The sequence below is a fragment of the Pantoea sp. JGM49 genome (assembly GCF_018257655.1).
Taxonomy (GTDB): domain Bacteria; phylum Pseudomonadota; class Gammaproteobacteria; order Enterobacterales; family Enterobacteriaceae; genus Pantoea; species Pantoea communis.
In genome coordinates this window covers 57,672-115,342 of the sequence record NZ_JAERJM010000009.1, presented here as the reverse complement: position 1 = coordinate 115,342, position 57,671 = coordinate 57,672, and the positions used below count along the sequence as shown (strand labels likewise).

The 57,671-nt window shown below is 52.5% G+C and carries 55 protein-coding genes (2 of these 55 cut by a window edge); 17 read left to right on the top strand and 38 right to left on the bottom strand.

Annotated elements, in window-relative coordinates; translation table 11 throughout:
- The 4 genes from JK231_RS16515 to soxR form a co-directional block, all read right to left on the bottom strand.
- A protein-coding gene (locus tag JK231_RS16515) for a Na+/H+ antiporter (RefSeq protein ID WP_097118961.1) crosses the window boundary here: on the bottom strand, window positions 1-564 show its start. It extends 1,086 nt beyond the left edge of the window; the window shows 564 of its 1,650 coding nt (coding positions 1-564); it begins with the start codon at window positions 562-564; the stop codon falls past the left edge of the window.
- Between the two features lie 139 nt (window positions 565-703).
- A complete protein-coding gene (locus JK231_RS16510) occupies window positions 704-2,053 on the bottom strand; it encodes an NCS2 family permease (RefSeq protein ID WP_211729081.1) in 1,350 nt (449 codons plus the stop codon).
- A 598-nt stretch (window positions 2,054-2,651) separates the two neighbouring features.
- Window positions 2,652-3,314 carry a glutathione S-transferase gene (locus tag JK231_RS16505; protein WP_211729080.1) on the bottom strand — a complete coding sequence of 221 codons (663 nt, stop codon included), beginning with the start codon at window positions 3,312-3,314 and terminating at the stop codon, window positions 2,652-2,654.
- Between the two features lie 44 nt (window positions 3,315-3,358).
- Window positions 3,359-3,835 carry a redox-sensitive transcriptional activator SoxR gene (gene soxR / locus JK231_RS16500; protein WP_034826898.1) on the bottom strand — a complete coding sequence of 159 codons (477 nt, stop codon included), beginning with the start codon at window positions 3,833-3,835 and terminating at the stop codon, window positions 3,359-3,361.
- Between the two features lie 97 nt (window positions 3,836-3,932).
- Here soxR and soxS point away from each other — a divergent pair, with 97 nt between their 5' ends.
- Entirely contained in the window at window positions 3,933-4,361 is a 429-nt protein-coding gene (gene soxS, locus JK231_RS16495; RefSeq protein WP_034826899.1) for a superoxide response transcriptional regulator SoxS, read from the top strand.
- 252 nt (window positions 4,362-4,613) lie between these two features.
- Window positions 4,614-4,895 carry a YjcB family protein gene (locus tag JK231_RS16490; RefSeq protein WP_034826901.1) on the top strand — a complete coding sequence of 94 codons (282 nt, stop codon included), beginning with the start codon at window positions 4,614-4,616 and terminating at the stop codon, window positions 4,893-4,895.
- A gap of 55 nt (window positions 4,896-4,950) precedes the next feature.
- Here JK231_RS16490 and JK231_RS16485 read toward each other — a convergent pair whose 3' ends face one another.
- A complete protein-coding gene (locus JK231_RS16485) occupies window positions 4,951-5,901 on the bottom strand; it encodes an ATP-grasp fold amidoligase family protein (RefSeq protein WP_034826903.1) in 951 nt (316 codons plus the stop codon).
- An 8-nt stretch (window positions 5,902-5,909) separates the two neighbouring features.
- Window positions 5,910-7,166 (bottom strand): polysaccharide biosynthesis C-terminal domain-containing protein, encoded by a 1,257-nt coding sequence (locus JK231_RS16480; RefSeq protein ID WP_058960083.1) that lies wholly within the window; start codon window positions 7,164-7,166, stop codon window positions 5,910-5,912.
- Between the two features lie 527 nt (window positions 7,167-7,693).
- On the opposite strand from JK231_RS16480, the gene JK231_RS16475 reads away from it, so the two are divergent.
- Window positions 7,694-8,089 carry a transposase gene (locus tag JK231_RS16475; RefSeq protein ID WP_097118957.1) on the top strand — a complete coding sequence of 132 codons (396 nt, stop codon included), beginning with the start codon at window positions 7,694-7,696 and terminating at the stop codon, window positions 8,087-8,089.
- 903 nt (window positions 8,090-8,992) lie between these two features.
- Here the strand turns inward: JK231_RS16475 and JK231_RS16470 are convergent.
- Complete coding sequence (locus tag JK231_RS16470) at window positions 8,993-9,946, bottom strand: DMT family transporter (protein WP_058960082.1); 954 nt, start codon at window positions 9,944-9,946, stop codon at window positions 8,993-8,995.
- Between the two features lie 72 nt (window positions 9,947-10,018).
- Window positions 10,019-10,849, bottom strand: a complete 831-nt coding sequence (locus tag JK231_RS16465; protein ID WP_211729079.1) for an AraC family transcriptional regulator — start codon at window positions 10,847-10,849, stop codon at window positions 10,019-10,021.
- Window positions 10,850-10,973: 124 nt separating this feature from the next.
- Here JK231_RS16465 and JK231_RS16460 point away from each other — a divergent pair, with 124 nt between their 5' ends.
- Entirely contained in the window at window positions 10,974-11,501 is a 528-nt protein-coding gene (locus JK231_RS16460; protein ID WP_097118954.1) for an isochorismatase family protein, read from the top strand.
- Window positions 11,502-11,556: 55 nt separating this feature from the next.
- Here the strand turns inward: JK231_RS16460 and JK231_RS16455 are convergent, their stop codons facing one another.
- The 3 genes from JK231_RS16455 to ssb1 form a co-directional block, all read right to left on the bottom strand.
- Complete coding sequence (locus JK231_RS16455) at window positions 11,557-12,786, bottom strand: DNA-processing protein DprA (protein WP_097118953.1); 1,230 nt, start codon at window positions 12,784-12,786, stop codon at window positions 11,557-11,559.
- Complete coding sequence (locus JK231_RS16450; protein WP_211729078.1) at window positions 12,786-14,882, bottom strand: RecQ family ATP-dependent DNA helicase; 2,097 nt, start codon at window positions 14,880-14,882, stop codon at window positions 12,786-12,788. Before JK231_RS16450 ends, JK231_RS16455 begins: the two co-directional genes overlap by 1 nt.
- Window positions 14,883-14,996: 114 nt before the next feature.
- Window positions 14,997-15,548, bottom strand: a complete 552-nt coding sequence (ssb1, locus tag JK231_RS16445) for a single-stranded DNA-binding protein SSB1 (protein ID WP_034826920.1) — start codon at window positions 15,546-15,548, stop codon at window positions 14,997-14,999.
- Between the two features lie 222 nt (window positions 15,549-15,770).
- On the opposite strand from ssb1, the gene uvrA reads away from it, so the two are divergent.
- Both uvrA and JK231_RS16435 read left to right on the top strand, forming a co-directional pair.
- On the top strand, window positions 15,771-18,602 hold the full coding sequence (uvrA, locus tag JK231_RS16440; RefSeq protein WP_211729077.1) for an excinuclease ABC subunit UvrA: 2,832 nt from the start codon (window positions 15,771-15,773) through the stop codon (window positions 18,600-18,602).
- Window positions 18,603-18,892: 290 nt separating this feature from the next.
- Window positions 18,893-19,957 carry an NAD(P)-dependent alcohol dehydrogenase gene (locus tag JK231_RS16435; protein ID WP_034826924.1) on the top strand — a complete coding sequence of 355 codons (1,065 nt, stop codon included), beginning with the start codon at window positions 18,893-18,895 and terminating at the stop codon, window positions 19,955-19,957.
- Here the strand turns inward: JK231_RS16435 and JK231_RS16430 are convergent, their stop codons facing one another.
- Window positions 19,958-20,314: an MmcQ/YjbR family DNA-binding protein gene (locus tag JK231_RS16430; protein WP_160834076.1), complete on the bottom strand. Its 357-nt coding sequence runs from the start codon at window positions 20,312-20,314 to the stop codon at window positions 19,958-19,960.
- Window positions 20,315-20,640: 326 nt separating this feature from the next.
- Here JK231_RS16430 and JK231_RS16425 point away from each other — a divergent pair, with 326 nt between their 5' ends.
- Window positions 20,641-21,267, top strand: coding sequence for a sce7726 family protein (locus JK231_RS16425; RefSeq protein ID WP_211729076.1), 627 nt, complete (start codon window positions 20,641-20,643; stop codon window positions 21,265-21,267).
- On the opposite strand, the gene JK231_RS16420 is transcribed toward JK231_RS16425, so the two are convergent.
- The 7 genes from JK231_RS16420 to dnaB all read right to left on the bottom strand — a co-directional run bounded on the left by JK231_RS16420 (window position 21,250) and on the right by dnaB (window position 28,250).
- Window positions 21,250-22,284: a beta family protein gene (locus JK231_RS16420; protein WP_211729075.1), complete on the bottom strand. Its 1,035-nt coding sequence runs from the start codon at window positions 22,282-22,284 to the stop codon at window positions 21,250-21,252. The genes JK231_RS16425 and JK231_RS16420 overlap by 18 nt on opposite strands.
- Before the next feature lies 1 nt (window position 22,285).
- Window positions 22,286-22,840 (bottom strand): ImmA/IrrE family metallo-endopeptidase, encoded by a 555-nt coding sequence (locus JK231_RS16415; protein WP_211729074.1) that lies wholly within the window; start codon window positions 22,838-22,840, stop codon window positions 22,286-22,288.
- Window positions 22,827-23,576 (bottom strand): hypothetical protein, encoded by a 750-nt coding sequence (locus JK231_RS16410; protein ID WP_211729073.1) that lies wholly within the window; start codon window positions 23,574-23,576, stop codon window positions 22,827-22,829. Before JK231_RS16410 ends, JK231_RS16415 begins: the two co-directional genes overlap by 14 nt.
- A gap of 560 nt (window positions 23,577-24,136) precedes the next feature.
- Entirely contained in the window at window positions 24,137-25,330 is a 1,194-nt protein-coding gene (locus JK231_RS16405; protein WP_097119024.1) for an amino acid aminotransferase, read from the bottom strand.
- A 48-nt stretch (window positions 25,331-25,378) separates the two neighbouring features.
- Window positions 25,379-25,993 (bottom strand): YitT family protein, encoded by a 615-nt coding sequence (locus tag JK231_RS16400; protein WP_034826930.1) that lies wholly within the window; start codon window positions 25,991-25,993, stop codon window positions 25,379-25,381.
- Between the two features lie 230 nt (window positions 25,994-26,223).
- Window positions 26,224-26,715: an Lrp/AsnC family transcriptional regulator gene (locus JK231_RS16395; protein ID WP_034826932.1), complete on the bottom strand. Its 492-nt coding sequence runs from the start codon at window positions 26,713-26,715 to the stop codon at window positions 26,224-26,226.
- Window positions 26,716-26,843: 128 nt separating this feature from the next.
- Window positions 26,844-28,250 carry a replicative DNA helicase gene (gene dnaB, locus JK231_RS16390; RefSeq protein WP_097118948.1) on the bottom strand — a complete coding sequence of 469 codons (1,407 nt, stop codon included), beginning with the start codon at window positions 28,248-28,250 and terminating at the stop codon, window positions 26,844-26,846.
- A gap of 73 nt (window positions 28,251-28,323) precedes the next feature.
- On the opposite strand from dnaB, the gene JK231_RS16385 reads away from it, so the two are divergent.
- A complete protein-coding gene (locus JK231_RS16385; protein WP_097118947.1) occupies window positions 28,324-29,307 on the top strand; it encodes a quinone oxidoreductase in 984 nt (327 codons plus the stop codon).
- A 185-nt stretch (window positions 29,308-29,492) separates the two neighbouring features.
- Here the strand turns inward: JK231_RS16385 and pspG are convergent, their stop codons facing one another.
- From pspG to JK231_RS16355, 6 genes are all read right to left on the bottom strand, one after another.
- Entirely contained in the window at window positions 29,493-29,759 is a 267-nt protein-coding gene (pspG, locus tag JK231_RS16380; RefSeq protein ID WP_097118946.1) for an envelope stress response protein PspG, read from the bottom strand.
- A 385-nt stretch (window positions 29,760-30,144) separates the two neighbouring features.
- On the bottom strand, window positions 30,145-31,140 hold the full coding sequence (dusA, locus tag JK231_RS16375; RefSeq protein ID WP_097118945.1) for a tRNA dihydrouridine(20/20a) synthase DusA: 996 nt from the start codon (window positions 31,138-31,140) through the stop codon (window positions 30,145-30,147).
- A gap of 91 nt (window positions 31,141-31,231) precedes the next feature.
- Entirely contained in the window at window positions 31,232-32,557 is a 1,326-nt protein-coding gene (locus JK231_RS16370; protein ID WP_034826943.1) for an MFS transporter, read from the bottom strand.
- Between the two features lie 48 nt (window positions 32,558-32,605).
- The gene (locus tag JK231_RS16365; RefSeq protein WP_097118944.1) at window positions 32,606-33,463 is read right to left on the bottom strand and encodes an NAD(P)-dependent oxidoreductase; all 858 of its coding nucleotides are present in this window, start codon (window positions 33,461-33,463) and stop codon (window positions 32,606-32,608) included.
- 20 nt (window positions 33,464-33,483) lie between these two features.
- Window positions 33,484-34,488, bottom strand: coding sequence for a transketolase family protein (locus JK231_RS16360; protein ID WP_058960072.1), 1,005 nt, complete (start codon window positions 34,486-34,488; stop codon window positions 33,484-33,486).
- Window positions 34,485-35,345 carry a transketolase gene (locus JK231_RS16355; protein ID WP_211729072.1) on the bottom strand — a complete coding sequence of 287 codons (861 nt, stop codon included), beginning with the start codon at window positions 35,343-35,345 and terminating at the stop codon, window positions 34,485-34,487. Before JK231_RS16355 ends, JK231_RS16360 begins: the two co-directional genes overlap by 4 nt.
- A gap of 183 nt (window positions 35,346-35,528) precedes the next feature.
- On the opposite strand from JK231_RS16355, the gene JK231_RS16350 reads away from it, so the two are divergent.
- Window positions 35,529-36,422, top strand: a complete 894-nt coding sequence (locus JK231_RS16350; protein WP_034826948.1) for a LysR substrate-binding domain-containing protein — start codon at window positions 35,529-35,531, stop codon at window positions 36,420-36,422.
- A 119-nt stretch (window positions 36,423-36,541) separates the two neighbouring features.
- Here JK231_RS16350 and traF read toward each other — a convergent pair whose 3' ends face one another.
- Window positions 36,542-37,792, bottom strand: a complete 1,251-nt coding sequence (gene traF, locus JK231_RS16345; protein ID WP_097118941.1) for a conjugal transfer protein TraF — start codon at window positions 37,790-37,792, stop codon at window positions 36,542-36,544.
- Window positions 37,793-38,244: 452 nt separating this feature from the next.
- Here traF and zur point away from each other — a divergent pair, with 452 nt between their 5' ends.
- Window positions 38,245-38,766: a zinc uptake transcriptional repressor Zur gene (zur, locus tag JK231_RS16340; protein WP_097118940.1), complete on the top strand. Its 522-nt coding sequence runs from the start codon at window positions 38,245-38,247 to the stop codon at window positions 38,764-38,766.
- Between the two features lie 65 nt (window positions 38,767-38,831).
- Here the strand turns inward: zur and JK231_RS16335 are convergent, their stop codons facing one another.
- The 4 genes from JK231_RS16335 to JK231_RS16320 all read right to left on the bottom strand — a co-directional run bounded on the left by JK231_RS16335 (window position 38,832) and on the right by JK231_RS16320 (window position 41,745).
- On the bottom strand, window positions 38,832-39,044 hold the full coding sequence (locus tag JK231_RS16335; RefSeq protein ID WP_097118939.1) for a CsbD family protein: 213 nt from the start codon (window positions 39,042-39,044) through the stop codon (window positions 38,832-38,834).
- Window positions 39,045-39,207: 163 nt separating this feature from the next.
- Window positions 39,208-40,530: an MATE family efflux transporter DinF gene (gene dinF, locus JK231_RS16330; RefSeq protein WP_211729071.1), complete on the bottom strand. Its 1,323-nt coding sequence runs from the start codon at window positions 40,528-40,530 to the stop codon at window positions 39,208-39,210.
- Between the two features lie 126 nt (window positions 40,531-40,656).
- Window positions 40,657-41,271: a transcriptional repressor LexA gene (lexA, locus tag JK231_RS16325; protein ID WP_034826962.1), complete on the bottom strand. Its 615-nt coding sequence runs from the start codon at window positions 41,269-41,271 to the stop codon at window positions 40,657-40,659.
- A 105-nt stretch (window positions 41,272-41,376) separates the two neighbouring features.
- Complete coding sequence (locus JK231_RS16320; RefSeq protein ID WP_034826963.1) at window positions 41,377-41,745, bottom strand: diacylglycerol kinase; 369 nt, start codon at window positions 41,743-41,745, stop codon at window positions 41,377-41,379.
- 127 nt (window positions 41,746-41,872) lie between these two features.
- Between JK231_RS16320 and plsB the strand changes: the two genes are divergently transcribed.
- Window positions 41,873-44,296 (top strand): glycerol-3-phosphate 1-O-acyltransferase PlsB, encoded by a 2,424-nt coding sequence (plsB, locus tag JK231_RS16315; protein WP_211729110.1) that lies wholly within the window; start codon window positions 41,873-41,875, stop codon window positions 44,294-44,296.
- Between the two features lie 63 nt (window positions 44,297-44,359).
- Here plsB and ubiA read toward each other — a convergent pair whose 3' ends face one another.
- The 4 genes from ubiA to JK231_RS16295 all read right to left on the bottom strand — a co-directional run bounded on the left by ubiA (window position 44,360) and on the right by JK231_RS16295 (window position 47,040).
- A complete protein-coding gene (gene ubiA / locus JK231_RS16310) occupies window positions 44,360-45,226 on the bottom strand; it encodes a 4-hydroxybenzoate octaprenyltransferase (protein ID WP_176505791.1) in 867 nt (288 codons plus the stop codon).
- A gap of 24 nt (window positions 45,227-45,250) precedes the next feature.
- The gene (gene ubiC, locus JK231_RS16305; RefSeq protein WP_038643645.1) at window positions 45,251-45,769 is read right to left on the bottom strand and encodes a chorismate lyase; all 519 of its coding nucleotides are present in this window, start codon (window positions 45,767-45,769) and stop codon (window positions 45,251-45,253) included.
- Between the two features lie 91 nt (window positions 45,770-45,860).
- Window positions 45,861-46,271 carry a phosphate-starvation-inducible protein PsiE gene (psiE, locus tag JK231_RS16300; RefSeq protein WP_058960065.1) on the bottom strand — a complete coding sequence of 137 codons (411 nt, stop codon included), beginning with the start codon at window positions 46,269-46,271 and terminating at the stop codon, window positions 45,861-45,863.
- Between the two features lie 70 nt (window positions 46,272-46,341).
- Entirely contained in the window at window positions 46,342-47,040 is a 699-nt protein-coding gene (locus JK231_RS16295; protein ID WP_097118935.1) for a UTRA domain-containing protein, read from the bottom strand.
- A gap of 223 nt (window positions 47,041-47,263) precedes the next feature.
- Between JK231_RS16295 and JK231_RS16290 the strand changes: the two genes are divergently transcribed.
- The 6 genes from JK231_RS16290 to JK231_RS16265 all read left to right on the top strand — a co-directional run bounded on the left by JK231_RS16290 (window position 47,264) and on the right by JK231_RS16265 (window position 53,671).
- Window positions 47,264-48,325, top strand: coding sequence for an ABC transporter substrate-binding protein (locus JK231_RS16290; protein WP_034826973.1), 1,062 nt, complete (start codon window positions 47,264-47,266; stop codon window positions 48,323-48,325).
- Window positions 48,326-48,423: 98 nt separating this feature from the next.
- The gene (locus JK231_RS16285) at window positions 48,424-49,233 is read left to right on the top strand and encodes an alkaline phosphatase family protein (RefSeq protein ID WP_211729070.1); all 810 of its coding nucleotides are present in this window, start codon (window positions 48,424-48,426) and stop codon (window positions 49,231-49,233) included.
- Window positions 49,233-50,081 carry an ABC transporter permease subunit gene (locus JK231_RS16280; RefSeq protein ID WP_160868406.1) on the top strand — a complete coding sequence of 283 codons (849 nt, stop codon included), beginning with the start codon at window positions 49,233-49,235 and terminating at the stop codon, window positions 50,079-50,081. Before JK231_RS16285 ends, JK231_RS16280 begins: the two co-directional genes overlap by 1 nt.
- A gap of 3 nt (window positions 50,082-50,084) precedes the next feature.
- Window positions 50,085-50,870 (top strand): ABC transporter permease, encoded by a 786-nt coding sequence (locus JK231_RS16275; protein ID WP_097118932.1) that lies wholly within the window; start codon window positions 50,085-50,087, stop codon window positions 50,868-50,870.
- A 2-nt stretch (window positions 50,871-50,872) separates the two neighbouring features.
- Window positions 50,873-51,865 (top strand): ABC transporter ATP-binding protein, encoded by a 993-nt coding sequence (locus tag JK231_RS16270; RefSeq protein WP_058960059.1) that lies wholly within the window; start codon window positions 50,873-50,875, stop codon window positions 51,863-51,865.
- Between the two features lie 180 nt (window positions 51,866-52,045).
- Window positions 52,046-53,671, top strand: coding sequence for a Na/Pi cotransporter family protein (locus JK231_RS16265; RefSeq protein ID WP_097118931.1), 1,626 nt, complete (start codon window positions 52,046-52,048; stop codon window positions 53,669-53,671).
- Between the two features lie 162 nt (window positions 53,672-53,833).
- On the opposite strand, the gene gntU is transcribed toward JK231_RS16265, so the two are convergent.
- From gntU to JK231_RS16245, 4 genes are all read right to left on the bottom strand, one after another.
- Window positions 53,834-55,174, bottom strand: coding sequence for a gluconate transporter (gene gntU, locus JK231_RS16260; RefSeq protein ID WP_211729069.1), 1,341 nt, complete (start codon window positions 55,172-55,174; stop codon window positions 53,834-53,836).
- A 2-nt stretch (window positions 55,175-55,176) separates the two neighbouring features.
- Complete coding sequence (gntK, locus tag JK231_RS16255; RefSeq protein WP_034826988.1) at window positions 55,177-55,713, bottom strand: gluconokinase; 537 nt, start codon at window positions 55,711-55,713, stop codon at window positions 55,177-55,179.
- Between the two features lie 140 nt (window positions 55,714-55,853).
- On the bottom strand, window positions 55,854-56,849 hold the full coding sequence (gene gntR / locus JK231_RS16250) for a gluconate operon transcriptional repressor GntR (RefSeq protein WP_097118929.1): 996 nt from the start codon (window positions 56,847-56,849) through the stop codon (window positions 55,854-55,856).
- Between the two features lie 180 nt (window positions 56,850-57,029).
- Window positions 57,030-57,671: the 3' portion of a pirin family protein gene (locus JK231_RS16245; protein ID WP_097118928.1), read on the bottom strand. The gene runs 54 nt beyond the window's last position; only the last 642 of its 696 coding nucleotides appear in the window; its start codon lies off the right edge, out of view — the gene reads right to left on this strand; it ends in the stop codon at window positions 57,030-57,032.

The window sequence follows — 57,671 nt, the reverse complement described above, 5'->3', positions numbered from 1 at the left end:
CACTTTGAGGAACTCCACGCTGGCGCCACCCCAGGTAAACACCATGGTGCCCATCGCCACCGCGACCGCAAACTTCAGTGATACCAGGCCGGATGCGTCGTTCATCAGGGCTTCGCCCTGCACAATCGACATGATCTTTTTCGGGATGCGCCCTTCCCCGACAATGCCGGAGAGCGCCACGGCATCGGTAGGTGACAGCACCGCAGCCAGCGCGAAGGCAGGGATCAGTGGAATACCCGGCACCAGCCAGTAAATCAGATAACCAATTCCGACCACGGTAATCAGCACCAGCACCAGTGCCAGGCCCATGATTTCGCGTCCGTGGTGCAGGAATTCGTTAATCGGCGTTTTCCAGCCATCGGCAAACAGCAGCGGCGGAATGAACAGCACGAGGAACAGTTCGGGGTCAAAATCGACATGCAGGCCAAAGCTCGGCACGGCCAGCAATGCACCAGCGGCAATCTGCACCAACGGCAGGGGAATTTGGAACGGCAATATGCGCGCCGCCACGCCGGAGAGTGACACCACCAGCGTCATGATGAGAATAGTAAAGAAGATTTCCATGCTTTCCTTAGGCGAATCAATTTCATTAAAGCGATGTTGTTGCGCAGGAAAGTGTAAAACAAAACGCCGCACAAAGGGGCAACCCTGCGTGCGGCGTGAACCAGAAAGAGACTTATCTGGAAATAAGCGCGTTCAAAAGTCAGATGGCCCAACCACCCGCGTAGAAGGCCACCAGGGCAACAGCAATCACCACGGTGCCCACGTTCAGCCTGCGCCATTCACCCGCAAAGAGGCGGCCAATCACCAACGAGCCGAAGCCGAGCATGATGCCAGTCACGATGTTGCAAGTCAGGACGATGAACACGGCAGTGACCAAACCCGACATCGCATCGACAAAGTCATTGAAGTCAATCTTCGCCACGTTGCTCAGCATCAGCAGGCCAACGTACATCAACGCTGGCGCCGTCGCGTAGGCCGGAACCAGATAGGCCAGCGGGGACATAAACAGAATCAACAGGAACAACAGACCGACGACAATCGCTGTCAGGCCAGTTTTACCGCCCGCAGCCGTTCCGGCTGCAGATTCGATATACACCGCCGCAGGCGAAGCACCGACTAAACCGGCAAACAGGCTGCTGACGGAGTCGGTGGTCAACGCGCGGCCACCGTTAATGATCTGGCCGTTTTTATCCAGCAGATTCGCCTGGCCCGCCACTGCACGAATGGTGCCGGTGGCATCAAATACCGCGGTCATCACCAGCGCCAGCACACTTGGCAGCACCACCGGTTGCAGCGCACCCATGATATCGAGACTAAACATCGCGGATTGGCCGTTGGCATCCTTCAGGCTCGGCATAGCGAATAGCCCCTGATAGGTGACAGCCGGATCAAAGATCAGACCCACCACAGAAATCGCTACGATGGTCAGCAAAATTCCGCCTGGCACACGACGTTTTTCCAGACCAAAGATGGCCGCCAGCCCGATCAGCGCCATAATCACCGGGAACGAGATGAAGTGGCCGAGTGCCACCGGCAAGCCCGGCGCTGGGTTCTTCACAACCAGGCCAATACCATCGGCCGCAATCAGCAGCAGGAACAAGCCAATACCGACTCCCGTGCCGTGCGCCACGCCCATCGGCAGGTTACGCAAAATCCAGGCGCGAATCCCGGTGACCGAAATCAACGTGAACAGCAAGCCCATCAGGAATACCGCGCCAAGGGCAACCGGGACGCTAATGTGCTGGCCCAGCACCAGGCTAAACGCGGTGAAGGCGGTCAGGGAAATCGCACAGCCGATCGCCATGGGCAGGTTGGCCCACAATCCCATGATGATCGAACCAAAGCTGGCGACCAGGCAGGTCGCTACAAACACGGCAGTCGGCGAGAAGCCGGCTTTACCCAGCATACCCGGTACGACAATGACGGAGTAAACCATGGCTAAAAAGGTGGTTAGCCCCGCCAAAATTTCCTGACGCACGCTGCTGCCGCGTGCCGAGATGTTGAACCAGGCGTCCAGTTTTCCACTGGCCGGGCGTGAGTCGCCAGACATAGTAAATCCTCTGCGTTTTTTAAGATGTAATGAGCCCCACGGCCCGCGTTTGCGCATCATCCTGGTGAAGGTTCTCAAAGAGAAAAGAGGCAAACGTTTACGTGGCCGCGTATTCCAGGTCGTAAAAGGGGGACACGGAAAAAGGCAAACGATTATCTGGCGTTTGCTATGGGGTTTTCAACTACTAATCGATTATCAGGCAGGATAAAGCGCAGACTGGCGCGGGTTAACAACGTGGTTACACTGCTTTTGGCGAAACTTAAGGGGTCGGAACTGGCTGGAAAATATCAATATTTTTCATTCATCGCACAGTTTTCCTCCCCAACTGCACCGATGGTAAGAGGTGGATGCCTCATGAAGCGATAATTAACTTGAGGCCCAGCAAAGGCCCGCCCGAAGAGCAAAGCGTCCGCGCCATGGACGGCGCGGCCGATCTGCATGGATGCGTTATTCCTTTGCGATCGGGCGGGCCTTTGCTGGGCATGACACCCAACTCACAGCGATAATCCACAGCACCCAACCCACAACGACTAACCCACAGTACTCAACCTATAGTACCCAACTCACAGCACCCAACCCACAGCACTGCAGCGACAAACTAACTAAACGTAATCGCCCCGCCCTGCTCAATCGCGCGTTGCCAGGCAGCACGTTGCTGCATCGATTCCAGCCAGCGTGCGGTGGCCGGCATCTCTTTCAACGATCCCCGCACTTGCAACGCCAGCAGCGGGAAACTCATCTGCACATCGGCGATGCTAAACCGTGACCCGGCGAAATAACGATTCTGGCTAAGATGCTGCTCAATCACGCCACTGTGCAGTTTTAGCTGCTTGTTCAACCAGGCCTTCTGAATCCCTTTGCTCAACGCCACGCCTGCCGGACGTAAAATCCACGGCACCGGCTTCTTCCCGAGTTGCCCAAACACCAGCTTCATCACCAGCAATGGCATCAGCGACCCTTCTGCGTAATGCAGCCAGTAACGCGCCTGAATCTGTTCATCCTCATCCGTGATGGCGAACAAATGCTCTCTATCATATTTCTGCTGCAGATACGCCAGAATCGCCCCTGACTCGGCGATCACCCGATTGCCATCAGTAATCACCGGCGACTTACCCAGCGGATGAATCTTCTTTAATGAATCCGGCGCCAGCAGCGTGTCCTCGCGCTGATAACGCTTAATTTGATACGGCACCGACAGCTCTTCCAGCAGCCACAACACGCGATGCGAACGGGAATTTTCCAGATGGTGAACAGTAATCATGCGGTTTTCCTTGCCGGTCAAAGTCTCCCGGCAAGTATAGCGGATTAACCTTTATGCTCGTCCTGCTCAGGGTCGAGTAACACCGCTCCCGAACCTTGCTGCGCCAGACGGTCACCGGGATTACGCAGTGGACAATCGCGCATCGATAAGCAGCCACAGCCAATACACCCATCCAAATCGTTGCGCAGGCGCGTCAGGGTTTCGATACGCTTATCCAGCTCTTCACGCCAGTGCTGCGTCAGCGCATCCCACTCCTGTGTCGACATACGCTTGTTGGCTGGTACATGCATCAAACTGTCGCTGACAGTGGCCAGCGGAATACCGATGCGCTGCGCAATCTTGATTATCGCCACACGGCGCAGCACATCGCGGCTGTAACGCCGTTGATTGCCGCCATTGCGCGAACTGAAAATTAAACCTTTGGTTTCATAAAAGTGCAGCGCGGAAACGGCCACGCCGCTACGTTTCGCCACTTCACCCGGCGTTAACACCGGTTTTGGGTAATTGCGTTCTTTTTTCATTTAGGGCCTTTACCTCAAGTTAACTTGAGGAATTATACTCGCACCCCATCAAAACTTCGAATTTCAAACCCGATAAACCTTTCAGAAGGATGAGGCTATGATGCAACAGGAAATCATTCATTCACTGACACACTGGATCGATGAAAATCTGGATAAGGCCCTGTCGATCGACGAAGTGGCAGCAAAATCCGGCTACTCAAAATGGCACCTGCAGCGTATGTTCCGTACCGTGACGAAACAAACGCTGGGTGGCTATATTCGTGAGCGCCGCCTGACTCTGGCCGCTGAAGCGTTACGCCAGACTCAGCGTCCAGTGTTCGATATCGCGATGCAATACGGTTACGATTCACAGCAAACTTTTTCGCGCGTGTTCCGCCGTCAGTTTTCCCAGACGCCGACCGCCTATCGTCACACCATGCGCCGTCAGGCGATGATTCAGCGTCCGCGTCTGCTGAGTTTCGATTGCAGTGAAAACATGAACAGCTTTGCCCAGCGCACCACCGGCGAGTGCTGCCCGGTTCAGTGACATTCTGCGCGCCCTTCACGGGCGCACCTTCCCGCTTTGCCTCTGCCATCTCCCCCGCTTCGATAAAAATCTTTCTACCATACCAGGTATAAATTTTGTTCAAACTTTCAAATCGGGTGATATAATGTGACCCAAGTCACAGATTTACCCCCGCGTAAGACGGCCAGAAGGGCCTCCCTGACCCTCCTTCTCTGCCGCCAGTGATGTCCAATCAATGTCAGGGATATTACTGATTTGAAGAGGTTTTTGCAGATGGCTACGTTAACCACCAGTTTAATCGTCATGCGTTGGGAGCTGCTCAGCGCCATCATGATGTTCTTTGCCAGCACCATGAAAATTAAACTGCGTCAGAACAGTCACCACGTGATGGCACTGATGTGCGGCGGTATTGGTGTAGGCATGTCATGCTGGTTTGTCACCGGCCTGCTCGGCATTACCCTGAGCATGGAAAATCTGCACAACTTCATGGAAATCTCCAAAAACGCCTTCGTTGAAGTGATGAGCCAGACGCCTGCTGATTGGCCGATGCCTTAATCGCAGCCAATAAAAAACCCCGCTAAGCGGGGTTTTTTATTTTGCTGTGTGATACTCAAATTTTCTTCAGTACGGCTGGAATAGCGACTTCCGGCACCGTCACACCCGGTATCTGCGTACCGCGGCGGTCTTGAATCCACATATCACCCATCATCTGGTTTAATCCACGGTCCAACCCGGTCACTAACCCGGCACCTGGCGTAAACGTCAGCTCGCCAAAGTAAATCCGATCACCATCGATATACCAGTCCACACGCACATAATCAAAATCGCTCGCCAGGGTTTTACTGAGCGCTAATGCGTGCTGTAACTGCGCCATTTGTGGATTCACATCCAGCCCGGTATCGCGAATTTTGTGGTACGCCTCATTGAGGTTGTTCACATAAAAATTCATCGACAGTAACGGGTTACATCGGTTGTAAATCACCTGCAGCACATATTCAAAGCTGCCGTCACGCTTGTTGAACATGTGAAACTTGTAATCAATCGGCGCAGTTTTGCCATCACCAATGTACTGCTCCACCAGGATACGCGGCTTGATGTAGCGATAGTGAATCTCACGCGCTTCATTGGCAAAGTCGGTCTTCAACCAGCGATGGCAGTCACTGATAATTTTCTGCTTCTTCAGCGCATCCGGCTCTTCCAGCAGGATTTCCACCATATTGGAGCCGTGATTGGGCTTAATTACCGTGTTCTTCCAACTCGGCAGCGTATGCAGCGAGTGCGGGTCGCTGGTCTCATACACCAATGGGATCAGGTATTCGCTGCCCACTTTCTCGGCGATGTATTCGCGCACCGAATATTTATCCGACAGGCGGCCATAGATTTGGTAATCGCCAAAAACGAATTTCCGGTACAGCACCTTCTCATTAAACACTTTCGGTTGACGCAAATTGGGCAGTTTACGGAATTTATGAAAGTAATAGATGCGGTCCTGGTAAGCCCAGGGCATCTTCTTGATGAAGTACTGGACACTTCTTCTGAGTTCATCTTTCAACTTGAGCATATCGGACCTCATTTGTAGGTTTTGTAGTTGAGTGAGGAAACTTGAATCTTCTGAATGACGCCGTTATTGAAGAAGTAATTCATTACGGTGAGGGACAGAAGTTCAGAGATGAAGACGCTCCAGGCGGCACCCATGATGCCGTAGCCCTGGATCAGCCACCACGACAGCGGCAGACTGATCACCATCAGGCAGATGATCTTCTTCAGCAGATAGTTAAATCCGCCCTCTTTCACCATGTAGCGATACGCTACGGTCCCCATTGCCGAAAAGCAGGTTGCTAACGACAGTAACGTAATGAGACTCCCTGACTGTGTGTACTCGTGACCATACAAAGCGATGATGATTTGCTCGCCATACAGCGCGATCACCGCTAACAACAACAATGAAACACCCATGACATAGCCGTTCAGCCGCGCAGTGAGCTTGATGGCGGCTGCTCCGCGCTCCCGGAAGATCTCCGAGAAGCAGGAAGTGATGATGGCAACCGGAATGAATATCCAGGACGCCGAAATGGTATTGGCGGCAGCAAACAGGCCGAGATCGCGAGCGGAGGCTATACCCGCCAGAAACATCTGGGCCGCCTTAACCTGCACGGAAATGAAGATGCTGGAAATTGCCAACGGTAAACCGGCGTACAGCAGATAACGCAGGTAGGTATTGCGCTTCTCCTGCGGTGGCGCCATGTCCTGGTTTTCGCGGTAAAAGTTAGACCGTTTAATGACGTACGGCACCAGCGTGACCATGACAATCGACAGCGTCAGCCACAAGGGATTGAGATGCAGCCAGGCAATGGCGAAACTCAGGGTAAAGCCCAAGAGCAGGCCGACCGAGTTGGCCACGGTATTAAGTCGGGAAGCCAGACGCGCATTGTTATAAACGCTGAACGTATCCTGCGTCACAAAAACGGAGGAGATAAACGAGGCCAGGGCAAATGCGAGGAAATTTTCCTGCATGTTGTACCACACCCAAATCAACACCGGGATGGAGGTCAGCAACAACAAGACCAACCGCATGGTGCGGGCCACCGCCATCAGCCGCAGGCCTTTCGGCGCACTTTTGCTGATGCGTTTGAACAGGATGGTTTCGGTACCGAAAATCGCTACGGTCTGTACCATCGAGAACAACGAGGTTGAAAACGCCATCTGACCGAATATGGTCGGGCCAAATGACTTCGCCACGTAGGAGGTCACAAATATGACGCCAAACACCGAGACGATCTTCTCAGACATCATCCAGGCGGCATTAGACATTACGCTCAATTTCATCGACTGATCCTTAGTATTACTTACAGCAACTGCCTTTCGGTACAACGTCCTTGAAATGAATTAACAAGCGCTCAGTGGGCCTGACTTAAATTAATAACTTCAAACCAAACTGGTCCGAAAAATGAGACTCCCGTCAGGATTCTTTGAATGAATTCAGGAAAATTCCGATTAAACCTGGTGCGAAACTCTGCGGATGTAAACGATTTCAGCCTGAATTCGAAGCAAAGGTTTACTGGCACACCCTGTGATTTTCACAAACAGGTTATGCCGTATTTCCAATGATTGTAGTATTTTTCTGCATTTGGGATGGAATGAATCTATATCAAAAACCCAAAGCCAGGAAGGCGTTCAATGACATTCAGAATAAAATAAGATTTATCCCATGATGATATTTATTCTAAATAACTTAATTTAAACCTCGCAATTCTAATCGCGCACTTTAATACTGCATTAATACTCTTTTTGCAGTACCAGATATTAATACAGTAATTCTCATCCACTAATTGATAAGAAAGGTAAGAGCATTTATGAGAAAGTCACGATATAGCGAAGAGCAAATCACAAATGCCATTAAAGCTTCTGAAACGGGAGTGAAAGTCAGGGAGATTTGTGAAGAGCTTGGCATTTCCGAGGCCACCTTCTACAGCTGGAAGAAAAAGTTCTCTGGGCTTTCTTCAGAAGAAGGCAGAAAAATCAAAGAGTTGGAGGATCAACTACAAAACCTTACCCGTGAACTGCAGTCGTTGAGTTCCGATAAAGAGATGCTGCAAAGCGTGCTGAAAAACTTCTTCACTACAAATGAGAAGCGGCAAGCCGTTAACTTCCTTCAAACCACCTTCGACATTGGAACGCGTCGCAGCTGTCGTTTGCTGGATATTAGCCGCAGCGTTTACCACTATCCTTCAGGCTCCGATAATCGCTAACACCATTAAGACCGTTGTTATTTGACTTAATGCTGAGATTTGTTCTTACCAGAAGAGATGAAGATCATTTAATTCGGCGTTCGTAACATAACAATTCGCACCAATTTTTCCTGATGAATATCATCGCGGATTTGCTTCCTTTTTTGCGGTAAAATTGATTCACATCAGCAAAAGTCTCGCTATTCAAGCCTTTCATACGCAGCCCAATCTCATTACGGTGAGATTGGCGCTTCGTTTTATTACTTAATTGATATTAATGATCAGGACTGAATACCGATAAATCTGTTAAGCCATCATGAACAACGACATGTAATCGCCCTCACAGAAACTATTATTTTTTTTGGACCTGTCACTTCAGGTGATGATCACAGCTCACTATTTTGCCAGAGTGATGCGCTGATAATCGCACCAGGATTGTTCCGGATTAGAAACGTTATCACTCCTAAACAATAACAGTAAAAAATGGCGACTTATGGGAAATATCGCCCGTTAATTCATCGCTGTGTTTAATCATTTTTTCATGCAAATTCAGCGGATGTTTCTCAACACCGGTGCAGCATCTTGAGAAAATGGTGGCTTAAAGCGGTGATTTTCAGTGCCAAATCGCAATAAAAATGCAGATAGAACACCTTTTTAACCCTCCCGAAGCCGTTTTTTTTACCCTTCCCCGCGGGTTATCACCTCGTTTCCACCCGCTGGAGTGACAGGATTGCCCCCCTGAATGCAACATGAGTTATGACAAAGTGGGGTAAAAACAGGCAAGGATAAGCGAGGGAAAGTTATATCGCGGTGGTGACTGAGGATATAAATGGCGAAGAGGAGCGCAAAACAGAGGGGGCAAATTCCTAAAAAAACTGAAGAAAGGGCTGCTGAGCCCCTCTACTCAGCAGCCAGAAATTCATGTTAAAGCGCGCTGACTTTCGGCTGCGGTTTAATACGCATGGCATAGATTACGCCAACGATGAGACAGCCAATACCAATGCCAGTGAGCAGCGGCGGCCAGCTCTGTCGCCAGAGGAAGGTCCACAGCAGACCCGCCAGCGTTTCGAACACAATCAGCGGCCCCATGATGACCGTTGGCACACGCTGGCTGGCCGCATTCCAGCATAGCGTGCCTAACCATGAACATATCAGCCCAATCGCCAGCATGATGAGGAGAAAACGCGTGGGCTGTGGGCCAAATGGCAGAGCGAACTCAGGCTGCTGCCAGTAAAGTTGACCGCACACGAATAAATAGAACACCAGCGCCAGCGGTAAGGTCACCAACCCTTGTGCCGTTGCCCAGCTACCGGCTTTATGCTGTGGATGCGCGCGCAGCCAGATGCCATTGCGCAGCGGATACCAGGTCCAGCAGGCGACCGCTAAAATCGCCAGTAACAGCCCTGTCAGGTAGCGCGACCAGTCAAATTCCGGTCCCTGCATTTGCATCTCAGCGGCATTCACGCAGCCCAGGCCAGCAGCAATAATCAGTAGCGCCGGAAAGAGTTTACGCCAGGAAAGTCGCCCTTCAAGATGGCCGTAGCAAAGGTTGGCCGTCACGGTGATGACCACCGGCAAGGTGCCAATTATCATGGTCGAGATGGGCGCACCGGTGCGCTGGATAGCGCTGGCGAGGCAGGCGTAATAGAGCAGATTACCGACCAGCGATAATTTCAGCGCCTCCAGCCAATCTTTGCGCGCCAGTTGTTTAAGACGGCGGCGATCCAGCCACGCCAGCGGCAAGACGACCAGACCGAATGCCACATAGCGTCCGGCTGATTGTAGGGTGCCCGGATAGTCTGGGATCAACAGTGGGCCGACAAAAATCAGCCCCCACATCAGTCCTGCGGCAAGTGCAAATACGATTCCAGCAAACATTCTCTTTTCCTTTATGACCTTTCCGCCGCAGTGTGGCGTAACCGGATAATAAAGGCTTGTAGCAGATTGCGGTTAACGTGAGGGGAAAACTTGCTTTTGATAACGCCCTGGCGTGATGCCATAACGGTGAGCAAACGCGCGCGTGAGGTGTGCCTGATCGGTCAATCCAACAGCCGCCGCTACCGAAGCCGCGCTTTCTCCCATTCCTAAACGTTGCTTGGCTTCGAACAGGCGAAAGGCCATCAGCATCTGATGTGGCGTAACATGGAAGTGGTGTTTAAAACTGCGGAGAAAATGCCACGGCGACAAAGACGCCAGGGCGGCCAGCTCATCAAGACGAACCGGCTCCGCCAGGTTTTCACGCAAATAGGCTTTTACCGCATCAAAGCGATGGGCGCCCTCTTCGGGTCGGGATTTTCCCTGATGTGCCAGCGGGCGTAATAGCTCCAGCAGTTCCAGCAACAGACTCTCGCGTTCCAGCGCGCTGGTGGATTGCCACATCTGTGCCAGTCGCTGGGAAAAGGGCTGCGCCAGGCGGACATCTGTGCGCAGCGCCTCACTAAACCACCAGTGACGATCGCCGGTAAGCCGCTCCATCTCCTGCGGATCAATATAGATCATGCGATAACGCCAGCCCTCATCACAGGCCGATTCCCCGGTGTGCAATTCATCAGGGTTCATCATTACCAGTGAATGCTGCGGTGCCGTATAGTGCGTGCCGCGGTAGCGAAAACGCTGTGCACCCGATTCAATGGTGCCGATACCGAAGGCTTCATGGGTATGCGGCTCAAAAGCGTAACGCGAGATGTGCGCCTGATACAGCTCGATACCCGGCAGTTCAGCAAAATGCTGGAACTGCGCCTGATCGCACTTATCAGGAAAGATTTCCGGAACCACCTTCACGTCACACCTCCTAAAAACAGGTTAATTAGCATGCGCGGCGGCGAGCTGAAATGCAAAACAGATTTGCTTTACCTGCATGCGTAACAATCGCGATACTGTCATCCTCTATATAAAGGAGGCAGTGATGGCTAATCGGGTTGTCGTGGTAGTGGATATGCAAAACGGCGTGCTGGCTTCGCCACGTTTTGATCGTGACGGACGTTGTCAGCGCATCAATCAACTGACGGCAGCGGCCGATCAGGTGATTTTCATTCAGCACGTTGAGCCAGGCCTCGAAGTAAACAGCGAAGGTTGGCAGATCGTGCCGGAATTGGATCAGCCAGCCAACGCGATCTACGTTAACAAGACCGCCTGTGACAGTTTTTGGCAAACCGACCTGGCGGCTCAGCTTGATCAACATGGCATTGAGAGCTTTGTGATTTGCGGCTGCGCGACCGATTACTGCGTGGATACCACCATCAAAGTGGGTGCCAGCCTGGGCTATCACATCACCGTTGCCGCCGATGCGCATACCACCGCTGACCGGACTTACGTTTCCGCACAACAGCAGATCAATCAGCACAATGAAATCTGGGCGGATTTGATTCTGCCGGGCAACCCGGTGTTAGTGCGTGATACTGAGGTAATTTTGCGGGAGTGGCGGCCGCATTAGCAGTCACTTTGCCGGGCAGAATTGTCCGGCTTCCATTATGGGCGGCATTCAGCAGCTAGATTTTACGCTTCCATTGATAACGGTTTGATCCTGCCAGCTGTTCAATCAGCCCCTCATGCTCCGCACGCTGCAACCATTCAGTCAGCTGAATCTGATGCAGACCGGTTCGCAAGCCCAGATCTTCAATCGTGACCGGATAGGCGGCCAGTGCAGGCAATTGCGCCTGAAAAATCAGGTAAAAATCGGATGGATGCCAGATTCCTTCTGGTTCCTGAGCCACATTAGCATCCGCGATCTTGTCGGGCATCGTGTGCCATGCGCCGCTCAATAGATCATCCTGCTGGTAAGGCTGATGACGATGAGTCGTCATCCATTGCGCAACATCAATGTCATCGGGGTGAGCAGCGCACCATTGCCCACCCTGTGTGACCAGTTGGGCGTTGCTGGCCTGTACATCGTCGGTCGGCTTAACCCACAACGGTACCCATTTCTTGCGCAGATTCTCTTCCGCACCAGCCAGCGTACCGCCCTTGTGACCCGCGTGTACGACCAACGCACTCTTCGCCAGGCAATAAACATATCGATTGCGCGCCATCGCGTGACCCACAGTAAAGCCTGCTTCCGGATAGAAAGGCGAAAGCAGCAATAACTTTCCTGCCATGAGACCTTTACGCCATTTGGCGCTGGTCGCAGCGGTGAGCAGACTATCACTGAGAACACCAATGACGGCTCCGTTATGTTGCAAAGCGCCCAGCATCGCGGCTTCATCAATGCCTCGTGCACCACCCGAAATCAGATTTATATTCGCAGAGACAATTCTTGCCGCAACCTGACGACTGAACGTTAAATCCCGCTCGCTGGCATTTCTTGACCCAACCACCGCAAGGCCTGGGTGATTTAACAGAGTGATATCACCACAGCCGAATAGCACCGGCGGCGCGTCAGTGCGCAGCTGTTGCTTTAGCAGCCTTGGATATTCAGCGTCAGAACGTGTTAACACCCACAACCCCGCACGCTGCCAGCGTTCAATCGCTAACGCCAGGCTATGTCCACGGCTCAGTAGCGCTTCAATACGCTCGCGCGTGATATGAGAATCAACCCAGCTGGCTAGCATGACATCAGCACCAGAGCCGAGCAGATCGGCGGGTGTTGCAGATTGTTGTTTCAGCCACAGGGCGAATCGCCCCCATTCAGCATTACCTAGCGGCTTCACCTCATCCTCACTCTGGCGCGAGAAGTCGCTGGTTAACAAAAGCGTTGCCTGTGCAACAGGAGATAAATTCATCACTCTTTCACCGTTGAGGTTGCCAGCGCCAGTGGATAGACAATGCCGCTACCCGCTTGCTGAAGCAGGGCTGCAGTCACTGCCATCGTCCAGCCTGAATCGACAATATCGTCTACCAGTAACACGGCAGTGGCAGGCAGGTCAGCGCTGGTGGAAAATGCGCCATCCAGATTACGACATTGATGGAAGCGATTATTCTGCAGACGTTGCTGAGGGTTATCTTTCACTTTCTGCAGTGCATCGACAAAGGGTATGCCGAGTCGCTGTGCCAATCGGCGGGCAAAATCCGCTACCAATTGAGGCTGACGCAACGACGGTACGCAGCAAACCCACCGTGGAGCAGGTGCTGGCTGCCAGCGCTGTTCAATCATTTCCACTATGGCAGCAACCAGTTCATCACTGAAATGACCGGCTGCTTTCTCGGCCACTACGCGAGATCCCCATCCGGCATCTCCCCAGCGCGAAAGCACCCGACCTTCCTGCGCACGCAGAGCGGCAGGTAAATTGCCGCGAAAACCGTACTCTTCAAATGCCTGAGCAGCCACCTGAATTTTGGGCAAAATCACCGTTTCGGCGCGCTGTAGAAAGGTCGCTGCCTGATGAGCCAGTGTCGCATCCACCTGCGGGTCAATCAAAGGTCGACCGAGGCAGCTGGCACATTTGCCACAGGATACGGGGTCTGTGTCATCCAGTGATAATCGCAGAAACGTCATCAGGCAACTGCGCTGTGAGATATAACGCTGCACCTCCTGCCACTCTTGCTCGCGCTGTTGCGTCAGATGCACGATACGTTCGCGATCCAGCAGATAAGCGACCGGCGTTCTCCGCCATTGGGATTTGACCTTAATCACCGGAGCAGGATTCTCAACGCTGAGCAATTTCAGCACTTTTTCAATTTGCCCCTGGCGCAGATTGGTCTGCTGTTCGATATCACGAATCGACAACCCATCACTCTCCTCCAGCAGTTGCAAAATATCATATACCTGAGTTTCTGCTGGAAAAGCAGACTGCCGGAAAAACTGGTGAATATCGCGATCTTCACCGCCTGACATCAGCACGCCAACCGCATGGTCGATGCCACGTCCTGCACGCCCTACCTGTTGGTAGTAAGCAACAATGGAAGCGGGTGCCTGATAGTGCAGCACGAAGCTCAAATCAGGTTTGTCATATCCCATTCCCAGTGCGGTGGTCGCCACCAAAACTTTCAATTGGTTAGTTAGCAGCAAGGTCTCAAGGTGTTGACGATAGTCGTTGCTGCTGTCGAAACCAGCGGCCTCAACGCTGCCATGATAGGCGCGCGCATCAATGTGCTGCGTGCGTAACCAGGCCGCAACCTGCTCGGCATCCCGCACGGTGAGCGTATAGACGATACCGGTTCCCGGAAGAGAGGGAATGACCTGCGCCAGCCAGGCAAGGCGAGAGGCCTGATTCGGCAAAATGAGCGTTTGCAGCGCCAGACTTTTACGAATCAGCTCACCGCGCTGAATCACAATGTCGCCCATCTGTTGCTGTATATCTGCAACGACACGATTATTGGCGGTAGCGGTGGTGCCGAGCACTGGCGTATTCGCCGGTAGTTGCCGCAAGATGCTGACAATGCGCCGATAATCAGGACGGAAATCGTGCCCCCAATCGGAGATACAGTGCGCCTCGTCAATCACCATGAGCGCGATACGGTTGGCAATCGGCTGCAGTACGGTTTCGATGAATTGATCATTGGCGAGACGTTCTGGAGAGATGAGTAAACAATCGACCTGATTGTCCAGCACCCGTTGTGTCACTGAAGACCAGGCACTGCTGTTCGAAGAATTGAGGGTTTCAGCAACAATACCCAGTCGACGAGCCGACTCAATTTGGTTACGCATCAGCGCCAGTAGCGGTGAAACAATGATGGTCGGACCCATACCGCGATCGCGAAAAATTTTGGCGCTGATAAAATAGACGGAGCTTTTACCCCAACCCGTGCGCTGCACCACCAATAATTTCTGTCGATGATTGACCAAAGCATCAATCGCTTCCCACTGCCCACGACGAAACTGAGCCTGCTCATCCGCCAGTGCGGTTTTTAATAACACTTCTGCCTGATGCTGTTTCATTATCACTCCTTGATGGGAAATGCGTCCCTTCTTTTGATTGAGAAACCTGAGAGCCAGATACAAAAAAGCCCCGTAAAACGAGGCCTTAGCGAGTAGTTATGCGTGAGCGTTGACTCAGAACGGGATGTCGTCGTCAAAGTCCATTGGCGGTTCGTTGTTCGCCGGTGCGCTCTGCTGCTGCGGACGCTGTTGTGCGCCGCCGCTGAACTGGTTGCCGCCCTGAGGCTGCTGCTGAGGTTGCTGTGGCTGGCCCCAACCGTTGTTATTGCCGCCGCCCTGGCCGCCCATCGGTGCGCCGCCTGCGTTCGCGCCCTGCTGACGTCCACCCAGCATCTGCATGGTGCCGCCAACGTTAACAACCACTTCGGTGGTGTATTTTTCCTGACCGCTCTGATCCTGCCATTTACGGGTACGCAGCTGGCCTTCGATGTAAACCTGAGAGCCTTTACGCAGGTATTCACCCGCCACTTCAGCCAGTTTGCCGAACAGCACAACGCGGTGCCATTCAGTGATCTCTTTGTTTTCACCGGTTTGCTTGTCGCGCCAGCTTTCCGACGTGGCCAGCGTAATGTTGGCTACCGCGCCACCATTTGGCATGTAGCGCACTTCCGGATCCTGACCCAGATTCCCGACAAGAATCACTTTGTTTACGCCACGACTGGCCATGTTGCTGTCTCCCGATGAGTTGATGCTAAAAGTCTAAGCCAAAAATTGTATCACGTCACAATGACGGTGCCCACTTCAGAGCAGGCTCGCAATTTTTATTTGGCACACAGAATAGCAAAAACACTGGATATTTATTCAGTTTATTTTTTGTGCCATACTAACGCGTTTCTGCTGGTCATGCTGGCAAGGCATGGCGAGTGTTGTTCAATCCGGGAAAGGTGAATGGATAAGATCGAAGTCCGCGGTGCTCGCACCCATAATTTGAAGAATATCAACCTGATCATCCCTCGCGATAAGCTGATTGTGGTCACCGGTCTGTCGGGTTCCGGTAAGTCTTCGCTGGCGTTTGATACGTTGTATGCCGAAGGTCAGCGTCGCTATGTTGAATCGCTCTCGGCCTATGCGCGCCAGTTTCTTTCATTAATGGAGAAACCGGACGTGGACCATATTGAAGGTCTCTCGCCCGCTATCTCTATTGAGCAGAAATCCACATCGCATAACCCGCGCTCGACGGTCGGGACCATTACCGAAATCCATGACTATCTGCGTCTGCTGTTTGCCCGTGTGGGTGAGCCGCGCTGCCCGGATCACGATGTTCCGCTGGCAGCACAGACCGTGAGCCAGATGGTGGATCAGGTGATGGCGCAGGAAGAAGGCCGTCGTCTGATGCTGCTGGCACCCGTGGTGAAAGATCGCAAAGGCGAACACACCAAAACGCTGGAAAACCTCGCGGCGCAAGGCTACATCCGCGCCCGTATCGATGGCGAAGTCTGTGATCTCTCCGATCCGCCAAAGCTGGAACTGCAGAAAAAACACACCATCGAAGTCGTGGTGGACCGCTTCCGCGTGCGCGATGACCTGGCAACGCGCTTAGCCGAATCCTTTGAAACCACGTTGGCACTGAGTGGTGGCACCGCCATCGTCGCCGACATGGATGACAGCGATGCCGAAGAGCTGCTGTTCTCGGCTAACTTTGCCTGCCCTATTTGTGGCTACAGCATGAGTGAACTGGAACCGCGCCTGTTCTCGTTCAACAACCCGGCTGGTGCCTGCCCAACGTGTGATGGGCTCGGCGTGCAGCAGTATTTCGATCCCGATCGGGTGGTGCAGAACCCTGAACTGTCACTGGCTGGCGGTGCAATTCGTGGCTGGGATCGCCGCAACTTCTATTACTTCCAGATGCTGCGCTCGCTGGCAGAGCATCTGGATTTCGATGTCGAAGCGCCGTTCAACAGCCTGAGCGACAAAGCGCGTGAAGTGATTCTGTACGGTTCCGGCAAAGAGAGTATCGAATTTAAATACATCAACGATCGGGGCGACACTTCGGTACGTCGTCATCCGTTTGAAGGTGTGCTGCACAACATGGAACGCCGTTATAAAGAGACGGAATCCAATGCGGTGCGTGAAGAGTTGGCGAAATTCATCAGCAACCGCTCCTGCACCAGCTGCGAAGGCACACGCCTGCGCCGTGAAGCACGCCATGTATTTGTTGAGAATACCAACCTGCCGACCATCTCTGATATGAGTATTGGCCATGCCACCGACTTCTTCCGCAATCTGAAACTGAGCGGGCAGCGTGCGCAGATCGCCGAAAAAATCCTGAAAGAGATCGGCGATCGCCTGAGCTTCCTCGTTAATGTCGGTTTGAATTATCTGTCGATGTCGCGTTCCGCAGAAACCCTCTCTGGCGGCGAAGCGCAGCGTATTCGTCTGGCAAGTCAAATCGGTGCGGGTTTGGTGGGCGTGATGTATGTGCTGGATGAGCCCTCAATTGGTCTGCATCAGCGCGATAACGAACGTCTGCTTGGTACGCTGATTCACCTGCGCGATCTCGGCAACACCGTGATTGTGGTCGAGCACGATGAAGATGCGATTCGCGCCGCTGACCACGTGATTGATATCGGTCCTGGCGCGGGTGTGCACGGCGGTCAGGTGGTGGCTGAGGGTGACGTGAATGCCATTATGGCTAACGAAGCTTCGCTGACCGGTCAGTATCTGAGTGGCAAGCGCGAAATCGCCATTCCGCAACAACGCGTGAAAGGCGATCCGGCAAAAGTGCTGAAACTTACCGGTGCGCGCGGCAACAACCTGAAAGACGTCACATTGACGATTCCGGTGGGTCTGTTTACCTGTATCACCGGTGTATCCGGTTCCGGTAAATCCACGCTGATTAACGATACGTTGTTCCCGATTGCCCAGCGTCAGCTGAACGGCGCGACCACCACGGAGGTGGCACCTTATCGCGAGATCGCCGGTCTTGAGCATTTCGATAAAGTCATCGACATTGACCAGAGCCCTATTGGCCGTACGCCGCGCTCGAACCCTGCTACTTACACCGGCATTTTCACCCCGGTCCGTGAGTTGTTTGCCGGTGTGCCGGAAGCTCGTTCCCGTGGCTACAATCCAGGACGCTTCAGCTTTAACGTGCGCGGTGGACGTTGCGAAGCCTGCCAGGGCGATGGCGTGATCAAGGTCGAAATGCACTTCCTGCCGGATGTGTATGTGCCGTGCGATCAGTGCAAAGGCAAACGCTATAACCGCGAAACGCTGGAGATTAAATACAAAGGCAAAGGCATTCACGAAGTGCTGGATATGACTATCGAAGAAGCGCGTGAGTTCTTTGATGCTGTCCCTGCGCTGGCGCGTAAACTGCAAACGCTGATCGACGTGGGCTTGTCCTACATTCGCCTCGGTCAGTCTGCAACCACGCTGTCAGGCGGTGAAGCGCAGCGTGTGAAACTGGCGCGTGAGCTGTCGAAACGCGGTACCGGGCAGACGCTCTATATCCTTGATGAGCCAACCACGGGTCTGCACTTTGCTGATATTCAGCAGTTGCTGGAAGTGCTGCATCAGCTGCGCGATCAGGGCAATACCATTGTGGTGATTGAACACAACCTCGACGTGATCAAAACCGCTGACTGGATTGTCGATCTCGGCCCAGAAGGTGGTAGCGGCGGCGGCGAAATCCTGATTTCTGGCACGCCAGAAACCGTGGCGGAGTGTGAAAAATCCCACACCGCTCGCTTCCTTAAGCCGATGTTGAAGAAGAAGTAAAATTGAAGGCCCGCAGTGCGGGCCTTCTTATTTCTTTCAATCCACAGACGCCGCACTCTCTAGTTTACTCGCTGAATATTGCAGTCAGTCGGGCCTGATACCTCGCTGTCAGATTCCGCAGCAAAATGCAGAAACAGGCAAGAATCAGACAACTTCAGGCATATACGCATCTCATCCTGCTGACTATCCTTACACAGTTCCTTTTTGGCGTAGCTCGTTACGCCTTTGTCCCTTCAGCTCGCTGAACGGGATCCCGCAAAACACTCACGACACACCCGATTGGAGACACCATGAATATTACGCATGCCTATGCCGCACAGGACGCGAAAACTAAACTCGCCCCGTTCGACTATAAGCCGCGCGAGCTGCGCGCTCATGATGTGCAGATTGAAGTGTTGTACTGTGGCGTTTGCCACTCTGACCTGCATCAGGCGCGCAACGAATGGAAAAACACCATCTTCCCGGTGGTGCCAGGCCATGAGATCGTTGGACGCGTTACCGCCGTTGGCGGCCACACTCACAAATACAAAGTGGGCGATCTGGTCGGTGTCGGCTGTATGGTTGACTCCTGCCGCAGCTGTCCAAGCTGCCAGGAAGGACTGGAGCAGTATTGCGAAAACGGTTTTGTTGGCACCTATAACGGTGAAGATCGCGAAACCGGCGCCATCACCTACGGCGGTTACTCCACCAGCATGGTGGTTGATGAAAGCTTTGTGCTGCGCGTGCCGGAAAACCTTGAGCTGGCAGGCGTTGCCCCGCTGCTGTGTGCCGGTATCACCACCTACTCACCGCTGCGTCACTGGAACGTCGGTCCAGGTAAGAAAGTGGGCATCGTCGGTCTGGGCGGCCTCGGCCATATGGGCGTGAAAATCGCGCATGCGATGGGTGCGCATGTGGTGCTGTTCACCACCTCACCATCGAAGATTGAAGACGGTAAGCGCCTGGGTGCTGATGAAGTGGTGATTTCGAAAGATGCTGATCAAATGGCGCAGCACAACAACAGCTTCGATTTCATCCTCAACACCGTGGCTGCTCAGCACGATCTCAACCCGTTTATTGCCCTGCTGAAACGCGATGGCAACATGACGCTGGTGGGCGCGCCAGAGCACGATCATCCGGCTCCACAGGTCTTTAATCTGATCTTCAAACGTCGCAGCATTGCCGGTTCACTGATCGGTGGTATCGCTGAGACACAGGAGATGCTGGATTTCTGCGGCAAGCACGGTATCACTTCAGATATCGAGCTGATCGCCATGAACCAGATTAACGAAGCCTACGAACGTATGCTGAAAAGCGACGTGAAATACCGCTTCGTGATTGATATCAACACCCTGCGTGAAGAGTCAGCAGCTTAATTAGCGCGCGTCTTCATCATGGCTGACGCCCGCCGCACGCGTGGCGTCAGCCTGTTGCCAGGAAGCTTCCACCAGATAATAAATCTGCGAATCCTTCAGCGAGCCATCCAGCCACAGCGTACTCCAGTGCGACTTATTTAAATGCTCACTCGGAAACACATCACTGTGCTCTTCGCGCAATAAATCGGCCAGCGCAGGCGAGGTTTTCAACGACAGCGCCGGACGCCCTTTCACCTCATGCACCATGGCAAACAGTACGCCTTCGCTTTTTACCTGTGTGGCATCCCATTCATTTTTATAGCTCTGCTCCGCACCCGGCTTACTCATGCAGTAGGTGAGGAGGTCCGAAATGTTCATTGTTTTATTCCCCCTATGGAATGGCAAAAAAATGCCAACATAATGAATACACATTTAGTATGACTCATAAAAAACAATTCGCTCCAGATAAGTCGTCTAATCTCAAAAAATCAGAATAAATAGTGCCTCATGAAGTTTTTGTTTAATTTAGAAAATGATATCGCAGAAGATGCGCATACGAAAAAATTTATAAAAAAAACACAATATCTTTGAGGTTTATTTAAAAGTAAGCAACAATCTTAAAGTTTAAACCTTCAAAAAACACCCTGTACATAAAAACAGTATTTTGGTATAATAGAATAGGTAATTCAATAAGTTTATGTGAAATGAAAGAAATTGAAATAAAAACTCGCTTAGTAGAATTTCTTCTTGAATTCGGAGATACAGATGCGATTTTATCCTCTGAGTTCCGTTTTAATTTTGGCTCTCGCAGAGCTGACTTAATTTCATTGCATGAGAACATGGCAACATCCTATGAAATTAAAGGGGCTTCCGATAACACTTCTAGGCTTGACTATCAAATACTTAGTTATAAAGACTATTTCGACTATTGCTACGTTGTTTGTGAAAAAGAGAACTTGAAATCCATTAGAGATATCTTACCTCGTAGCATAGGTATAATTGTTGTTTATGATAATTTCTGCAAAGCAGTGAGAAAGCCAATTCAAAATAAAAATCACAGTAAAATAATGCTTGCTAGTACACTATCAGTTGAAGAACTCAAATATTTAACCAAATATAAATTGAAGCTATCAAAATATGAGCTTTGCTTAACACTTTCATCACAAAAAAGCCTTAAATTTATAAGAGATACATCTAGAAAAAGCCTACTTAAATATTCAGAAAATCGTTTTAAAGTTTTTAAATCGGAGATAGGTAATAAAATATCCTCCGACGACATCCTTACAATCACCAGGATGCCATCAGATAAGATATCAAAATTTATTTCTTAACATAACTCGCGTGCTCATATAATAGTTCATCCTAACAGAAATCCAAAAAGATGGGCTAATCCCTGAGGGTTCATCATTTGAAGCTTTGTTTATTTCACTATCAGCCCAAGATCCTAAATTTACATACCTTTTATCTTCAAGGACTTTTTTCGCACAAAGTGAATAACTTCCTTTGTCACGTCTATATCTTTTATAAAAAAACTTATCATCCAACGCAATATCGATTCTAGGAACAAAAGTCCCGCCTCGAATTTCTACTTGTTCAATGTTAATTGAAGCATAATCGCCATATTTAACAGGATATTCCCTAGAAACGGAATGAAAAATTCTTTCCTCCACTATTGGAACATCACCATGATCATCATTTCCAATTGACGCAGGAGATAATGGGAACGATGTTGATACTATGACAATAGTGTCGATCTTATGAGAATATTCCTCGATATTTTTACATGCATAAATAAGTGAGTCACTAACATCATACATGTTTTCAGAAGAAACTTGCTCAGCATCGAATATAATAATTAGCTTACAACCCAAGCTTAACTGATTGACAATTGGATTTATAAATTTTTTATAATCTTCCAAATCATGAGGAACACGCAATGCTAAATATTTTTTTTCTTGTGATACCAAATTAACAAACTTTTCAGTATCAGATAGATCATCCTCATCATAAATATGGATCATTGGAATAATATTAAGATCTGAATATAGCCCAATGAAATAACGCCACTCCCTAAACCCATCATTTTCATCAAGTAATTGTTCAATCTGAGGATTGATGTATTTTTCATTAGATGTCAAGTCAAGAATAAATGGCCTATCCTTCTGAACATCTCTAATGGATGACATTTTACGATGAATATCACCATCAGGAGCAACAGTAGTTTTACGAGATTTAGTTAATTCGTATATTGGAAGTGTATGGGAAAAGGTCCTATCATCTAAATTCGAGATAGCCTTCAATTCCGCATCACGAGTTTTAAGTAGAGGAAAATATATAAATTTATCCATGTTATAAATTATGCCCCTTATAGCCTAACTGCTTAGCTCTTAAACGAACTGCCATGGAAGAAACCTGAAAATATAAAGCAATATCCTCTACAGTTTTTGACTTCTCATTGATAAAATTATGAAAATCAGTCTCTGGCATTAATAGTTCGGCAGCAAATTTATTTGCCTCAGTTTCAATTTTATTTATCTTACCATCTCTAAAAAATACTGAATCATTGAATTCATCCGATATTATGGTATGTTTTATGAAATGAGCCAATTCATGAGCAATGGTGAAACGTTGCCTATGTGGATGATGTAGAGAATTTATAGTCATCACCCATACTCCATCTTTTCCACGTTTCAGAGAGCCTGACTCATCTCCTTTCATTGGTTCCATTCTCATGGTAATACCAAGCAGTTTAGTCAAAGAAGAAACATCTAGAGGTATTACTCTGATATTGTTTTTATCGGCAAAATCGAGCAACTCAGCTGGCGAGTTCAATGTATATTCATTTAACGGAGATTCGTTAAGTGATTTAACTTTCTCCTTCATTTTTCCTTTAAGAAATGCCATGCGTTCTGTCTCCCAAAACTAAATCTGCGCCTTCATTGTCAACTTCATCTCTTTCTGAAAGTTCCTGCATAATGATTCTTAAACTTCTACTAAATTCTGAGCTATCACTCTTCAATTTCTTTATTATGAATTCATCACTTTCCAAGCGAGCTAATATTTGCTGCGCAGCATCAATTAAACCTGAGAAATCCTCTTGCATATCTTTGATTTTAGGATTCATAACAAGATCTGTTTTTTTGTTAACTACATCAATTAAAAAATTACTAAACATTGTGCTATCAATATATTTTTTCATTTCGATAACTGCTTCGGCTTTTGCCTCTTCTCTAGCTTTATTTATTGAAGATGTTTTAATTATAAAGAAAGAAAATGCTGCAATAATTCCGTTAATAGCAATTAATGACGTAATTATAACCTGATAAAGGTTACTCTGAAATGACCAAAAATCATCCAAGCTCAATATAGTCCCTGTAGATACCATTTCACCGATGTTATGTAACATTAATGGATCTTTGATAGACTCTGGCTTTTTAAGTATATAACTATCCGCCATGCCAATGTATTTATAAAATGCAGGGCCTAATATTAAATGAAAGAAAAATAGCAAAAAAAGTAGAGTACTAAGGCAACAGAATATTATCGTGGCGAAAGTAACGCTTCTTGCATGAAATCCTTCGGTAAAAGGCTTAGAATTATTGCTACTTTGAATAGGTAAATCATCAGCTTTGTTTGTCATAATTATGAGGCCTATTTAAAACAACTCAGAAATCAAATTAAGTAAATTCCAGCATTAGTAGATATTATGTCATGGTGGATTAACTTGAATAATAAGTAACAGAGTATTTCAACATTGTTAATACATTATCATTCCTGATTATTTTACGCCACAGACATTACTCAAAAAACTTATAAATTTCGGAATACCAGTATCTTAAGATCTTACCCCATCCAAAATCTCATCAAATCTACATACTACTTTCTGCCTTTTAGCCGACGTCCGCACACCATATCGCTGCGCATCGTAGAGTTCAATTCCTAAACAACGCAATAACGCTAAGGTGTGTTGCAATTGTAAATGCTTCAGCCCGGTACACTGATTGGGCGCCCCTGTACGATGCCCAGCATTTTTGCCTTCAAGCCGTAACATTTGATTAAACCACAGAAAAATCCCTAACGTCATGACAACGTTTAAGTTTTCAGCAAGTCAGCCAAAGGTAAAGGCGATGGCACCCGATTACGCGCATAAAAAAACCGCCAGCCCGGAGGCATGACGGTTTTCTCGTGCTGCGTAGTGCGTTACATCACGGCAGCAAAGGCTTCAGCCACCTGGTTAACGTTACGGCTGTTGAGGCCAGCCACGCACATACGGCCGCTGGCAATCAGATACACGCCGAACTCATCACGCAGACGGTCAACCTGCTGCGCACTTAAACCGGTATAGCTAAACATACCGCGCTGCTTCAGCAGGTAATCAAAGTTTTTGCCTGGCAGCTTGGTGCTTAATACGTTGACCAGCGTCTGGCGCATTTCGATGATGCGCAGGCGCATGGCTTCCACCTCGGCCAGCCAGTTGTTCAACAGTGCTTCATCGTTCAGTACGCAAGAAACCACCTGCGCACCAAAGTTTGGCGGGCTGGAGTAGTTGCGACGCACGGTGGCTTTCAGCTGACCCAGCACGCGTGCAGATTCTTCTGCGCTCTCGCACACGATGGACAGGCCGCCAACGCGCTCGCCGTACAGCGAGAAGATTTTCGAGAATGAGTTGCTGACCAGTGCTGGCAAGCCTGCAGCCGCAATCGCGCGAATCGCGTAAGCATCCTGCTCCATACCGGCACCAAAGCCCTGATAAGCGATATCGAGGAACGGAATCAGTTCCTGCGCTTTCAATACTTCGGTGGTTTCATCCCACTGTGCGTTCGTCAGATCCGCACCCGTCGGGTTGTGGCAGCATGGGTGCAACAGCACGATAGATTGCTTCGGCAGCGTTTTCAGCTTGGCAATAAACGCATCAAACTTCACGCCGTTGGTCTCTTCGTCGTACCACGGATAAGTCTGTGCGTCGAAACCGGCACCGTTGAAAATTGCGATGTGGTTTTCCCAGGTCGGATCGCTCACCCAAACATTTGAGTTCGGGAAGTAACGCTTGAGGAAATCCGCCCCTACTTTCAGTGCACCGGAGCCACCCAACGTCTGGATGGAAGCAATGCGGCCGGCCTTCAGCATCGGGTGTTCTTTGCCAAACAGCAGCGGTGCAATCGCATTACGGTATGGGCCCAGGCCTTCCATCGGCAGGTAAAGTGACGCCTGATGCGGTTGCGCCTGCAGGCGTTCTTCTGCGGCAGCCACGGCTTGCAACTGAGGAATGATGCCCGCCTCGTTGTAATAGAGACCAATGCTCAGATTCACTTTATTGTCGCGTGGGTCCTGTTTGAAGGTTTCCATCAGCGACAGAATTGGATCGCCAGCATAAGCATCAACGTTTTGAAACACGGTGCAGATCTCCATGATTGGTCATAAATAGTCGGTAAAGAGGCGTCATCAAACCATGTAGCGGCCGGGACGATGATTCATAGCGATGATGAGATTGAGGATCACCGCGCCCGCAATTGAGGCCAAAAGTATCGGTAGCGACACCACGAAAAGCGAAGCGAGTACCACGCAGGTATCTACCGCCATTTGCAGTTTGCCGGCGCGCAGACCGATGCGGTCCTGCAGCCAGAGTGCCAAAATATTGATACCGCCGAGACTGGCTTTGTGACGAAACAACACTATAAACCCAATCCCCATCACCACGTTACCGAACAATGTCGCATAAAACGGATTTAGCGCAGAAAAATGGATGAACATCGGATGCAAGTGTGTGAACAGTGAAACCAGCCCCACCGCGCAGAACGTTTTAATCGTGAATTCCCAGCCCATGCGGCGCACTGCCAGCCAGTAAAACGGCAGGTTAATCAGGAAAAATGCGCTACCAAAAGAGAGGTGCGTCAGATAGCTGATTAAGAACGCGATACCTGCAGTGCTGCCAGTCAGCGCGCCCGCCTGTTTCAGCATCATCACGCCAAAGGAAACCATTAACGTGCCGAGCACTATCGCCAGCGCATCTTCAATACGTGAATGAGGAATTTTAGTGGGTTGAACAACGTTATCCATGGAGTAATCTCAGTGCAAATGATGCGGTTCAAATGCAAAAAACGCACCACATAGGCGGCGCTAAGTCGCCACCTATGGGGTACCAGCGATTATCCAATTGATATCTAAGGCGCTTTTATTGCAGGTTTTTGTGCATCAACCCAAGCTTCAATCGTTGATTCATGCACAAATCTGTTTTCTGGTGCGCGTTGTTTGCATTCAATGTGCGTTAATTGCACCAGATTAGCACATCATGCACTTTTTTGGCGCGTTTTGTGCTCGGGGATAATCATCAAGCCGTTCTCTTTTAAACGGCTCAACACCACGGAGGTTTTCACATGGGCCACACTCTGATGGCCAGCCACCAGCTGACTGATCAACGCACTCAGCGAGGCTAAATCAGCCACGGCCACTTTCAGCAGATAATCAGCATCACCGGTGGTTTTAAAGGCATCAACAATCGCATCCTCCTCTGCCACCATGCGATGGAAACTCTCTTCATAATCTGGCGTGTGATTCTTTAAACGCACTTCAATCAAGCCCACCATGCCAAGACCCACCGCGTCCGGGGAGAGCCGTGCGTGATAGCCGAGGATGAGGTTTGCCTGTTCGAGATTGATGCGGCGGCGTGAACATTGAGACGCCGAAAGACCGACTAAATCACTGAGTTCCTGATTGGTAAGGCGGCCGTTAGATTGTAATAGTGTCAATATCTTAAGGTCGTAATCGTCTACCTGAGTCATTCTGCTTCCACAGCGTTATAGGGTGCGCTTTGGTACAGATAACCTGATTAAAGCCAAGGTTGTCCAACACTATTTTCTGATGACGTGAAATGCATGCACAAATCGTGCATGCATCTCGTTGGAAAGGATTATTCGTCGTCGTAAGACGGCCCTGCGTAGTTATCAAAACGCGACCACTGGCCATTGAAGGTCAATCGTACTGTGCCGATAGGGCCGTTACGCTGCTTACCGAGGATGATCTCGGCGATCCCTTTAAGATCGCTGTTTTCGTGATACACCTCATCGCGATAGATGAACATAATCAAGTCAGCATCCTGCTCGATCGAACCCGATTCACGCAGATCCGAGTTCACCGGACGTTTATCGGCGCGCTGCTCCAGTGAGCGGTTAAGCTGCGACAACGCCACCACCGGAACATTCAGCTCTTTCGCCAAAGCCTTGAGCGAGCGCGAGATCTCTGCGATCTCCAGCGTACGGTTGTCCGATAGCGCCGGCACGCGCATTAACTGCAGGTAGTCGATCATGATCAGGCTTAAACCGCCATTCTCACGAAACACGCGGCGCGCGCGCGAACGCACTTCCGTGGGCGTCAGACCAGAAGAATCATCGATAAACATGTTCTTCTTCTCAAGCAGGATGCCCATGGTGGCAGAGATGCGCGCCCAATCTTCGTCTTCCAGCTGGCCGGTACGAATGCGCGTCTGGTCCACGCGCGACAATGACGCCAGCATACGCATCATTAGCTGTTCGCTGGGCATCTCCAGACTGAAAATCAGCACCGGTTTGTCTTGTAGCATCGCGGCGTTTTCGCACAGGTTCATGGCGAAAGTGGTTTTACCCATCGACGGACGCGCCGCCACGATGATCAAATCTGAACCCTGCAAACCGGCAGTCTTTTTGTTGAGATCCTGATAGCCGGTATCCACTCCGGTGACACCATCGTGCGGGGTCGACACCAGCGCTTCAATACGCGATACCGTGGCTTCCAGAATTTGCTCAATGTTCTGCGGGCCTTCTGCTTTATTGGCGCGCTGTTCAGCAATCTTAAAGACGTTGGATTCTGCGAAATCAAGTAATTCTTCGCTGCTACGCCCCTGCGGATCGTAACCGGCATCAGCAATTTGGTTCGCGACCGAGATCATTTGGCGCACAACGGCACGTTCACGCACGATATCCGCATAAGCGCCGATATTCGCTGCACTTGGCGTGTTTTTCGCCAGCTCTGCAAGATAAGCAAAGCCACCGGCCATCTCCAGCTCGCCCAGTGTTTCCAGCGATTCAGAGAGCGTAATAAGGTCAATCGGCTGGCCCATTTCCAGCAGACGCTGCATCTCAGAGAAGATCATGCGGTGCGAACGGTTGAAGAAATCATCCGCCACCACGCGCTCGGAGACGTTATCCCAGCGTTCGTTATCCAGCATCAACCCACCGAGCACCGACTGCTCCGCTTCAATAGAGTGCGGCGGCATTTTCACGCCTTCCAGCTGACGATCGCGGGGTTCGTTGGATTTGTTGGTGGGTTTATTTCCTGCCATAGTGAATGCATTACCGATCGTGAAAGGGACGCGCAAGTATACCGTCCCAGGATGAACAATCACAGGAGTCAGAATGGCAAAGCGTATTCAGTTCAACCAACACGGTGGCCCGGAGGTACTGCAATGGGTCGATTTTGAGCTGGCCGATCCCGCCGAACATGAGGTTCAGGTCGAAAACAAGGCAATTGGCATCAACTATATCGACACCTATGTGCGCAGCGGGCTCTATCCGGTGACAGCTTTCCCGTCCGGGCTGGGCACTGAAGCCGCTGGCGTGGTGAAACGCGTTGGCTCAGGCGTGACGCGCTTTAAGCCCGGCGATCGCGTGGTCTATTGTCAGGCTGCGCTGGGTGCCTATAGCGAAGTGCATAACGTGGCGGAAGATCGTCTGGTGATCCTGCCGGAGAGCATTAGCTTTGAACAAGGTGCTGCCTCGTTTTTGAAAGGCTTAACCGTGCAGTATTTGCTGCGTCAGACCTACAAAGTGAAAGCCGATGAAATCTTCCTGTTCCATGCCGCAGCGGGCGGCGTGGGACTGATTGCCTGTCAGTGGGCTAAAGCGCTGGGCGCGCATCTGATTGGTACCGTGGGCTCCGCCGAAAAAGCGCAGATTGCAAAAAATGCCGGTGCCTGGGCGACCATTAACTATCGCGAGGAGAATATCGCTCAGCGAGTCAGTGAATTGACTGACGGTGAAAAGGTCGCGGTGGTGTATGACTCGGTGGGGAAAGACACCTGGGAGCCTTCTCTCGATAGCCTGCGTCGTCATGGCTTAATGGTGAGTTTTGGTAATGCCTCGGGCCCCGTCACCGGCGTTGATCTTGGGATTCTGAACAAGAAAGGTTCGCTGTTTGTCACACGCCCTTCGCTGTTTGGTTACATTACCAATCGTCAGGAACTGGATAATGCCAGCAACGAGTTGTTCTCGTTAATTGCCAGTCGTGCGATTCAGCTGAAGGTACCAGAAGAGCAGAAATTTGCCTTGAGCGATGCGGTGCGCGCGCATCAGGTTCTTGAGAGCCGCGCCACGCAAGGTTCCAGCTTGCTGATTCCCTAAAAAGTTAAGGGCTTCCCGAAGGAAGCCCTTTTTTCTTTCTTTTTATAGTTCGCGCTGGTGTAGGGTCAGCGGCGATGAATTCGTTTTGAATTACTTTACGCATCCTGACAGAAAACATAAGTAAAAAATATGTTTAATTGCAGATTCGTACTAAGCAATTATCGACTCTGTGATCGCTCCCGCATTTAGCGCCAACCACGCCGCTCTAACTTACTGATTTTTCTTTTCAGTCTGTTTAATTTCACTTCACCGCTCGGTGTCGTAAAGGCGCGATAAAGCCACACGGCTACCACCGCCAACACCAGCCACGGCAACAACTTGATAACAATCGCGAATAACCCGCCGAGGAACATCACAACGGTGGCAACAACCAATGCAGCGATAACGCCCAGCAGTGAAACGCCAGTCAGCAACAGCATCAGAAAAAAGCCGATAACAAATAAAATTTCCACGAAGGCTCTCCTGTGTAAGTAACACAGAGTGCATTACAAGATACGTGCCAATATAAGCATACGGTTAATACATTGAAAAATAAGATGTTATATTCAGAAGAGGTATTTCAGCAGTGATGAAATTCACTAATTATTGGTGCATTTTAAACCGTATTAACGGCAGCGATGCTTCTCTGAAGGGACAGAAATGGCCCGTCAGAAAAGCAAAGCTTCCGCGCCAGAGACAAATAGGCTGAGAGCGTTTTCAGCCATGCGCAGCATCGGGCCGTTTCCCAAAAATGGGGCGAATGTTCGCGCGGCAGATCGGCACAGAGGTGTGCTTTCCCTGGCGTTCGGACTGCCCTTTTATGGCCGGGCACACCGGCCCACCGCGACTCACCTACAATCAGGCTTCCTGTGGAATCTTATCCGCGACCAGCGCCAGTGCCGCTTCCAGCACCCGTACATCGGCACCCGGCTTATGGGCATTCTCACTTAAATGACGACGCCACTGGCGCGCACCAGGAATGCCCTGGAACAGGCCCAGCATATGGCGTGTAACGTGCCCCAGATAGGTGCCTTTGCTCAGCTCCGCTTCGATGTAAGGGTACATCGCACGCACCACCGCGACCGGATCGACAGACGGCGTATCGCGGCCGAACAGTTCACTATCCACTTGCGCCAGGATGCCGGGGTTCTGATACGCTTCACGGCCCATCATCACACCATCCATATGTTGCAAATGCGTTTTCGCCTCTTCCAGCGTCTTGATGCCGCCGTTAATCGCCATGGTCAGCGCCGGAAAATCACGCTTCAGCTGATAGACACGCGGATAATCCAGCGGCGGAATCTCACGGTTCTCTTTCGGGCTTAAACCAGAAAGCCATGCCTTACGCGCATGGATAATAAAGGTATCGCAGTTGCCCTTATTGGCCACCGTACCAATGAAATCACACAGAAATGCGTAGCTGTCCTGCTCATCAATTCCGATACGGGTTTTCACCGTCACCGGAATACTGACCACATCGCGCATCGCTTTAATGCAATCTGCGACCAGCGCGGCGTCAGCCATCAGACAGGCACCAAAGCGCCCATTCTGCACGCGATCGGATGGGCAACCGACGTTAAGGTTAATCTCGTCGTAACCGCGCGCTTCCGCCAGCTTCGCACATTGCGCCAGGGCTGCCGGATCGCTGCCGCCCAACTGCAGCGCCAGCGGATGCTCCTCTTCGCTGTAAGCCAGATAATCGCCTTTGCCGTGAATAATGGCGCCCGTGGTCACCATTTCGGTATACAGCAGCGTATCGCCGCTCAACTTACGGTGAAAATAACGGCAGTGGCGATCGGTCCAGTCCAGCATCGGAGCGATAGAAAAACGTTGCGAAGAGAAAGTATCGGTCATGAAACGCAGTAAATCCGGAGTTAGTGAGTGACGAGAAACTGCGCAATGATACCACAGCAATAACGGGCGACACAGCCGCCCGTTATTTCACTCACACCGTCGGGGCTGTTGAGGTTGATGAGGCTGGCAGAGAGGGCTCGCCCACTTTCACCGGCGCGGTTTCCCGTGTGTTGAAGGCGACCCAGGTTGAAATGACACCCAGTAACGAGAACATCACCGCCGGTCCGATCCAGCCGACCATGCCGTACACGCCTGTTGCGATGAACGGCAACAGCCCCGCCACCACGGAAGCGCCGTTGTAGCCCAATGAAATACCCGAGGAGCGGACGTTAGCCGGAAACTGTTCGGAGAACCAACTCGACTCTACGGCAAATATCGGGTCATGGCTGAAGAGCAAGGACAGGGCGACAGCGACAATCACCATCATCACTGCACCGGTATTGATCAGCATAAACATGGGGATGCCAAACAGAATGGTGAAGATGGCGCCAATCAGGAATATTGGGCGACGTCCCACCTTATCACTTAGCGCGCCATACAGCAGATGGCTGCCGAGCCCCAGCGCTGAACCAATCAACGTGCCCCATAACACATGGCGCGTATCTGTGATTTCCGCCAGCACCACATAGGACAACATAAAACTGGTCGTGATGTAGTAGCCACCCGTCTCTGCCAGGCGTAGCCCCATAATTTTGACGATGGTGCGCCAGTCACGACGAATCACTTCCAGCGCGGGCTGTTGCACAATCTGCTTATCTGCTTTGGCTTTCTCGAATTCCGGCGATTCCGCGACCTGCATTCGGATAAAGATGCCAATGGCCACCATCACAAACGAGATCAGGAACGGCATGCGCCACACCCAATCACCTTCAAACAGTGCCGCAGAGAGCAGGAAAGAGCCATTCGCCAGCAGCAGGCCGAGTGGTATCCCGAGTTGCGGTACTGCACCATAGAAACCGCGCTTTTTCACGGGCGCATGCTCAAATGCCATTAACACCGCGCCGCCCCACTCTGCGCCGAATCCGATCCCCTGGATCATGCGTAATAAGATCAACAAGATCGGTGCCAGCACGCCAGCCTGCTCATAGGTTGGCAACGCACCGATCAATACGGTGGCACCGCCCATGGCCAGTAATGACCAGAACAGCACGGTTTTTCGGCCATAGCGATCGCCGAAATGGCCGGCGAGGTAGCCGCCAAACGGGCGCATCAGGAAGCCGACCGCTAAAGTGGCGAATGCCGCCAGAATGCCGACGATAGGCTCTTGCGTGTGGAAAAAGATCTTACCAAACCAGGCTGCAGCGGCGGTGCCGTAGATAAAGAAATCATAGCTCTCCACCGCTGAGCCAATCATTGAGGCGAAAGAGACTTTCGCCGCATTGTCGCGGGTGTTTGCAGGTACAGAAGTCGTGTTCATGTGTTACCCCGGTATTATCGTATTTTTCGGGCAGCAGTGATGGAGCGGTTAATTTGCAGGTTTGCTCCAGGTCTCGATCACTCTGCTGTCATCACGTTGCCCCAATCCGGCTTCTGCTGCCGCCAGATAACGAGCATGAGCGACCTGTAACAGCGGAACCTCAGCGTGGCAGGCGGTCGCCGCCTCTGCCACTAACCCGCTATCTTTGACAAAGATGTTGATGGCGCTGGAGACCGGGACATCTGTCCCCTCCAGCATGCGCGGACCACGATCTGACAACATCCACGATCCCGCCGCGCCGCGCTCGACAAGTTTCAATACCTGAGCGGGTGCTAACCCCAGCGACTTTGCCAGACTTAGCGCCTCCGCGGCTGCCACAATATGCACCGAGCAAAGGTGCTGATTGATCACCTTGATCCCCTGCCCCTCGCCAACCTCGTCACCCACTATCGACACCGATCCCATGGTTTTGAGTACTGGCTCAACAAAGGCAATGGCGGCAGATGCGCCGGAAGCAAAAATCACTAACTCACCGGTGCTGGCGCGGGCGGTTCCGCCCGTGACCGGTGCATCCACGACCTGCGCACCGGCAGCAATCAGTGAAGAAGCCGCCTCACGTACCGCCTGCGGCCCGACAGTGGACATGATGACCCAGTGCTGACCAGTCACCTGCGGCAGCGCTTCCGCCACCAGCGCCTGCAGCTGCTGTGGCGTGGCGACCATCACCACTACTACATCCGCTTCAGGTGCTTCTGCAATGCGGCTAACCGCTTCAATCCCCTGCGCCTGAGCACGCTGGCGCGACGCTTCAAACACATCCACTCCGATTACCGCATGCCCTGCACGCTGAATCTGGCAAGCCATAGGAACACCAATTGCCCCGGTGCCGACAAATATCACCTTCATGCTGTTCTCCTTTCGCGCCGTTATGCCAGCCAGACGCGAATCGCGCTGACCATCGCTTCTGTGGAAATGCCGTAGCGGTCGTGCAAAGTGGGCAACGCGCCCGCATCCAGGAACTGATCGGGCAAGCCGATTTGACGAAACACGGGCATGACCTGCGCATGCATTAACGTGGTCGCCACCGCCTCACCCAAACCGCCGACCAGGCTATGGTTCTCAACCACCACCACTAAACGCCCGGCACGGCGGCACTGGGTGATAATGGTTTCAGTGTCCAGAGGCTTGATGGTCGGTACGTGCAATACCGCAACATCGACGTTATCGGCTGCCAACGCTTTTGCTGTCTCCAGTGCTCGCATTGTCATAATCCCACTGGAAATCAGCAGCACATCACGGCCATCGCGCAGCAATTTGGCTTTGCCCAGTTCGAATTGATAATCGTATTCGTTCAGCACCAGCGGCACCTTACCGCGCAACAGACGCATATAAACCGGCCCCTGATGGTCAGCGATAGCGGCAACGGCTTGCTCCGTGTCCAGCGCATCACAAGGATCAACAATGGTCATGCCCGGAATACCCCGCATCAGCGCGATATCTTCAGTGGCCTGATGGCTTGGGCCGTAGCCGGTGGTTAACCCCGGCAGCGCAGCGCAGATTTTCACATTCAGCTGCTCTTCCGCGATCACCTGATGGATAAAGTCGTAGGCACGACGCGTGGCAAACACCGCATAGGTGGTCGCAAATGGCGTCATGCCCTCCTTCGCCATGCCACCGGCTGCGCCCATCAATAGCTGCTCTGCCATGCCCATCTGAAAATGACGTTCTGGATAGGCCTGGGCGAAGATATGCAAATCGGTGTATTTTGACAGGTCGGCAGTCAACCCAACGATCGACGGCCGGGTCGCAGCGGCTTTGACCAGCGCATGACCAAAGGGCGCAGCAACCGTGGCTTGACCTTCTGCGGCAATTGAGGCAATCATCGCCGACGTTGTCAGGCGTGGCTTTTTCTCTGTGGTGATGCTGCTCATTGCGTGGCCTCCTGAGCCTGATCGAGGATGGTGATGGCCTGTTGCCACTCGTCAGCATCCACACGAATAAAATGATTCTTTTCACGCGCTTCCAGGAATGGCACGCCTTTACCCATTAGCGTGTCCAGCAGAATGACGCGCGGCTTGGGTTCGTCTAGCGCGCGTGCCCGATCAAATGCCTGCTTCACAGCAGCAATGTCATTGCCATCCACACGCTGTACATGCCAGCCAAATGCCTGCCACTTATCTGCCAGCGGTTCAAATCCCATGACCTTGCCAGAGGGGCCATCTGCCTGCTGCTGGTTGATATCCACCATGACGATCAAATTACTCAGTTGATGATGTGCCGCTCCCATCGCAGCTTCCCAGGTTGCCCCTTCATCCAGTTCGCCATCTGACATTGAGTTGTAAACAAAAGCCGGATTTCCTTTATGACGCAATGCCAATGCCATACCGACACCAATCGTCAGCCCCTGTCCGAGCGATCCGCCTGAAATTTCCATGCCTGGCGTGTAGGTCGCCATGCCAGACATTGGTAAGCGACTATCATCAGATCCATACGTTTCCAGCTCCTCCACAGGAATCACGCCCGCTTCAATCAACGCCGCATAAAGAGCAATCGCATAGTGGCCGTGGGAAAGCAGAAAACGGTCGCGGCCTTCCCATTCGGGTTCTTCCGCGCGGTAATTCATCGCATGGCACCATGCCACGGCCAGCATATCAGCCAGTCCCAGAGCCTGGCCGATATAGCCTTGCCCCTGTACTTCGCCCATTTGCAATGCGTAGCGACGAATACGATAAGCGTGCTGTGACAGCCGCTGTGTAAGGCTCAATTCCGGTTCTGCAAGAGTCGTCATATCTGTTCCTGAAAGAAGAGAAAATCAGCAGAGTTGGCAAGCAGAAGAGCGATCTGTCATGGTGAAAGCTGCAGCGGATTCACGTGCCATTTTCACCTGCTTGCCGTTTAGCAGCAGATTACTCAGCCCTGGCGCCTGCCGACAAAAGCAAAAAATGCATCAACTGTTGAATGGGATTCACAAATGACATTATTAAAAAAAGCCCCACTTTCGCTGTTGCGCGCGTTTGAAGCCGCAGGCCGCACAGGGGCATTTACCGCCGCAGCGCAAGAGTTAGATTTGTCGCCTAGCGCCATTAGTCATGCGATTCGTAAGCTGGAGGAGACGCTCGACACGCGCCTGTTTCAGCGCAGTACGCGCGAAATCATGCTAACCAAAGAAGGGGCAATCTTGCTGGAACATATCCAGCGGGGATTTGATGAGATGCAGCGTGGGCTTTCGCTCGTCACTGCTGATGAATCGCGGCCACTGCGTCTGCACACCGCGCCAAGCTTTGCCCATCAGTGGCTATTACCCCGCCTGGGAAGCTTTATTGCCGCACACCCACATATTGATCTGCGTCTTTCAGCCAGCACCGAATATGCGCGCTTTGAGCAGGATGACTATGATTTAGATATTGTTTATGGCGAGCCGCGTCCTTCGCCTTACGAGAAAATTCCGCTGGCCGTGGAGGAATTAACACCGCTTTGCTCACCAGAGATTGCCGCACGCATCCGCTGCCCGGAGGACCTCTATCACCAATCGTTGATTCAGTGCGATGTGCAACTCTACCAATGGAAGGGCTGGTTTGAAGCCAATCACCTGACGCCTCCGCGCCATTATGGTTTGCGCTTTGACCGCAGTTTTATGGCGATTGCCGCTGCCGTTGATGGTCTGGGAGTGGTGCTGGAATCCAAATTATTAGCAGAACGAGAGCTTGCCAGTGGGCGCTTAGTTTGTCCGCTGATTGAGACCACCCAGGAGATTCACTATATCGGCCATTACCTGGTGTTCCCACGGCATCAGCATCGCCACTTTGCGTTAGATAGCTTTAAAGATTGGCTACTTTCCCAGTTGAATCTGGCACAGCTTCGCTGATTGATAACGATCACAAATTCTGCGCCCAGGAATGAAACAGGCCGCCAATGGCGACCTGTTTTTGTGAGCATGTTCACGCCATTTCAGGGTGAATGTTAGCGTGATGTGAAATGACGCAATCAGAAGTTAAATCCGAGCTGCAGCATGCCGCCCCAGGTATTATCGTCACCCACTGAACCAGCAAGATCCAGATGCACCGTGTTGTTAAACGGTGAAACGCCCAGACCTGCGGTAAACACATTGGCATCATTTGATTTCATATCCGCACGATAACCCGCGCGCAGTGCTAACCAATCCAGCACGCGATACTCGGCCCCCACTCCCGCATATTGGCTGCTTTCTTCCGATTTGAAACGCTTGGTTTGCGTCAAATCAACATCGCCTGCCAGGGTGAACGCGCCGTAGTTCCAGGCCAGACCTGACGTGACCAGCGGACGGATTTGATAGGTATCGCGGTAGCCTTCCACTGTTTTGGTGTCGATGTCGCGTGAGATCAGGTTCTGCCCTGTCACACCCAACGTCCAATGCTCACCAAAGTCGGTCGCGATGCCTGCATCAATGTTGAAGCCGGTATCGGAACTGCGGTATTGGCTGTTGTTGATATTACTTTTATCAAAGTTATAAATACTGGCGGTGTAGTTATACAGCCAGGTTTTTTGCAGCTTTGGTGTCACGCCCACAGAAACCGGATGGCCAGCGACATCAAATTCATGTGCCAGTGCCACACCATAGTCCGTGACTAGTGCTGCCAGACCATGACCGCTCGAACTCAGTTTATCCTGATCGCCTGGCACGGGGATCACCGTGCCGTTAGCCACACCGCGCAGATAGGTAATATCGCTGTCCACAACGTTAGCCTGCACACTGGCCGTGCCGTAGGCTTTGGTAATAAAGGCAAAAGGCAGTGTTTCATTCGGTACAGTAACAGCAAAAGCGACACCCGCAGTACCGTGTGCTTTATCACCCTTTAAGTCATCCAGCTGATTAGCCATATCACCAGCCGCAGCCTTTAATTCCGGATAACCTCTTAAATAGTCGGCAAACGTCAGATTGTCGATCACGTTTTTGTAGCGATCAACACTGTCCGTGATGTCATCAACTTTGTTAATTAATTTGTCTTTGTCGGTAACCTGCACACCGGCTGAAGGGAATATGACGCTGACGTTATCTTCAGGTTTGGCTTTGGTCATCAATGCCGGGTTAGCCAGCACCGCTGAACTCCAGGTTGACGAAGCGACGCCGGTGCCACCCATGGCATCGTTACGCGCGTCATACCATGTACCTGCTGCCAGAGCTGAAGAAGAAAGAAATACTGCATTCAAACCAACAAGATAAGCTACTTTTTTGTGCCTGAATAATGTCTTCACCATGAGCCTGCCATCACCTTTGAAATGTCGCTGAATAACTCAGAAACGAAACAGTTTAGTTAGCCGCTATTCTGAACCCTGGCTAACACATCATTGCTGTGAATTAAAAGGAAATAGCACTGCTGTTCACAGAATTGGATACAACCACACCATTCTGTTGTTTAGTTATGCAGAAAAATGAACAAATCCTAAATTGATGCCAGATATTACTTAAGGCCTTTTGAACCTTAGACGCTAACCCGGTGAGTTGCAAAGCAAAAATAGCGTGATAATTACGCTATATGACTGATCTCATAGAGGGTCTGAAATGAGCAGTTTTATCAGCACAACAGGAAGGTTAAGTTAATTTATTGATTAACGAGATTTTTCCTGGTCTTTAACCGGGTAAAAAGCAATCACAGCAGGGTAAAAGTTTGTGTGATAAAATAACATCGCCTGCAACCTGGAGAACACTTATGTCAAACCTCACGCCCGCACAACTGCTTACTCAGGCAGAATCCCTTTGCCTTGACCGCGGCGTGCGCCTGACCACTCAACGCGCTGAAGTGTTGCGTTTAATGGCTGAGCAGAATGGTTCGATCAGTGCTTACGATCTGCTGGATCAACTTCGCATCAGCGAGCCGCAGGCTAAACCTCCGACCATTTACCGCGCGTTGGATTTTCTGCTGGAGCAGGGTTTTATTCATCGTGTCGAATCAAATAACAGTTATGTGGTTTGCCACCATTTCGACGAGCCTGCGCATACTTCGGTGATGCTGGTGTGTGATGGTTGTGCGGCAGTCAGTGAAAAACACGCACAGGGCGTAGAAAAGATTATTTCGGGATTGGCCGATCAAGCCGGTTTCTCATTGCGCCACACGGTTATTGAAGCCCATGGTTTGTGTGAAAACTGCGCAGAAGTCGCAGCGTGCAATCATCACGATAGCTGCGATCACGATCATGAGATTGATACGAAAAAGAGAGTGAGAAAAGGGTGAGTGGCACTTCCTTGTGCCTTGCCGACGGGTGATCGGCGGGGTAGGAGCATCTTCCTTAATTCCGGTTACCAGCGGTAATCTTTATTGTGACTTTCCCAGTCTTTCACTTCGCTTTCGGCCTGGTCTTTCGCGTAGCCGTAGCGTTCCTGAATTTTACCGACAAGCTGCTCGCGCTTACCTTCGATGACCGTCATATCGTCATCCGTCAGCTTGCCCCACTTCTCTTTCATTTTCCCTTTAAACTGCTTCCAGTTACCGCTCGCTTCGTCTTTGTTCATCATAATCCTCCACATCATCCTGAGTGAGATGCGATGATCTCCTGATAAATCAGGTAATCACCCACACAACGCGCTACTCAATTGCGCCGTATGAGATAATTATAGTAGCCAGATAGGATTACGCAAAAAATACAGAATAATCTGTAGTTTACGCTTCGCTTATTCAAACAGTGAACCAGCTATCGTGTCGCCAGTGACGTCGCCACATCCACCAGAGCGTCAAGCCACGCAAGGCAAGAAACACCGTCACCGCCAGCCATAAGCCGTGATTACCGAGCCACGGGAGTGTCAGCAAGGCAAGCCCATAACCCACTGCCGCCATCACCATGCTGTTGCGCATTTCGCGCCCGCGCGTGGCACCGATAAACATACCGTCCAGCAGATAGCACCAGACACCGATCAGCGGAAGAATCACCTGCCAGCCAAGATAGCGATCGGCCATCTCTCGCAGTGGCTCAAGCGAAGTGAGCAACGCCACAATTTCGGGGCCGGTTATTGCATAGATGGCTGCGAACGCCAGGGCAACGATACCAGCCTGACGGCAGGCAGCATGCCAAATCAGTAATAAGCGACTGCGATCTCGCGCCCCCACCGCTTCACCGGAGCAGGCCTCCACGGCATAGGCAAAACCATCCAGCGCATAGGCCGTAAACGTCAGGAACATCAGCAGTACGGCATTCACCGCAACAACATCTGGCCCTAAACGCGCGCCTAGCAAGGTGAGTGACGCGAAACAGATTTGCACCATTAGCGAACGCAGCATGATGTCGCGGTTGAGCCGGAACAGGCGTGCCGCATCACCACGCCAACTCTGTTTTAGCTGATTGAAAGAAATGCCGCGCAACTTAAGCACACGTACCACCATCCATAACCCCACACCCAGCGTGACGTACTCTGCCACCGCCGTTGCCGCCGCCGCACCTGCAACGCCCCAGTGAAGCTTCAGCACAAACAGGAGATCGAGCAGGATATTCACCAGGTTACCGACAATGAGCAGCACCATCGGCGCTCGCGCATATTGCACGCCAAGCAACCAGCCCAAAATCACCAGATTGGCTAAGGTCGCCAGTGCGCTAAGCCAGCGAATGTTGATAAAAATTTGTGCCTGGTGTTGCACTTCCGGGCTGCCGCCCATTAATGAGGCTGCGATCAAACTGAAGGGCGCGCGCAGTAATAAAAACAGCACGCCCGCCACCAGGGCGATCAGCAAAGGTTGCGTCAACGCCCGCGCTAAAGCGGTTTTATCGTTCGCGCCAAACGCCTGCGCAGTCAAACCCGTGGTGCTCATGCGCAGGAACAACAGCAACATAAAGATGAAACTGGTCGCCGTTGCACCTACCGCCACGCCACCGAGGTAAATGGGGCTATCGAGATGGCCAATCACTGCCGTATCGACGACACCGAGCAGCGGAACAGTAATATTGGAGAGAATCATCGGCAGCGCCAGCCGCCACAATGCTTTATCTGAGGAGGAAAACAGCCGCATTCGCCCGTTCCATTGTTGCGCTGGTCAATAGGACCATTAACCGGCAATCAGCCTGAAGAGGAAAATCAATGTATCAGACTGCGGTCAGCACAGCGACCAACCGCAGCGGGGGAATTCAATGAGAGATTAAAGCCATTCGCCGTTACGTACGATGCCCACAGCCAAACCTTCAACGGTCAGAGCCTGCTCACGGGTATCGACCACAATCGGCTGGAATTCGGTGTTTTCTGGCAGCAAATGCACAATTGCACCCTGCTTTTTCCAGCGTTTGACGGTCACTTCATCATCAATGCGCGCCACTACAACCTGACCATTACGGACTTCCTGGGTTTTATGCACAGCAAGCAAGTCGCCATCCATAATCCCGATGTCTTTCATCGACATACCACTCACTCGCAGCAGAAAATCGGCGGTAGGTTTAAACAGATTGGCATCAACCTGATAGTGCGCTTCGATGTGCTCTTGCGCCAGCAGCGGCTCACCAGCGGCCACGCGCCCGATCAGCGGTAACCCTTCGGAGACTTCTTCTTCCATTAGCAGGCGGATGCCGCGAGATGCACCGGATACAATCTCGATGACGCCTTTACGCGCCAGTGCTTTCAGATGTTCTTCCGCAGCATTGGGCGAGCGAAAACCCAGTTGCGCAGCAATTTCCGCACGCGTTGGCGGCATGCCGGTCTGGTTAATGTGGTCGCGAATCAGATCATAGACCTGTTGCTGCCTGGTGGTTAACGCTTTCATCCCGCCCCCTGGTTGTTTATACAGTCGCTGTGAGTATATACAGGTATTGGCGAAATGAAAACCAAAACAGAGGGAAAAATCAGCGGTTTGAAGATTCTGGAATACCTATCGCAAATGCGACCAGAGCAGTGCGATCCAGACAAACAGAGCCAGTAAGATAGCCAGCAACACCGCCGCTGAGCCCATATCTTTTGCTCGTCCGGCTAAAGGATGGCGCTCTTGCCCAATGCGGTCCACCACCGCTTCAATGGCGCTATTCAGGATTTCAACGATGATCACCAGCACCACGGAGCCAATCATCAGCACACGGGAAATCGCATCAACATCCAGCCAGCAAGCCACCACAATCGCCACCAGTGCAGCAATGGCTTCCTGACGAAATGCGGCTTCATGTTTCCAGGCGGCGCGCAAGCCCTGCCAGGAATAACCGGCTGCATTCACTATTCTTTGAATACCGGTGACGTTATTTGCCATGCTTTGGAACCCTTGATGTGATTTGGCGTCAATATGTGGGCTATCTGAGGTCGTGTAAGCCACAGATCTTCGTTGCACTTTCTGGTATGCTTGCCGCGCTTTGCTAACAAGAGGCTTTAAGTTGTCTATGTCAGGTTGGCGTAAACTTTATTACAAACTATTGAATTTACCACTCTCTTTTTTGGTAAAGAGTAAGGTCATTCCGACCGATCCTGTCTCAGAACACGGGATCGATCCGACTCGTCCAGTGATGTATGTTTTGCCTTATGATTCAAAGGCTGACCTGCTCACTCTTCGGACACAGTGCCTGAAACATGATCTGCCCGATCCGCTGGCTCCGCTGGAGATCGACGGCACGCTACTGCCGCGTCACGTGTTTATTCATGATGGCCCACGCGTATTCCCCTATTTCGTTGCCAATCCTGAATCCGTGAAGCTATTCCACGACTACCTCGATTTGCACCGCAGTAACCCGGATCTCGACGTTCAGATGTTACCGGTTGCGGTGATGTTTGGTCGTGCGCCGGGACGCGAAATCCAGGGAGAAGATACGCCACATCTGCGCATCCTTAATGGTGTAGAGAAATTCTTCGCCATTTTGTGGCACGGACGTGACAGCTTTGTGCGCTTCTCGCCGACCGTTTCCCTGCGCCAGATGGCGACGGAGCACGGTACGGATAAGTCGATTGCCCAGAAGCTGGCACGCGTGGCTCGCATTCACTTCGCGCGTCAGCGCCTGGCTGCTGTAGGCCCACGTCTGCCTGCGCGTCAGGATCTGTTCAATAAGCTGCTGCAATCCAAAGCGATTGAAAAAGCGGTTGAAGATGAAGCGCGTAGCAAAAAAATCTCGCACGAGAAAGCCCAGCAGAATGCTGTTGAGATGATGGAAGAGGTCGCAGCGAACTTCTCGTATGAGGCCATTCGCGTCACAGACCGCGTGATGGGCTGGCTGTGGAGCCGCCTTTATCAGGGCATCAACGTCAACGGTGGCGAGCGAGTCCGTCAGCTGGCGCAAGATGGCCATGAGATTGTGTATGTGCCCTGCCATCGCAGCCACATGGACTATCTACTGCTCTCTTACGTGCTCTACCATCAGGGGCTGGTGCCGCCACACATCGCGGCCGGTATCAACCTGAACTTCTGGCCAGCAGGTCCGATTTTCCGTCGTCTGGGTGCTTTCTTTATTCGCCGTACCTTCAAGGGCAACAAACTCTATTCCACGGTGTTCCGTGAATATCTGGGCGAGTTGTTCAGCCGCGGATATTCAGTCGAGTATTTCGTTGAAGGCGGGCGCTCGCGCACGGGCCGACTGCTGGATCCTAAAACCGGCACGCTGTCGATGACCTTGCAAGCCATGTTGCGCGGCGGTAGCCGTCCGATTACGTTTGTTCCGATCTACATCGGCTATGAACACGTCATGGAAGTGGGTACTTACGCCAAAGAGTTACGTGGCGCGGCCAAAGAGAAAGAGAGTTTCCTGCAGATGGTGCGCGGGTTACGTAAACTGCGCAATCTTGGCCAGGGCTACGTTAACTTCGGCGAACCCCTACCGTTGATGAACTATCTGAACAAAAACGTGCCGGAATGGCGTGATGCGATCGATCCGATTGAACCACAACGCCCGGCATGGATGACGCCGACCGTAAATGATATTGCGGCACGTCTGATGGTGCGTATTAACGAAGCCGGTGCCGCCAATGCCATGAACCTGTGCGTCACTGCACTGCTGGCTTCACGTCAGCGCTCCCTGACGCGTGAACAGTTGATTGAGCAACTGGAATGCTACACCCAGCTGCTGCGTAACGTGCCTTATTCGCCGGAAGCGACCGTGCCGGAGATGAGTGCTGAAGCGCTGCTTGATCACGCCATGGGCATGAACAAGTTTGAGACGGAACAAGACAGTATCGGCGATATCATCATTCTGCCGCGCGAGCAGGCCGTCCTGATGACCTACTACCGCAACAACATCCACCACATGCTGGTCATGCCATCGCTGATTGCCGCTATTGTGCAGCAGCATCGTGAGATCAGTGAGGCGGAGCTGCTGCGTCAGGTGAGTCTGGTTTACCCGATGCTGAAGAGTGAGCTGTTCCTGCGCTGGGATAACGCAGAGCTGCCAGGCGTGCTGAATGCCCTCTGTGCTGAGATGGCGCGACAAGGCCTGATTACCGAGCATGATGGGCAGTTACGCATGAATCCGGCCCGCCATCGTTCATTGCAACTGCTGGCTGCCGGTATCCGTGAAACGCTGCAGCGTTTTGCCATCACCTTCGCCATTCTGAGTGCCAAGCCGACGATTAACCGCGGCACGCTGGAGAAAGAGAGCCGCACGCTGGCGCAGCGTTTGTCAGTGTTGCATGGCATTAACGCGCCAGAGTTCTTCGACAAAGCGGTGTTTACCGCGCTGGTGCTGTCACTGCGTGATGAAGGCTACATCAGTGATTCAGGCGATGCCGATGCGGAACGCACCCACATTATGTGGCAGATGCTGGCAGAGCTGGTGACCAGTGATGTCCGTCTGACCATTGAAAGTGCTGTAGCCCACGAATAACGTCGGGCACAAAAAACAGAAAGGCGACCCTCAACGGGTCGCCTTTTTTATGGCAGCAACCCCTTAAAACAGGTCAATAAACGGCTGAGTATTGAGAAGTACGCCGATAAACAGCACCAGACCAACGTAGTTATTATTCAGAAAGGCCTGAAAGCAAGGATCGCGTTCACGTTGAGCAATCAGCTTTTGTTGATACACAAAGAAGCCGCCCGCCACCAGCAATGACCAGTAAAACGCCCCGTTCAGATGCAACATCAATCCGACTAGCGCCATTAGCCCCAACGTGGCCAACTGCAATAAGCCGATGATCAATTTATCGAAACGTCCGAACAGAATCGCTGTGGATTTCACGCCAATCTTTAGGTCGTCATCACGATCAACCATCGCATATTGCGTGTCGTAAGCCACCGTCCAGCAGATATTCGCGAAGAACACCAGCCAGCAAACAATAGGTAAGGACTCACTAACCGCCGCCCAACCCATTGGAATCGCCCAGCCGAATGCCGCTCCCAATACCACCTGGGGTAAATGGGTGTAGCGCTTCATAAACGGATAGACCCACGCCAGTGCCAGGCCACCAAATGACAGCAAAATCGTCATACGGTTCATGGTCAGCACTAGCGCAAATGCCAGCAACCCGAGCACGACAAACAGGATTTTGGCCTCTTTCTCCGTCACCGCGCCGCTCGCCAGCGGACGCGATGCGGTCCGTTTGACATGACCATCCACCTTACGGTCCGCATAATCATTGATCACGCAACCCGCGGCACGCATCACAATGACGCCGAGCACAAATACCACCAGCACAGACAAAGGCGGCACCGCCATGCCTGATAACCACAGTGCCCACATGGTGGGCCACAGCAGCAACAGCGTGCCAATCGGTTTATCGATGCGCATCAGGCGCCGATAAGCCTGCCATTTGGTCATGGTTAAGGTTTTTTCCACAATCCTTTATCCTTGATTCAGCGCGCGGTACAACGGCGACGCTGGTAAAAACAGTTCAGTTAGCAGCAGCGGTTTGCCTGATAAACGCAGGCGCGAGCGACGTCCCCACAGATCGTCCACCTGACCGGGATCGATAAAATCGCGGCTCAGCGTCGAGGAGGCGAAAAGATAGCGCCCCAGCGGACGGGTGCCAAGATTTTGCAGCATCTGCTCCGGGCCGTTCAACGTGCTTTCTGGCACCACGGTTCGCCCAATCAACCAGGGTTCGCCATCGCCGCACAGCACGATTTCACGTAACCAAAAGCGCTCATCGGCGGGCAGGAATTCCGCTTCTGGCGCCATCTCGTCAGCGGTAATAAAGCTTTCGCGGATCAGTTCCACCGTCACCTGCTGGCAATGCTGCTCGAAGCGACGCGTCATGGAGTCTTCCTCCAGTAACCAGTCGAGCAGAGGGGGGGAAAGCAAGGGGGAAGTGGCTGGCAGCCAATGCAGTGCAAGTAACTGGCGCAGCGCGTGATGCGACATCAGGACATCTCCGGAGAAAAAGTTGCCCTAGTTTAACGCAGAGAATCAGGCGTGGCACTGCTGGTTGTGCCACGCCAGACAGAAGGGGGGATTATTCGCGCTTTAAGCGATTGCTATTGGCTAACCACAGCGTGACCACCAGAATCAAAATCGCCGCTGAATAATAAAGCGTGTCGAACGGGTTTTTATGGTCAACGATAATCAGACGAATGATTGCGGTGATGCCGATATAGATGAAATAACGCAGCGGGAAGTGATAGCCGGACTGGAAGTACTTCACTATCAGCGCGATAAATTCGAAATAGAGAAAATAGATCACGATGCCTTCGATCAGCAGGTAAGAAGACGCCTGCTCACCAGTGCTAAACAGCACATTAGCTAAATGAATCGTCTCTTTGCCAAGAAACACCACCAGGATGATGGCCAACGTCACCAGGCCAATATTCAGAACCCACTGTAATACCGAAGCAATAAGCTGCCCCGGTGCTGATTTTGTTGTCATTTTTATGCGCCTCAAAGTACGGAAACTCTCTGGCGTTATCATGCTGTAGTGTGATCAAAATCACAATATGCTACACATCAACATCCACACAGAGTGCGTCATAGCGCCAGTACTCGCAGTCACAGTCGATGACCCGTTTGTGCTGATCGCGGTTAATGCGTGTAATGAGTAATCCGGGAGTTCCGCTGGCGACATTGAGTGCCGGTGCCGCGCGCGCAGGAAGCGGGCCGGGCAGAATGGTAAAGCGAGCGCCGCCGTAGCGAATGCCATAGCGCTGATCGTAGAGATCGGTAAGTGAGCGGGTGAGGTCTTCCTCTAGCAGGCCGGGAAAAAAGGCCGGATTGAGGTAATGCTCCACGTACAACACCGCGCGCCCATCAATACGTCGCAGGCGTCGAATGCGAAACACGCTATCCCCTTCCAGTAACTGCAAATGTCGTGCAATCACCAGCTGTGCCGGGACTTCCCGCGCCTCAATTACTTCAGTGAGAGCGATGCGCCCTTGCTCGGCGGCCATGGCATGAAAGTGGCTGTGATGGGCCGGGTTATATACCAGCCTGGGTGGGGCGAGAAACCAACCTCGACGCAGCTCACGGTAAATGACGCCTTGCGCTTCCAGCAAGCCCAGCGCCTCACGCAGGGTAATACGCGTGGTGGAATAATGTTCACTTAAACTGCGTTCTGCCGGCAAACGTCCGCTGGCAAATTCACCGTTTTCAATGCGTTCGCTCAGCGCCGCAGCAATCACATCCACCGTTTTCGACGACATTTTTTAGCCTCATTTTGGGGCAATTCTGCACTATGACAGTTCGATGACTACAATATGACAGGCATATCCCACGCTTTCGCGCGCTGTATCCGCATGTGGAGCTACGCGTCACACCACATTTCACCACCATGGTCATAAAACCTTCATCTGATCGGGCTACATTGGCTCGGTTCTTGCTGGACTAGACCAAGACGTCCCACAACTTACACCCGGAGCAACCGAGATGAAAGCGTTTATCTCCTCTGTAGTAGCCAGTGCCGTACTGCTTGCGCTGCCCGCCGCGCACGCCGCCGATAACGACCTTGCCGCGCTGGAAAAAGCCGCGCGTGCTGAGGGCCAGGTCAACAGCGTCGGTATGCCAGACAGCTGGGCGAACTGGAAAGACACATGGAATGACATCAACAGCAAATATGGCCTGAAGCACAGCGATACCGATATGTCATCGGCGCAGGAGCTGGCTAAATTTGATGCAGAGAAAGAGAACGCCAGCGCCGATATCGGTGATGTGGGCGCCGCGTTCGGTCCGGTTGCTGTGACCAAAGGTCTGGCACAACCGTACAAACCAACGCATTGGGATCAGATTCCAAGCTGGGCGAAAGACAGCGAAGGCAACTGGATGCTGGCGTATACCGGCACCATCGCCTTCCTGATCGACAAGCAGCAGGTTAAAGATGCACCGCACAGCTGGGCCGATCTGAAGAAAGGTAAGTATGTGGTCACTATCGGTGACGTCGGTGTGGCTGCTCAGGCGGCTAACGGCGTACTGGCGGCCAACTACGCGATGGGCGGTGATGAGAAGAACCTGAAGCCAGCCCTGAAATTCTTTGGCGAACTGGCTAAAGAAGGCCGTCTGGGCGTGACCGATCCGGTGATTGCCAACATTGAGAAAGGTGAAATTCAGGTTGCCGTGGTATGGGACTTCAACGGTCTGAATTATCGCGATCAGATCGACAAAAACCGCTATGAAGTGGTGATCCCGTCTGATGGCTCCGTGATTTCCGGTTACAGCACCATCATCAACAAATACGCCAAACACCCGAACGCCGCCAAACTGGCGCGTGAATACATCTTCTCTGATGCCGGTCAGATCAACCTGGCGAAAGGTTATGCACGTCCAATCCGCGCTGAGCATTTAACTCTGCCAGCCGATGTGCAAGCCAAACTGCTGCCGCAGTCTGAGTACAAAAATGCCCGCCCGATCAAAGATCAGGCTGCATGGGATAAGAGCTCGAAAATGCTGCCGCGTCTGTGGCAAGAGAACGTGATTATCAATATGAAGCAGTAATTTGCACACACCCTGGCGGCGCGATGTCGCGCATCGATACGCAATACGTTGCGCCGCTAAGCGCAGTGCCCGCAATTTGAATGATGTAAGGAACGGGAATGAAGACAATCCTGGTGGTACTGGATGGCCTGAGCAATCAGGTGGCACAGCATGCGATGGGCTATCTGTTTGCTGAATGCAAACAGGGCAACGGCCAATACTACACGCTGACCTGCGAACTGCCTTCGCTGTCACGTCCGCTGTATGAATGCATTCTGACTGGGATTCCGCCAGTGCAGAGCGGCATTATTCATAACGGCGTCAATCGATTGAGCAATCAGCGCAGCATCTTCCATTACGCCCGCACCGCCGGTTTAACCACGGCCGCTGCCGCCTATCACTGGGTGAGTGAGCTGTATAACCAATCCCCGTTCAACAATGCGCGTGATCGCCACACCGTCGCCCCCGATTTGCCGATTCAATACGGCCACTTTTACTGGGACGACAGTTATCCGGATTCCCACTTGTTTGAAGATGCCGAGAGCCTGCGTCTGAACCACGATCCGGACTTTTTACTGATTCACCCCATGAATATCGACGATGCCGGGCACAAGCATAGCCTGTCATCGCCACAATATCGCAACCGCGCACGTATGGCCGATGGCTATCTGTCGCAGTGGATGCCCGGCTGGCTTGCTGCGGGCTATCAGGTGATCGTCACCGCCGACCACGGCATGAACGATGACCGCTCGCACGGCGGCATTTTGCCGGAAGAGACGCAGGTGCCGCTGTTTGTGTTTGGTGCGGGCTTCTCCCGTCAGCCCGATCTCGAACCGCAGCAAACTGAACTGTGTGGCATCGTTTGCACGCTGCTGGGCATTGAGCACGATAAACCGGTGTGCCACGGTTTGCTGGCGGAGCCGCGTTAATGAAGGGCAAAACCCTCGCCACGCTATTGCTGCTGCCGTTCGCCTTCTTTTGGGTTGCCTTCCAGCTCGCGCCGCTGCTGTGGATCGCCATCAACAGCTTCTGGAGCGACATGAACGAGCGTTGGGGTATCGATAACTACACCGATATCCTCACTTCACCGTTTTACCTGCAGGCGTTTCGCCTGTCGCTGGATATCTCCATCTGGTCGAGCATTTACGGCCTGCTGATCTCGTTGATTGCCGGCTATTCGCTGCATCAGCCAGGCAGCGGCCGCTTTCAGCGCTTCCTGATGTCGTTTACCAACATGACCAGCAACTTTGCGGGTGTGCCGCTGGCGTTCGCCTTTGTGATTCTGCTGGGCATGAACGGCTGTCTGACGTTGCTGCTGCGCCACTTCGGCATGCTAGAAGGGTTCAAGCTGTTCTCGCGTGACGGCATGGTGCTGGTTTACACCTGGTTCCAGATCCCGCTCGGCATTCTGCTGCTCTATCCGGCGTTTGATGGCTTACGCAAAGATTGGGAAGAGTCGGCCGCGCTGCTCGGTGCCAGCCGCTGGCGCTACTGGTGGCATATTGGTTTGCCCATCCTGTTCCCGGCGCTGTTAGGGACTTTTGTCATCCTGCTGGCCAATGCGCTGGGTGCTTACGCCACCATTTATGCGCTGACCACCGGTAACTTTAACGTGGTGCCAGTACGTATTGCCGCGCTGGTGTCGGGTGATATCTCGCTCGATCCGAATACCGGCGGAGCGCTGGCCATGTTGCTGGTGTTCATTATGGCGCTGATTACCGTGGTGCAGCAGTATCTGGTGCGCCGCAGTTATCTCAACGCGAAATCACAGGAGTAGAACGTGTCTCGCGCGGAAAAAATTTATCATCGCCTGATTATCTGGCTGCTGCTGATCATCCTCGCCGCCCCGCTGCTGGCGACGTTGCTGTATGGCATCTCGACTGACTGGAGCGACACCATTCTGCCGCAGGGCTTTACCCTGAAGTGGTTGATTGAGCTGTGGAGCGATCCGCGTTTCCTGACCGCATTGGGCCACTCCTTGCTGATTTGCTTTGGCGCGCTGCTGTTCTCATTAATGCTGGTGCTGCCTGCGATGTTTGTAATCGCTTACTATTATCCGAAGCTGGATGCGGTGATGAACGTGCTGATTCTGATGCCGTTTGCCGTGCCGCCGGTGGTGTCATCCGTTGGCCTGCTGCAGCTTTATTCCTCGTCACCGCTGATGATCACCGGCACGCCGTGGATTCTGGTCGGCTGTTACTTCACCATCGCGCTGCCGTTTATTTACCGTGCTATTGCCAACAATATGCAGGCGATCAATCTGAAAGAGCTGATTGATGCGTCTCATCTGCTGGGTGCCAGCACCTGGCAGGCGGCACTGTTTGTGGTACTGCCGAATCTGCGTAAAGGCGTGTTCATCGCGGTGCTGCTCTCCTTCTCATTCCTGATAGGTGAGTTTGTGTTCGCTAACCTGTTAGTCGGTACCCGCTATGAAACCTTGCAGGTGTATCTCTACAATATGCGTAACGGCAGCGGCCACTTTACCAGTGCGCTGGTGATCTCTTATTTTGCTGTCGTCCTGCTGGTCACCTGGCTGGCGAATGCCCTCAATCCTGAACGAGGCTGACCATGAGTTATCTGAACGTCACCCAGCTGAACAAAAGCTACGGCCCCACCAGCATCTTTGAAAATATCGATTTCAGCGCCGATGAAGGTGAGTTTGTTACCCTGCTCGGCCCGAGCGGCTGCGGCAAATCAACGCTGCTGCGCTGCATCGCCGGTTTGACCGATGTCGATAGCGGCAAAATTCTGCTACAGGGTCAGGATATCGTGCCGCTGCCACCGCAGAAACGTACCATTGGCATGGTGTTCCAGAGCTACGCGCTGTTCCCCAACATGACGGTGGAGAAGAACGTGGCGTTTGGCCTGAAAATGCAGAAACTGCCAGGCGGCGATATTCAGAAACGGGTGATGGAAGCGCTGGCACTGGTCGAGCTGACCGATTTCGCCCGCCGTTATCCGCACCAGCTTTCTGGCGGACAATGCCAGCGTGTTGCCTTAGCGCGCTCGCTGGTGACGCGCCCTCGTTTGCTGTTGCTGGATGAGCCGCTCTCCGCACTGGACGCGCGCATCCGCCGCCATCTGCGCGAACAGATCCGCAATATCCAGCAAGAGTTGAAGCTCACCACGATATTCGTGACCCACGATCAGGAAGAGGCGCTGACGCTGTCTGACCGTATCGTGCTGATGAATCGTGGCAAAATCGTACAGAACGGTAACGCCGAAGCCCTCTACACGCAGCCAGCCGATCTGTTTGCCGCCGGGTTTATCGGCAACTACAACCTGCTAAGTGCGGAACAGGCAACGCAGCTCACCGGCCAGACATTCACGGGTCAGGTAGCGATTCGACCTGAGTCAATCCGCTTGAGTGCACCGCAGGATGGCATTCCGGCCACTATTCTCAGTCACAGCCTGCTAGGTAACGTGATCCGTTATCGTGTACTGGCGCATGGGGTTGAATTGTCAGTGGATGTGCTGAATCGCAGCGTGGCGGATTTGCACCCTGCTGGCATGCAAATTGGTCTACAGTTAGAGATGTCGACGTTGCGCCAGGTTGCTTAAATTTAACGAGAAATTGGCAACGCAACGCGGCAGTATTCAGCGTTAATGCAGCCTGTTAATCGTTGTCGCGGCGGCCTTTAGGCTGCCCATGGCCGCACTTCGGTGCGCCCGACACCTCGGTACTCACCCACAGGCTTGCAGTTGGTGCAATGTAAGTCTGAGGATAAGGAACCGCCCGACGTGTTGACCCTGCTCAATCTCTTATCTGCTGTGGCCCTGCTGGTGTGGGGCACGCACATTGTGCGCACTGGCATCATGCGCGTGTACGGTGCCGATTTGCGCCGGGTGCTCAGCCGCAGCGTGGAAAAGAAGCCAATGGCGTTTCTCGCCGGGATTGGCGTCACCGCGCTGGTGCAGAGCAGCAATGCCACCACCCTGCTCGTCACCTCGTTTGTCGCACAGAATCTGGTGAGTCTGACGCCTGCGCTGGTGGTGGTGCTCGGTGCCGATGTCGGTACCGCCATCATGGCGCGTATCCTGACCTTCGATCTCTCCTGGCTATCGCCGCTCTTCATCTTCTTTGGTGTGGTGTTCTTCCTCAGCCGTAAGCAGACGCGGGCCGGACAAATGGGTCGAGCTGCCATTGGCCTTGGCTTAATTCTGTTAGCGCTACAGTTGATCGTGGCCGCTGCTAAACCCATTACCCAGGCGGCGGGCTTGCAGGTGCTGTTCTCCACGCTAACCGGAGATGTCATGCTGGATGCACTGATTGGCGCGGTATTCGCCATCATCAGTTATTCCAGCCTCGCGGCGGTGCTGATCACCGCTACACTGACGGCAGCGGATGTGATTTCATTCAAAGTGGCGCTCTGTCTGGTGATTGGTGCCAACCTCGGTAGTGGTTTGCTGGCAATGATTAACGCCAGTGGCTCAAATGCTGCGGGAAAACGCGTGGCACTGGGCAGCCTGCTGTTCAAGCTCATTGGCAGCCTGGCGATTTTGCCACTGGTGAATTATATCGCTGATATTCTGGACAAGATGCCGGTCGATGACGAAGAACTGGTGATCTTTTTCCATGTATTTTACAACCTGATTCGCTGCCTGATTATGGTGCCATTCGCCGAACCGATGGCGCGCTTGTGCCGTCGTATGATTTCCGACGAGCCGGAAACCGATGCCCATTTACGCCCTAAACATCTCGAGCGCAGCGCGCTGGATACCCCTGCGCTGGCATTGGCCAATGCGGCGCGCGAAACCTTGCGCATCGGTGATGTCGTTGAACATATGATGGAGTCCTTCAATAAAGTGGTGCATGGCGAACTGCGTGAAGAGCGCGCGGTGCGGCGTCTGGATGATGATGTCGATGTGCTGTATACCGCCATCAAACTCTATCTGGCGCGCATGCCGAAAGAGGATTTGGCCGAGGAGGATTCGCGCCGCTGGGCCGAGGTCATCGAGATGGCACTCAACCTTGAGCAGGCGGGCGATATCATTGAACGCATGTGTGCGGACGTGGCGGTGAAATCGCTGAACGCCCGTCGGGCATTTTCCCCCGAAGGGCTGGAAGAGCTGAACACATTGCAGGAGCAGGTACTCAACAATCTGCGCCTCAGTTTGTCGGTGTTTCTGTCGAAAGATATCCCCAGCGCGCGCCGACTACGCCGCTCCAAACACCGTTTTCGCATCCTGATTCGCCGTTTCTCACACGCTCACGTCGAGCGCCTGCATCAGAAAAATGTGCAGAGCATCGAAACCAGCTCCCTGCATCTAGGGTTGCTGGGAGATATGAAGCGTCTGAACTCGCTGTTCTGTGCGGTGGCGTATACGGTGCTGGATCAGCCGGATGATGAGCGGGATGAGGATTAACGAACAGTCTGGTGCGATGATCAACGGCTGCGGGATGCAGCCACATCGTCATACATGCGCGACCAATCGGCTGTGCTATTCGGTCAGGTCGCCATCAATGGCAACCTGCCGTGCGGATAGGTGAATTTTATAGGGTGCGCATTGCGGCGCACCTAAAAATTCTTACGACAGCAGAGTGAACGCGATTATCCCGACAATGGCACCGGTGGTACCAAGAATGGTTTCCATCAGCGTCCAGGTTTTCAGCGTTTCACCTTCCGTTGCACCGGTGAAGCGGCCAAACAGCCAGAAACCGGCATCGTTGACGTGACTAATAATGATGGAGCCACCCCCGATGCAGATCGACAGCGCCGCCAACTGCGCGCCGCTGTAGTGCAGCGGTTCAATCACTGGCATCACCAGGCCCACGGTCGTCAGACAGGCCACGGTCGCCGATCCCTGAATCACACGGATCGCACCGGAAAGGATGAAGCACGCCAGCGCAATCGGCATCCCGGCGCCAGTGAGCGCGTGACCCAATACCGGGCCGACGCCAGAATCCACCAGCACCTGCTTGAACACACCGCCCGCACCGATCACCAGCAGAATAATGCCTGCCGGTTGCAGCGCACTGCCGCACACCTGCATCACCTTCTCTTTGTCCATTCCCTGGCGATAGGCCAGACCGTAAATCGCTACCAGACACGCCAGCAGGATCGCCGTAAACGGATGGCCGATAAACTCCAGCCACTCGTAGAGACGTGAATCCGGTGTGGTGAAGCGCGCCCCGATGGTTTTCAGGCCCACCAGCAGCAGCGGGAACAGGATCAGTGCCAGGCTGAAGCCAAACGACGGCAGCTTTCCCTCTTCCACTTCAGGCTGATGATCTTCCGGCGGCGCACTGAAACTGACATGGCGGGCAATAAAATTGCCAAACAGCGGACCCGCAATCAGCATACCGGGAATCGCTGCACACAGGCCCAGCAGGATCATCCAGCCAAAGTCCGCGTGCATCTGGGAAGCCAGCAGCATCGGGGCCGGCCCCGGCAGCAGAAACGCCGCAGAGGCCGCCACACCAGCAAACAGTGGAATGACCAACTTCACTAAGTTGCCATGGGTACGACGCGCCACGGCAAAGGCGATGCTGATCAGCAAGACCACCGCCACTTCAAAGAACAGCGGCAGCGCGCAGATCAGCCCGGCAATCCCCATCGCGTAGTGCGCCCGGTTTTCACCAAAGGCTTTCAGCATGCGGATAGCGATTTGATCGACTGCGCCGGTTTCATGCAGGATTTTGCCGAACATCGCGCCCAATGCCACCACGATGGCGAGAAATCCGAGCGTCCCGCCCATGCCTTTTTGCATGGTGTCAGCAATTTTATCCAGTGGCATGCCAGAGAACAGACCGGCACAAATTGAGACTAACATCAGGGCGACAAAGGCGTGCATACGCGCTTTCATCACCAAAAACAGCAGCAGCAGGACGGAGCCTGCTGCGGTTAACACCAGCGTTGCGGTACTCATTACTAACCCTTGTTGGTTGCTTCCTCAATGGTCGCAACCGTGGCCGCAACGACTTCATCCAGTGAATGATTGATATCAACCACCAGTACATCGGGCTCGTCAGCCCCAGGCTCTTGCAAGGTCTCAAACTGCGTCACCAGCATCTGCGGCTTAAAGAAGTGACCTTTACGTGCTTTCAGACGCGATTCGATGGTTTCGAAATCGCCCTTCAGATAGATGAATTTCAGGTTTTGGTTGCCCTGTCGCAGGATGTCGCGGTAGGACTTTTTCAGCGCCGAGCAGACGATAATCGAAATAGCCTGGGTGCGCTGCATGGCGAAGGCGGCATCATTCAGCGCCTGCAGCCACGGCTGGCGATCGTTATCATCCAGCGGATGACCGTCGGCCATTTTCATGATGTTGCTACGTGGATGCAGGAAATCGCCATCCAGAAATGCCGTGCTCAACTGATGAGAAACCTGATTAGCGACGGCAGATTTTCCGCTGCCGGAAACGCCCATCAGGATAAAGACGTGGTGCGATGGAGATGGCGTGGTCATGGTTTTGCGCTCCGGCAGGTTGCCTGCCAATGTTACCGATAACAAATTTGATTATCATTTTCGGAGCCCACTGCGGGACTGGCAACCCTTGTTAGGTGGAAAAGCACGAAAGTGTGAACTGACTCAAATAATCGCCAAAATCAGATGCTGCCACCTTCTGCAATTTCAAACCCGACATCCAGCGGCTCGGTCACGCTGCGGTCGCCGCCAATGCGCGCCAGCAGCATCGCAGCCGATTCGCGTCCCATGCGCTCACGCGGGGTCAGCACCGTGGCCAGGCGCGGCGTGACCACTTGCGTAATATCGTGGCCGTGGAATCCGGCAATCGCCATTTGCGCAGGTACGTTTAACCCCTGGCGCTGGCACTCAAACATCGCGCCGACTGCCAGGTCATCGTTGGTACAAAACAGGCTGTCGGTTTCGGGATAGCGTTTCTGCGCCTCGCATAGCAGCTGCGCACCGGCGCTGAAGGAGGAAGCATCTTCCATCATCACGCTGTGCGGCGTGAGCCCGGCTTCACGCATCGCCTTTTCGTAGCCCTGCTGTTTTTGCAGGGTACGCTCATCCAGACGTGCGCCGAGGTAAACGGTGTGGCGATGTCCTTTTTTCAGAATAGCATGCGTCATCTGCCGCGCCGCTTCGACGTTATCGAAGCCCACCGCCATATCGAGACACGGCGTGACTGAGTCCATCATCTCAATCACCGGAATACCCGCCACTTCCAGCATGCGCAGTGTGCCGGGCGTATGGGTGCGTTCGGTGAGGATGACGCCGTCGATGTTCCAGCCGAGCAGCGATCGCAGCTGTAGCTCTTCTTTGTCCGCGTTGTAGCCAAAGTGCGCCACCAGGGTTTGATAGCCGGCCTCATCGGTGACGGTTTCAATGCCGCGTAACACGTCGGCGAACACCTGGTTGGTGAGCGAAGGCAACAGTACGCCGATAGCGCGACTGGTCGCATTAGAGAGCATATCGGGGGCACGATTGGGGATATAACCGAGTTCATCCAGTGCGACGGCGATCTTATCGCGCAGCGCCGCAGAGACCTGATCGGGGTTTCGCAGGTAGCGACTGACGGTCATTTTTGTGATGCCGACGCGATCGGCAACGTCCTGTAGTACCGGCCTTTTCTTCTTCATCGTATGCGCCTGAGGTCAGAGATACGATGAGTCTATCATTTTTTTGTCAATTTCAGGCTTTGCGGAAAACCATGAATACCCGCTCTGATTTTGTGCACATCGGTACGCACCCAACGAAAAGTCGGCAAAAAATGCAAGGTCGCCATAGAGGGCAACCTTGCACGATTTATTGACAGGCTGTTACACCGGCGGCAGATCAAACAGCAGAATCTCTGCATCGCTGTCAGCGTTGATGGTCAGCGCGCTTTCATCCCAGATCGCCAGCGCATCACTGGTACCGACCTGTTCGCCATTCACGCTCACCAGACCTTTTACCACCTGAATCCACACACGACGACCCGCTTCGACAGTCACCGCGTCGGCTTCGCCCTTAGCAAACACCCAGCGCGACAGGGTCATGTCCTGGAACACTTTCAGCGATCCTTCACGCTCATCCGGGGACAGGACAAACTGGCGACCTTTCACATCCTCGAAGCGGCGCTGCGCATAGCGTGGCTCAATGCCTTTGCGCTCTGGAATGATCCAGATCTGATACAGATGCAGCGGATCTTTATCACTGGCGTTGTACTCTGAATGGCGCACGCCAGTACCGGCGCTCATGATCTGGAACTCACCTGCCGGGATCTGCTCTTTGTTGCCCATGCTGTCTTGATGTTCCACGGTGCCAGACAACACATAGGTCAGGATTTCCATGTCTTTATGCGGATGGGTACCAAAACCCTGGCCGCCATCAATCACGTCTTCATTGATAACGCGCAGTGCTGAGAAGCCCATGAAGTTGGCGTCGTAGTAATCGGCGAAGGAAAAGGTGTGCCAGCTGTC

What these genes read in the sequence shown, in the direction of transcription:
- JK231_RS16490 (WP_034826901.1), top strand. Translation starts at nt 4,614, where the DNA reads ATGGCTACGTTAACCACCAGTTTAATCGTCATGCGTTGGGAGCTGCTC.
- JK231_RS16485 (WP_034826903.1), bottom strand. Translation starts at nt 5,901, where the DNA reads ATGCTCAAGTTGAAAGATGAACTCAGAAGAAGTGTCCAGTACTTCATC.
- JK231_RS16320 (WP_034826963.1), bottom strand. Translation starts at nt 41,745, where the DNA reads ATGGCAAATAACGTCACCGGTATTCAAAGAATAGTGAATGCAGCCGGT.
- JK231_RS16395 (WP_034826932.1), bottom strand. Translation starts at nt 26,715, where the DNA reads ATGACTCAGGTAGACGATTACGACCTTAAGATATTGACACTATTACAA.
- ssb1 (WP_034826920.1), bottom strand. Translation starts at nt 15,548, where the DNA reads ATGGCCAGTCGTGGCGTAAACAAAGTGATTCTTGTCGGGAATCTGGGT.
- lexA (WP_034826962.1), bottom strand. Translation starts at nt 41,271, where the DNA reads ATGAAAGCGTTAACCACCAGGCAGCAACAGGTCTATGATCTGATTCGC.
- psiE (WP_058960065.1), bottom strand. Translation starts at nt 46,271, where the DNA reads ATGACAACAAAATCAGCACCGGGGCAGCTTATTGCTTCGGTATTACAG.
- JK231_RS16505 (WP_211729080.1), bottom strand. Translation starts at nt 3,314, where the DNA reads ATGATTACTGTTCACCATCTGGAAAATTCCCGTTCGCATCGCGTGTTG.
- JK231_RS16455 (WP_097118953.1), bottom strand. Translation starts at nt 12,786, where the DNA reads ATGAATTTATCTCCTGTTGCACAGGCAACGCTTTTGTTAACCAGCGAC.
- JK231_RS16470 (WP_058960082.1), bottom strand. Translation starts at nt 9,946, where the DNA reads ATGTTTGCTGGAATCGTATTTGCACTTGCCGCAGGACTGATGTGGGGG.
- JK231_RS16285 (WP_211729070.1), top strand. Translation starts at nt 48,424, where the DNA reads ATGAAGACAATCCTGGTGGTACTGGATGGCCTGAGCAATCAGGTGGCA.
- JK231_RS16370 (WP_034826943.1), bottom strand. Translation starts at nt 32,557, where the DNA reads ATGAACACGACTTCTGTACCTGCAAACACCCGCGACAATGCGGCGAAA.
- plsB (WP_211729110.1), top strand. Translation starts at nt 41,873, where the DNA reads ATGTCAGGTTGGCGTAAACTTTATTACAAACTATTGAATTTACCACTC.
- traF (WP_097118941.1), bottom strand. Translation starts at nt 37,792, where the DNA reads ATGGTGAAGACATTATTCAGGCACAAAAAAGTAGCTTATCTTGTTGGT.
- JK231_RS16425 (WP_211729076.1), top strand. Translation starts at nt 20,641, where the DNA reads ATGAAAGAAATTGAAATAAAAACTCGCTTAGTAGAATTTCTTCTTGAA.
- dinF (WP_211729071.1), bottom strand. Translation starts at nt 40,530, where the DNA reads ATGCGGCTGTTTTCCTCCTCAGATAAAGCATTGTGGCGGCTGGCGCTG.
- JK231_RS16385 (WP_097118947.1), top strand. Translation starts at nt 28,324, where the DNA reads ATGGCAAAGCGTATTCAGTTCAACCAACACGGTGGCCCGGAGGTACTG.
- JK231_RS16435 (WP_034826924.1), top strand. Translation starts at nt 18,893, where the DNA reads ATGAATATTACGCATGCCTATGCCGCACAGGACGCGAAAACTAAACTC.
- JK231_RS16270 (WP_058960059.1), top strand. Translation starts at nt 50,873, where the DNA reads ATGAGTTATCTGAACGTCACCCAGCTGAACAAAAGCTACGGCCCCACC.
- JK231_RS16420 (WP_211729075.1), bottom strand. Translation starts at nt 22,284, where the DNA reads ATGGATAAATTTATATATTTTCCTCTACTTAAAACTCGTGATGCGGAA.
- JK231_RS16510 (WP_211729081.1), bottom strand. Translation starts at nt 2,053, where the DNA reads ATGTCTGGCGACTCACGCCCGGCCAGTGGAAAACTGGACGCCTGGTTC.
- soxS (WP_034826899.1), top strand. Translation starts at nt 3,933, where the DNA reads ATGATGCAACAGGAAATCATTCATTCACTGACACACTGGATCGATGAA.
- uvrA (WP_211729077.1), top strand. Translation starts at nt 15,771, where the DNA reads ATGGATAAGATCGAAGTCCGCGGTGCTCGCACCCATAATTTGAAGAAT.
- JK231_RS16400 (WP_034826930.1), bottom strand. Translation starts at nt 25,993, where the DNA reads ATGGATAACGTTGTTCAACCCACTAAAATTCCTCATTCACGTATTGAA.
- JK231_RS16355 (WP_211729072.1), bottom strand. Translation starts at nt 35,345, where the DNA reads ATGACGACTCTTGCAGAACCGGAATTGAGCCTTACACAGCGGCTGTCA.
- gntR (WP_097118929.1), bottom strand. Translation starts at nt 56,849, where the DNA reads ATGAAGAAGAAAAGGCCGGTACTACAGGACGTTGCCGATCGCGTCGGC.
- JK231_RS16365 (WP_097118944.1), bottom strand. Translation starts at nt 33,463, where the DNA reads ATGAAGGTGATATTTGTCGGCACCGGGGCAATTGGTGTTCCTATGGCT.
- soxR (WP_034826898.1), bottom strand. Translation starts at nt 3,835, where the DNA reads ATGAAAAAAGAACGCAATTACCCAAAACCGGTGTTAACGCCGGGTGAA.
- JK231_RS16360 (WP_058960072.1), bottom strand. Translation starts at nt 34,488, where the DNA reads ATGAGCAGCATCACCACAGAGAAAAAGCCACGCCTGACAACGTCGGCG.
- dnaB (WP_097118948.1), bottom strand. Translation starts at nt 28,250, where the DNA reads ATGGCAGGAAATAAACCCACCAACAAATCCAACGAACCCCGCGATCGT.
- JK231_RS16415 (WP_211729074.1), bottom strand. Translation starts at nt 22,840, where the DNA reads ATGGCATTTCTTAAAGGAAAAATGAAGGAGAAAGTTAAATCACTTAAC.
- JK231_RS16280 (WP_160868406.1), top strand. Translation starts at nt 49,233, where the DNA reads ATGAAGGGCAAAACCCTCGCCACGCTATTGCTGCTGCCGTTCGCCTTC.
- JK231_RS16410 (WP_211729073.1), bottom strand. Translation starts at nt 23,576, where the DNA reads ATGACAAACAAAGCTGATGATTTACCTATTCAAAGTAGCAATAATTCT.
- dusA (WP_097118945.1), bottom strand. Translation starts at nt 31,140, where the DNA reads ATGACCGATACTTTCTCTTCGCAACGTTTTTCTATCGCTCCGATGCTG.
- JK231_RS16335 (WP_097118939.1), bottom strand. Translation starts at nt 39,044, where the DNA reads ATGAACAAAGACGAAGCGAGCGGTAACTGGAAGCAGTTTAAAGGGAAA.
- zur (WP_097118940.1), top strand. Translation starts at nt 38,245, where the DNA reads ATGTCAAACCTCACGCCCGCACAACTGCTTACTCAGGCAGAATCCCTT.
- JK231_RS16290 (WP_034826973.1), top strand. Translation starts at nt 47,264, where the DNA reads ATGAAAGCGTTTATCTCCTCTGTAGTAGCCAGTGCCGTACTGCTTGCG.
- gntK (WP_034826988.1), bottom strand. Translation starts at nt 55,713, where the DNA reads ATGACCACGCCATCTCCATCGCACCACGTCTTTATCCTGATGGGCGTT.
- JK231_RS16480 (WP_058960083.1), bottom strand. Translation starts at nt 7,166, where the DNA reads ATGAAATTGAGCGTAATGTCTAATGCCGCCTGGATGATGTCTGAGAAG.
- JK231_RS16460 (WP_097118954.1), top strand. Translation starts at nt 10,974, where the DNA reads ATGGCTAATCGGGTTGTCGTGGTAGTGGATATGCAAAACGGCGTGCTG.
- JK231_RS16430 (WP_160834076.1), bottom strand. Translation starts at nt 20,314, where the DNA reads ATGAACATTTCGGACCTCCTCACCTACTGCATGAGTAAGCCGGGTGCG.
- JK231_RS16350 (WP_034826948.1), top strand. Translation starts at nt 35,529, where the DNA reads ATGACATTATTAAAAAAAGCCCCACTTTCGCTGTTGCGCGCGTTTGAA.
- JK231_RS16295 (WP_097118935.1), bottom strand. Translation starts at nt 47,040, where the DNA reads ATGTCGTCGAAAACGGTGGATGTGATTGCTGCGGCGCTGAGCGAACGC.
- ubiC (WP_038643645.1), bottom strand. Translation starts at nt 45,769, where the DNA reads ATGTCGCATCACGCGCTGCGCCAGTTACTTGCACTGCATTGGCTGCCA.
- ubiA (WP_176505791.1), bottom strand. Translation starts at nt 45,226, where the DNA reads ATGACCAAATGGCAGGCTTATCGGCGCCTGATGCGCATCGATAAACCG.
- JK231_RS16450 (WP_211729078.1), bottom strand. Translation starts at nt 14,882, where the DNA reads ATGAAACAGCATCAGGCAGAAGTGTTATTAAAAACCGCACTGGCGGAT.
- JK231_RS16475 (WP_097118957.1), top strand. Translation starts at nt 7,694, where the DNA reads ATGAGAAAGTCACGATATAGCGAAGAGCAAATCACAAATGCCATTAAA.
- gntU (WP_211729069.1), bottom strand. Translation starts at nt 55,174, where the DNA reads ATGAGTACCGCAACGCTGGTGTTAACCGCAGCAGGCTCCGTCCTGCTG.